This is a genomic window from Variovorax sp. Varisp85 (genome assembly GCF_047304045.1).
In the GTDB taxonomy this organism is placed as follows: domain Bacteria; phylum Pseudomonadota; class Gammaproteobacteria; order Burkholderiales; family Burkholderiaceae_C; genus Variovorax.
Genome location: NZ_JBGLYN010000013.1, coordinates 55155 through 100990 on the forward strand (window position 1 = coordinate 55155; position 45836 = coordinate 100990).

The 45836-nt window shown below is 65.8% G+C and carries 41 protein-coding genes and 1 pseudogene (1 of these 42 only partly in view); 18 read left to right on the plus strand and 24 right to left on the minus strand.

What is annotated here, in order from left to right:
- The 5 genes and pseudogenes from ACCC97_RS07775 to ACCC97_RS07795 form a co-directional block, all read right to left on the minus strand.
- Positions 1 to 1031, minus strand: partial view of an acyl-CoA dehydrogenase family protein gene (locus tag ACCC97_RS07775; protein WP_413332135.1) — the 5' portion only. It extends 127 nt beyond the left edge of the window; 1031 of the gene's 1158 nt are visible here — the first part of the coding sequence; it begins with the start codon at positions 1029 to 1031; its stop codon lies beyond the left edge, outside the window.
- 121 nt (positions 1032 to 1152) lie between these two features.
- Positions 1153 to 1929, minus strand: coding sequence for an enoyl-CoA hydratase-related protein (locus ACCC97_RS07780; RefSeq protein WP_413332137.1), 777 nt, complete (start codon positions 1927 to 1929; stop codon positions 1153 to 1155).
- 19 nt (positions 1930 to 1948) lie between these two features.
- Positions 1949 to 2938: a tripartite tricarboxylate transporter substrate binding protein gene (locus ACCC97_RS07785; protein ID WP_413332139.1), complete on the minus strand. Its 990-nt coding sequence runs from the start codon at positions 2936 to 2938 to the stop codon at positions 1949 to 1951.
- 48 nt (positions 2939 to 2986) lie between these two features.
- A complete protein-coding gene (locus ACCC97_RS07790) occupies positions 2987 to 4012 on the minus strand; it encodes an NAD(P)H-dependent flavin oxidoreductase (protein ID WP_413332141.1) in 1026 nt (341 codons plus the stop codon).
- A gap of 207 nt (positions 4013 to 4219) precedes the next feature.
- Positions 4220 to 5191: pseudogene (locus tag ACCC97_RS07795) on the minus strand (tripartite tricarboxylate transporter substrate binding protein).
- Positions 5192 to 5410: 219 nt separating this feature from the next.
- On the opposite strand from ACCC97_RS07795, the gene ACCC97_RS07800 reads away from it, so the two are divergent.
- From ACCC97_RS07800 to ACCC97_RS07815, 4 genes are read left to right on the plus strand one after another with little or no spacing between them, the layout of a single operon-like run.
- Complete coding sequence (locus ACCC97_RS07800) at positions 5411 to 6934, plus strand: acyl-CoA synthetase (protein ID WP_413332143.1); 1524 nt, start codon at positions 5411 to 5413, stop codon at positions 6932 to 6934.
- A 1-nt stretch (position 6935) separates the two neighbouring features.
- Positions 6936 to 7943: a phosphotransferase family protein gene (locus ACCC97_RS07805; protein ID WP_413332145.1), complete on the plus strand. Its 1008-nt coding sequence runs from the start codon at positions 6936 to 6938 to the stop codon at positions 7941 to 7943.
- A 5-nt stretch (positions 7944 to 7948) separates the two neighbouring features.
- Positions 7949 to 8278: a DUF6285 domain-containing protein gene (locus ACCC97_RS07810; RefSeq protein ID WP_413332146.1), complete on the plus strand. Its 330-nt coding sequence runs from the start codon at positions 7949 to 7951 to the stop codon at positions 8276 to 8278.
- A complete protein-coding gene (locus tag ACCC97_RS07815; RefSeq protein ID WP_413332148.1) occupies positions 8275 to 9414 on the plus strand; it encodes an acyl-CoA dehydrogenase family protein in 1140 nt (379 codons plus the stop codon). The genes ACCC97_RS07810 and ACCC97_RS07815 overlap by 4 nt, the downstream gene beginning before the upstream one ends.
- Before the next feature lie 34 nt (positions 9415 to 9448).
- Here the strand turns inward: ACCC97_RS07815 and ACCC97_RS07820 are convergent, their stop codons facing one another.
- Genes ACCC97_RS07820 through ACCC97_RS07870 form a run of 11 tightly spaced genes read right to left on the minus strand, consistent with a single transcriptional unit; the run spans position 9449 to position 21196 of the window.
- Complete coding sequence (locus ACCC97_RS07820) at positions 9449 to 10585, minus strand: acyl-CoA dehydrogenase family protein (protein WP_413332150.1); 1137 nt, start codon at positions 10583 to 10585, stop codon at positions 9449 to 9451.
- Positions 10586 to 10642: 57 nt separating this feature from the next.
- The gene (locus tag ACCC97_RS07825) at positions 10643 to 11569 is read right to left on the minus strand and encodes an NADPH:quinone oxidoreductase family protein (protein ID WP_413332152.1); all 927 of its coding nucleotides are present in this window, start codon (positions 11567 to 11569) and stop codon (positions 10643 to 10645) included.
- 38 nt (positions 11570 to 11607) lie between these two features.
- Positions 11608 to 12474, minus strand: a complete 867-nt coding sequence (locus ACCC97_RS07830) for a MaoC/PaaZ C-terminal domain-containing protein (RefSeq protein ID WP_413332154.1) — start codon at positions 12472 to 12474, stop codon at positions 11608 to 11610.
- Between the two features lie 41 nt (positions 12475 to 12515).
- On the minus strand, positions 12516 to 13313 hold the full coding sequence (locus tag ACCC97_RS07835) for an enoyl-CoA hydratase/isomerase family protein (RefSeq protein ID WP_413332156.1): 798 nt from the start codon (positions 13311 to 13313) through the stop codon (positions 12516 to 12518).
- Positions 13310 to 14350: a hypothetical protein gene (locus ACCC97_RS07840; RefSeq protein WP_413332158.1), complete on the minus strand. Its 1041-nt coding sequence runs from the start codon at positions 14348 to 14350 to the stop codon at positions 13310 to 13312. The genes ACCC97_RS07835 and ACCC97_RS07840 overlap by 4 nt, the downstream gene beginning before the upstream one ends.
- 35 nt (positions 14351 to 14385) lie before the next feature.
- Positions 14386 to 15129 (minus strand): tyrosine-protein phosphatase, encoded by a 744-nt coding sequence (locus ACCC97_RS07845; protein ID WP_413332160.1) that lies wholly within the window; start codon positions 15127 to 15129, stop codon positions 14386 to 14388.
- Positions 15126 to 16151, minus strand: a complete 1026-nt coding sequence (locus ACCC97_RS07850; protein ID WP_413332162.1) for a phosphotransferase — start codon at positions 16149 to 16151, stop codon at positions 15126 to 15128. The genes ACCC97_RS07845 and ACCC97_RS07850 overlap by 4 nt, the downstream gene beginning before the upstream one ends.
- 14 nt (positions 16152 to 16165) lie before the next feature.
- Positions 16166 to 17134 carry an NAD(P)H-dependent flavin oxidoreductase gene (locus ACCC97_RS07855; RefSeq protein WP_413332165.1) on the minus strand — a complete coding sequence of 323 codons (969 nt, stop codon included), beginning with the start codon at positions 17132 to 17134 and terminating at the stop codon, positions 16166 to 16168.
- A 10-nt stretch (positions 17135 to 17144) separates the two neighbouring features.
- Entirely contained in the window at positions 17145 to 17918 is a 774-nt protein-coding gene (locus tag ACCC97_RS07860) for an SDR family NAD(P)-dependent oxidoreductase (RefSeq protein WP_413332167.1), read from the minus strand.
- Between the two features lie 58 nt (positions 17919 to 17976).
- Complete coding sequence (locus ACCC97_RS07865; protein ID WP_413332169.1) at positions 17977 to 19635, minus strand: long-chain-fatty-acid--CoA ligase; 1659 nt, start codon at positions 19633 to 19635, stop codon at positions 17977 to 17979.
- Complete coding sequence (locus tag ACCC97_RS07870) at positions 19622 to 21196, minus strand: AMP-binding protein (RefSeq protein WP_413332171.1); 1575 nt, start codon at positions 21194 to 21196, stop codon at positions 19622 to 19624. Before ACCC97_RS07870 ends, ACCC97_RS07865 begins: the two co-directional genes overlap by 14 nt.
- Positions 21197 to 21330: 134 nt before the next feature.
- Here ACCC97_RS07870 and ACCC97_RS07875 point away from each other — a divergent pair, with 134 nt between their 5' ends.
- Positions 21331 to 22500 (plus strand): thiolase domain-containing protein, encoded by a 1170-nt coding sequence (locus ACCC97_RS07875; protein ID WP_413332173.1) that lies wholly within the window; start codon positions 21331 to 21333, stop codon positions 22498 to 22500.
- Position 22501: 1 nt separating this feature from the next.
- Positions 22502 to 22900, plus strand: a complete 399-nt coding sequence (locus tag ACCC97_RS07880) for a Zn-ribbon domain-containing OB-fold protein (RefSeq protein ID WP_413332175.1) — start codon at positions 22502 to 22504, stop codon at positions 22898 to 22900.
- 65 nt (positions 22901 to 22965) lie between these two features.
- On the opposite strand, the gene ACCC97_RS07885 is transcribed toward ACCC97_RS07880, so the two are convergent.
- From ACCC97_RS07885 to ACCC97_RS07905, 5 genes are all read right to left on the minus strand, one after another.
- Positions 22966 to 23958: a Bug family tripartite tricarboxylate transporter substrate binding protein gene (locus tag ACCC97_RS07885; RefSeq protein ID WP_413332177.1), complete on the minus strand. Its 993-nt coding sequence runs from the start codon at positions 23956 to 23958 to the stop codon at positions 22966 to 22968.
- Positions 23959 to 23994: 36 nt separating this feature from the next.
- Positions 23995 to 25194 carry a CaiB/BaiF CoA transferase family protein gene (locus ACCC97_RS07890; protein ID WP_413332179.1) on the minus strand — a complete coding sequence of 400 codons (1200 nt, stop codon included), beginning with the start codon at positions 25192 to 25194 and terminating at the stop codon, positions 23995 to 23997.
- Between the two features lie 11 nt (positions 25195 to 25205).
- Positions 25206 to 26093 (minus strand): CoA transferase subunit A, encoded by an 888-nt coding sequence (locus tag ACCC97_RS07895; RefSeq protein WP_413332181.1) that lies wholly within the window; start codon positions 26091 to 26093, stop codon positions 25206 to 25208.
- Positions 26094 to 26108: 15 nt separating this feature from the next.
- A complete protein-coding gene (locus tag ACCC97_RS07900) occupies positions 26109 to 26906 on the minus strand; it encodes a CoA-transferase subunit beta (protein WP_413332183.1) in 798 nt (265 codons plus the stop codon).
- Positions 26907 to 27058: 152 nt separating this feature from the next.
- The gene (locus ACCC97_RS07905; RefSeq protein WP_413332185.1) at positions 27059 to 28030 is read right to left on the minus strand and encodes a FadR/GntR family transcriptional regulator; all 972 of its coding nucleotides are present in this window, start codon (positions 28028 to 28030) and stop codon (positions 27059 to 27061) included.
- An 86-nt stretch (positions 28031 to 28116) separates the two neighbouring features.
- On the opposite strand from ACCC97_RS07905, the gene ACCC97_RS07910 reads away from it, so the two are divergent.
- Entirely contained in the window at positions 28117 to 30321 is a 2205-nt protein-coding gene (locus tag ACCC97_RS07910; protein ID WP_413332188.1) for an acyl-CoA dehydrogenase family protein, read from the plus strand.
- A gap of 30 nt (positions 30322 to 30351) precedes the next feature.
- Here ACCC97_RS07910 and ACCC97_RS07915 read toward each other — a convergent pair whose 3' ends face one another.
- Complete coding sequence (locus tag ACCC97_RS07915) at positions 30352 to 31089, minus strand: FadR/GntR family transcriptional regulator (protein WP_413332190.1); 738 nt, start codon at positions 31087 to 31089, stop codon at positions 30352 to 30354.
- A 151-nt stretch (positions 31090 to 31240) separates the two neighbouring features.
- Here ACCC97_RS07915 and ACCC97_RS07920 point away from each other — a divergent pair, with 151 nt between their 5' ends.
- Together ACCC97_RS07920 and ACCC97_RS07925 are read left to right on the plus strand one after the other, a co-directional pair.
- Complete coding sequence (locus tag ACCC97_RS07920; protein ID WP_413332192.1) at positions 31241 to 32212, plus strand: Bug family tripartite tricarboxylate transporter substrate binding protein; 972 nt, start codon at positions 31241 to 31243, stop codon at positions 32210 to 32212.
- A 58-nt stretch (positions 32213 to 32270) separates the two neighbouring features.
- Positions 32271 to 33851, plus strand: coding sequence for an MFS transporter (locus tag ACCC97_RS07925; RefSeq protein WP_413332194.1), 1581 nt, complete (start codon positions 32271 to 32273; stop codon positions 33849 to 33851).
- Positions 33852 to 33930: 79 nt separating this feature from the next.
- On the opposite strand, the gene ACCC97_RS07930 is transcribed toward ACCC97_RS07925, so the two are convergent.
- Positions 33931 to 34629, minus strand: a complete 699-nt coding sequence (locus tag ACCC97_RS07930) for a nitroreductase (protein WP_413332196.1) — start codon at positions 34627 to 34629, stop codon at positions 33931 to 33933.
- Positions 34630 to 34826: 197 nt separating this feature from the next.
- On the opposite strand from ACCC97_RS07930, the gene ACCC97_RS07935 reads away from it, so the two are divergent.
- From ACCC97_RS07935 to ACCC97_RS07975, 9 genes are read left to right on the plus strand one after another with little or no spacing between them, the layout of a single operon-like run.
- Complete coding sequence (locus ACCC97_RS07935) at positions 34827 to 36146, plus strand: Rieske 2Fe-2S domain-containing protein (RefSeq protein WP_413332198.1); 1320 nt, start codon at positions 34827 to 34829, stop codon at positions 36144 to 36146.
- The gene (locus ACCC97_RS07940; RefSeq protein WP_413332200.1) at positions 36143 to 37117 is read left to right on the plus strand and encodes a PDR/VanB family oxidoreductase; all 975 of its coding nucleotides are present in this window, start codon (positions 36143 to 36145) and stop codon (positions 37115 to 37117) included. The genes ACCC97_RS07935 and ACCC97_RS07940 overlap by 4 nt, the downstream gene beginning before the upstream one ends.
- Positions 37118 to 37134: 17 nt before the next feature.
- Positions 37135 to 37899: a FadR/GntR family transcriptional regulator gene (locus ACCC97_RS07945; RefSeq protein WP_413332201.1), complete on the plus strand. Its 765-nt coding sequence runs from the start codon at positions 37135 to 37137 to the stop codon at positions 37897 to 37899.
- Complete coding sequence (locus ACCC97_RS07950; RefSeq protein ID WP_413332202.1) at positions 37896 to 38885, plus strand: Bug family tripartite tricarboxylate transporter substrate binding protein; 990 nt, start codon at positions 37896 to 37898, stop codon at positions 38883 to 38885. Before ACCC97_RS07945 ends, ACCC97_RS07950 begins: the two co-directional genes overlap by 4 nt.
- A 22-nt stretch (positions 38886 to 38907) precedes the next feature.
- A complete protein-coding gene (locus ACCC97_RS07955) occupies positions 38908 to 40200 on the plus strand; it encodes a CaiB/BaiF CoA transferase family protein (protein ID WP_413332204.1) in 1293 nt (430 codons plus the stop codon).
- 19 nt (positions 40201 to 40219) lie between these two features.
- The gene (locus tag ACCC97_RS07960; RefSeq protein ID WP_413332206.1) at positions 40220 to 41407 is read left to right on the plus strand and encodes a thiolase C-terminal domain-containing protein; all 1188 of its coding nucleotides are present in this window, start codon (positions 40220 to 40222) and stop codon (positions 41405 to 41407) included.
- 11 nt (positions 41408 to 41418) lie between these two features.
- Positions 41419 to 41856, plus strand: coding sequence for a Zn-ribbon domain-containing OB-fold protein (locus ACCC97_RS07965; protein ID WP_413332208.1), 438 nt, complete (start codon positions 41419 to 41421; stop codon positions 41854 to 41856).
- Positions 41849 to 43597, plus strand: a complete 1749-nt coding sequence (locus tag ACCC97_RS07970) for an FAD-dependent oxidoreductase (RefSeq protein WP_413332209.1) — start codon at positions 41849 to 41851, stop codon at positions 43595 to 43597. Before ACCC97_RS07965 ends, ACCC97_RS07970 begins: the two co-directional genes overlap by 8 nt.
- Before the next feature lie 2 nt (positions 43598 to 43599).
- A complete protein-coding gene (locus tag ACCC97_RS07975; RefSeq protein WP_413332215.1) occupies positions 43600 to 44742 on the plus strand; it encodes a CaiB/BaiF CoA transferase family protein in 1143 nt (380 codons plus the stop codon).
- A 788-nt stretch (positions 44743 to 45530) separates the two neighbouring features.
- Here ACCC97_RS07975 and ACCC97_RS07980 read toward each other — a convergent pair.
- The coding region (locus tag ACCC97_RS07980) for a hypothetical protein (protein WP_413332211.1) at positions 45531 to 45836 on the minus strand (306 nt) is incomplete at its 5' end.

Sequence of the window (45836 nt, forward strand, 5' to 3'; positions counted from 1 at the left end):
TACCCGCCGTGCAGTTGCAGGCATTCGTCGACGATCTCGCCGCAGGTCTGTGTGCACCACCATTTGGCCATTGCGGCAGTGGTGGCGTCGAGCTCGCCTCGTGCGAGCTGGTCGATGCACCGGTCGATGAAAGCGCGCGACACAGCGGCCTTGGTTTGGCATTCGGCCAGCTTGAAACGGGTGTTCTGGAGATCGAACAACGTGTCGCCAAACAGCTTGCGCTCGCGTGCATAGGCCAGCGTTTCTGCGATGGCGCGGTCCATGGAGCCCTGCGCGCTCATCGCAGTCACCACGCGTTCGCGCGGCAGCTCCTTCATCAGCTGGCGAAATCCATGTCCCTCTTCCGGCCCCAGCAGGTTGGCGCAGGGCACGCGCATATCGTCGAAGAACAGTTCGGAGGTGTCCTGCGCGTGCATGCCGATCTTCTCGAGCACACGGCCGCGGCGAAAGCCCTCGACCTTCGCGGTTTCCACCATCAGCAGGGAGATGCCACGCGAGCCAGCGGCAGGATCGGTCTTCACCACCACGCACACCAGGTCGGCCAACTGACCGTTACTGATGAACGTCTTGGCGCCGTTCACTACATAGTGGTCCCCCTGGCGCACCGCCCGGGTCTGGATCGCCTGCACGTCAGAGCCGGCGCCGGGTTCGCTGATGGCCAGCGCCCCCACCAGCGCTCCGCTTGCCATTTGCGGCAACCACGCGTGCTTCTGCGCTTCGGTGCCGAAGTTCTCCAGATAGTGCGCGACGATGCCTGTGTGCACGCCATTGCCCAGGCCGGGCACGATGGCCCGCGTCTGCTCGTAGAACAGGATCGCCTCGTGCATGAAGTTGCCGCCGCCGCCGCCGTAGGCCTCGGAGATTCCCACGCACAGCAAGCCCGCCGCGCCGGCCTTGTGCCACACCTCGCGGTCCACGTGTTGCTGGCGGCCCCAGCGGTCCTCATTGGGCACCAGTTCCTTGTCATAGAAGCGGCGTACGGTGTCGCGGAAGCTCTCGAGCTCCGGGGTCATCCAGGGTGATTGGCTCATGGTGCAGTCAGTGTCTCGCCCGTGCCGGCTGCGCTCAATGGCGCAACATCACAACCCGATTGGCCGTACTGCGCGCTTTGCGCCGAGCACCTTTTTGACATCGCACAGGCAAGCCCCGACATCAGCACGCGGGGAAGCGCGGCGCGCGCTTCTCACGGAACGCCTGTACGCCCTCACGGAAGGCTTCGCCCGTCCCGAGTTCGCGCTGGCGCTGCGCTTCGTGATCGAGTTGCGCGGCGAGGTCGTTGACGCGTGCCGCGTCGAACGCACGCCGCATTTCTGGCGCTGCGTGCGCAGGGCCTTGCGCCAAGCGTTGTGCGACGGCCAGCGCCTCGTTCGCCAGTTGCACGTCCTCGCAGCAGCGCCAGACCAGACCCCATTCGGCAGCTTGCGGCGCCGGCAGCCGCTCGCCCATCAGCGAGAGCGCGGTGGCGCGCGCCGGGCCGAGGCGCTGCGGCAAGAACCAGGTCAATCCCAGGTCCGGCAGCAGCCCAAGCCGACTCATCTGTGGAATGTAGAAATACGCCGAGCGCGCCGCCAACACCACGTCGGCCGCCAGTGCAAGACCCGCGCCGCCGCCCGCGACGGCGCCCTGCACCGCGCACGCCACCGGCACCGGACAGCGACGGATCGCCAGCACCAGCGGGTTCATGAGCCCGCCCAGGAGGTCCGCGCCGCCGGCTCCGGAAGGCGACAGATCGGCTCCGGCACAGAACGCCTTGCCCGCTCCCGCGAGCAGCACGGCCCGCACGCTGCGATCTTCGGCCACGTCGGCGAAGGCCGTGTGCAGGTCTTCGAGCAGCCCACGCGACAACGCATTCAGTACCTCAGGGCGGTTCAGCGTCAGTGCAGCGACCCCGCCTTCGAGCCGCTCGACGAGAAGATTCTTCAATGCCATGGTGTTTTCGAGCGCTTGCTCACTCGACCTTGATGCTGACGAGCTTGTTGGCCTTGGACCAGCCGTCGTGCACGCCTTGCATCGTCGCCAGAAAGGATTCGCGCGTGCCGCCGAAGCGCGGCTCGAAGCCGAGCGTGGTCATGCGCTCGCGCATTGCCGGAAGCGCGGCGATGCGGCCGAGCTCGGTGGCGAGCCGCTCGCTCACGGCCGTCGGCGTGCCCTTGGTCACGAAGAATCCGATGAAGCCTTCGATGTCGGTGCCCGCCACACCCAGTTCGGCCAGCGTGGGCACGTCCGGCAGGCTGGCGGCGCGGCGGCTCACACTGCCCGCTGCAAGGATGCGGATGCGCCCCTCCTTCGCGTATTGGGCCGCCGGCAGTCCCGAGATGAAGGCTGCATCGAGCCTGCCGCCCAGCAGGTCGGGCAGCAACGGCACCTCGCCTTTGTACGGCACGTCGGCGAGCCGCGCGCCGGTCTGTACCGCGATCAGCTCCCCATAGAAATGCGGCCCGGAGCCGTGACCGATGGTGCCATAGCTCAGCGGTGCGGGCGCGCGTCTGGACAGCGCGACGAACTCCTGCAACGTGCGCGCCGGGCTGCTGGCCGGAACCACGAAGAAGATCGAGGTCGAGGCCACATGCGCAAGCGGCACGAACTCCTTGAACGGGTCGTACTTGATGTAGGGGAAGGTCAGCGGCCCGCGCACCATCTCAGTGGTGGTCAGTAGCAGCGTGTGGCCGTCGGCCGGCGAGGCGATGGCGTTGGCGATGCCGATCGACATGTTGGCTCCGGGCTTGTTGTCCACCACGATCGGCTGGCCGAGCGCTGCGTGCAGTCGCTCGCCGTACTCCCGTGCGATCACGTCGAGCACGCTGCCGGCGGTGACGGGCACCACCAACCGGATCGGCCGGTTCGGATAGGACGCGGCCTGGGACGCGGCGCTGGGTGCGATGCCGGTTGCCACCAATCCCGCCAGCGCGCCGAGCGCATGTCTGCGGTGAATCGTCATCTGCTTGTCTCCTTCGTTGTGAATCGGGCCCCGCACGCCGAGTCGGGCTCAACCGGCCTGGCGTGCAAGGACAGCGCTGCACTGTGCGGCGGCGCGGTACTCGGCCTCTGTACGGTCAATCAACTGCGCCACGGGTCGCACGGCATCCACGCCGCCAACGCTGTGACCCGCGCTCCAGACATCGCGCCAGCGCTGCGGGCCGAAGCGCTCACGGGTGTCCGTGAATTTTTCGCGCGACGCCCCGAAAAGTTCGCGCGAACGCGCCGGTGTGATGCTTTCATCGAGTGCGTCGGGGTCCAGACCGGCCGCGACGATCGAGGGCCGCAGCATGTTCGCGGCCAGACCGGAGAAGGCGCGTGTGAGCTGGATGTCGTCGGGCTGTGCTTCGACCAGCATCTGCTTGTAGCCCGCAGCCGCCATCGACTCGTTGGTGGCGATGAACTTGGTGCCCATGTAGCCGAGGTCGCAACCCAGCGCGCGGGCGGCCCACAACGCTGTGCCATCGGCGATGCCGCCGGCCAACACGAGCGGTCCGTCGTAGAAAGCGCGGACCGCGCGCACGAAAGCAAAGCCGTTGAGCCAGCCGGTCTGCCCCCCCGCGCCGGCCGTCAACAGCACCAGCCCGTCAGCCCCGGCCGCGATCGCCTTTCGCGCGTGCAGCAGGCTGCCAACGTCAGCGAACACCAGGCAGCCGGCCGCATGCAGAGGTTCGATCACTGGTGCGGGCGAGCCAACGCTCGTGATCACCATTTCCACCCGATGACGCACGATGCATTCGATGTCGCGCGCCAACGCCTCGGGCGAACGGTGGACGATGAGGTTGGGGCAGCACGGTGCAGCTTCTCTGACCTGCCCCGGCGTAGCGCCGAGCGCGCTCATGATCTGTGTCAACCAGACATCGAGCGTGCCTTCGCCCTGCGCGTTCGCGGTCGGGAAAGCGCCGATCACGCCGCTGCGGCAAGCTGCAATCACGAGTTCCGGCCCCGACACCTTGAGCATGGGGGCAGCAATCAGCGGCAGCCGCAGGCGCCGCGCGATGGAGGCTGGCAAAGTCATCGTGCGACCTTCTTCCAAGACCTCGTCGCTGCGCCGGGCCGGTACGCAGGTGCGTTGGCTAGTACCTTGATGCTGGGGAGTGCAGTCATGGCGCCAGTCTCCAACCGCTGCATCTCGGTGCCAATGGCGCAGTCGAGCAGATCGAGTGGCCGAATTGCGCCTTTGGCTGAGGGGGAGGCTCAGCGATGACCCGTGACGCAGCGCCAGGTCCCGCCGTCGATCCACTCACTCCAGCGTGATCGACGAGCCCTTGATGGCGGCGCCCCACTTGTCGTTCTCGGCCCGGATGAATCGCTGAAATACGTCGGGCGTCGACCCTACTGGCTCGAAACCAAAGCCGTAGATGCGGTTCGAGATCTCGGGCAGCTTCACCACCCGCACCCACTCTGCAGCGAAGCGCTCGACGATGGCCTTCGGCGTGCCGGCAGGCATGAGCACACCGCTCCAGCCCGGCAGGTCGACGTCGGGGTAGCCCAGCTCGGTGAAGGTCGACACCTCCGGGAAGTCACGCAGCCGACGCGACGCCGCGACCGCAAGCAGCCGCACCTTGCCGGCCTTGGCATGCTCGGCTTGGGTGCCAGGCGCGCCGAAAGTGGCCGTGATGTCACCGCCGATCACCGCCAGGATGGCGGGCGCTTCGCCCTAGAAGGGCGCATGCACCATGTCGATCTTGACGGCACGTTTGAGGGTCTCGCCCATGATGTGCCCCGACGAGCCCGAGCCGCTGGAGCCGTAGGAAAGCGGGGCCTTGCTGGTCCTGGCGTAGTCGATGAACTCGGCCAGCGTCTTCGCCGGCACCGCCGCCCCGACCGCAAAGCCATTGGGCAGATAGGCAGTGAGGCTCACGGGCACCAGTTCCTCCAGTTTGTAGCTGGCCATGGCATTGAGCAGCGGCGTCTGCACCAGACTGCTGAGCGAGACCAGCACGGTGTAGCCGTCGGCGGGCGCACGCGCCACGGCTGTGGAGGCGATCATGCCGTTGGCACCGGGCCGGTTGTCGACGATCACCGGCTGCTTGAGACCAATCGACAGCCGCTCGGCCATCTGCCGGGTGTAGGCATCGAGCGCTCCGCCGGGTGCGGTGGGCAGCACCAGCCGGATCGCTCGCTCCGGCCACACAGCCCCCTCCTGGGCCGAAGCGGAGACATTGCACACGGCCAGCAGCGAGGTGCAGAGGATGGCTTTGATGTATTTCATGTGAATGATTTTTTGGCTGAACCATTCTCATACTGATTTACATCGAGCAGCAGCGTCAAGGGGGTTTGCCCACCGCGTGCGCAGGGCCTCGAAAACCTTCCTCACCGTCCCCTGCGTAAGGGTCGCACCCTTGCCATCGCAGCCTGGCGAGAATTATCATATGTTGAACCATTGAACATTGGCGATTCTTTTAGCCACCGACCACGGAGACACAACGAAATGAGCCAGGTGATCCTCGACCAACGCTGCGTGACGCAGGCCTCGCTGATGCAGCGCGCCCTGCGTGCGGCGCGCGGCTTCGATGCGGCAGGCGTGCGCGAAGGCGACGCCATCGCATTGCTGCTGCGCAACGACTTCGCCTTCTTCGAAGCACAGCAGGCCGCCGTCGCACTCGGCGCCTATGCGGTGCCGATCAACTGGCATGGCAGGCCCGAGGAAGTGCTCTACATCGTGAACGACGTCCAGCCCAAGGTGTTGGTTGCGCACGCCGATCTGCTTGCGCCGATCCGCGATCAGATTCCCCCCGGCACCGTCGTCCTCACCGTACCGACGCCGCCCGAGGCGGTGCGCGCCTTCTCGCTGACGGACGTCGCTACGTCTGTGCCTGCCGAGGCGACCGAATGGAACGCCTGGCTCGAGGCCTTCACCCCATGGGACGGTCCGCCGCGCCGCAGCCGTGCGACCATGATCTACACCTCGGGCACCACCGGGCGGGCCAAGGGCGTGAAGCGCAACGCGGCCACGCCGGAACAGGCGGCCGCCTATGTGAAGCTGCTGCGCAGCGTCTACGGCCTGCAGCCGGGCGTGCGCGCATTGATCGGCGGGCCGCTGTACCACTCCTCGCCCAACGCCTATGCGCGCCAGGCCCTGTCGATCTGCGATGTGCTGGTGATGCAGACCCGGTTCGACGCCGAGGCTGCGCTCGCGGCCATCGAGCAGCACCGCATCAGCCACATGGTGGCGGTGCCTACGATGTTCGTGCGCATGCTCAAGCTGCCCGAAGAAGTGCGCAGGCGATACAACCTGAGTTCCTTGAAATGGGTGACACACACCGGCGCCCCCTGCTCCCCCGAAACCAAGCGCGAGCTGATGGCGTGGTGGGGGCCGGTGGTCTACGAAACCTACGGCGGCACCGAAGTCGGCACCGCCACGCTCAGCACACCCGAAGACTGGCTGGCGTTCCCGGGCAGCGTGGGCCGCCTCACACCCGATGCGCGCATGGTGCTCTACGGGGAAGACGGTCAGCCGGTGGCGCCCGGCGAGATCGGCGAGATCTTCGTGCGCGTGCCCGCCTATGCCGACTTCACGTATCACAACCATCCCGAGAAGCGCAAAGAGGTGGAACGCGACGGCCTCATCAGCTGCGGCGACGTCGGCTATGTGAAAGACGATCACCTCTACCTGTGCGACCGCCGCTCCGACATGGTGATTTCGGCCGGCGTCAACATCTATCCGGCCGAGATCGAAGCCGCGCTGCTGCAGTGCCCCCAGGTGCGCGATTGCGCCGTGTTCGGCATTCCCGACGAGGAGATGGGCGAGTCGCTCGCTGCAGCGATCGAGCCGATGCCCGGAACCACGCCCGACGCGGCCGGGTTGCGCACTTTTCTGGAAGCCCGCATTGCGAAGTACAAAGTGCCGCGCCGCTTCGACTTTCATGCCGCGCTGCCGCGCGAAGACAGCGGAAAGATCTTCAAGCGCAGGCTGCGCGACCCGTTCTGGCAGGCCGCGGGCCGGAAGATCTGACGTGAACGCTGCACACGACATCGAGCACCGGCTTGCCAACGCCATGCAGCGCCATGCAGGCCTGCAAGGTCGCGTCGACGACCTGCGTCGGCTCACCGGCGGCGCAACCAAGACGACCTGGTCCTTCGACCTGCTGACCACTGACGGGCGACGCCCCATGATCCTGCAGCAGACGCCTGAGCCTCATGCGTCGCCCGCATCCGCCCGCCTCGCCGCGCCGAAGCTCAACGCCGTCGAAGACGCGCAGGTAATGATCGCGGCCCGCGCGCACGGCGTTCCCGCGCCCACGGTGCTCGCCATCCTCGACGTGCACGACGAACTTGAGCGTGGCTACGTCACCGAGCGCATCGAGGGCGAGACTTTGGGCCGCAAGCTCGTGGCCGACCCGGCCTATGCCGGCGCGCGCGGCGTGATGGCCGCGCAGGCCGGTGCCATCCTCGCGGCAATCCATGCGATGCCGGTCGCCGACCTGCCTTTCCTGAAGCGGCTCTCGCCAGCCCAGGAGCTTGATGTGTACAGCGACCTGCTGTCGCGCACCGGTTTTCGCCACCCTGCGCTGGAGTACGCGGTGCAGTGGGTGCAAAAGAATCTGCCCACACACTGGCGTGACGCACTCGTGCATTCCGACTTCCGCACTGGAAACCTGATCGTCGGCCCTGACGGCATCCGCTGCGTGCTCGACTGGGAAATTTCCCGTGTTGGTGACCCGATGCAAGACCTCGGCGTGCTGTGCATGCGAACCTGGCGTTTCGGTGGCGTGGGCCAAGCCGGTGGCTTCGGTGCGCGCGACGATCTGTACGCCGCCTACGAGCGTGCCAGCGGCACGCCGGTGGACCCGCAGCGCGTGCGCTTCTGGGAGGCTTTCTCCAACCTCAAGTGGGCCATCGGCTGCGTGCGGCGAGGGCTCTCGGCGCGTGCCGACGGCAGCCCTGCGAGCGTGGAGCTGTGCGCGGTCGGCCGTCGCATGGAAGAGCCGCTGTGGGACTTCTTCCAACTCATCGAGAACTGACCCGCATGCCGAACTCCGTCCCCCCCGCCAGCACCCTGCTGCAGGCGGCCGCCCGCTACCTTGAGGACGAACTGCTTCCCACGCTGGAAGGCTATCACCGGTTCCAGACGCGCGTGACGGTGAACGTGCTGCGCACCGTCGAACGCGAAATGCGCCTCGGTGGACTGCAGGACCAGACGGCGACAGCGGTCGAGAGCGTCGCGCTGGCCGATGCCATTCGCACCGGACAAATTCCCATCGACTCTCCGGGTCTGGCCTCGCAGTTGCGTGCCGATCTGGGTGAAGCGCTGGCCATCAACAACCCCAAATGGATGCACTCCGAAAGCCCTCAATGAATTTCACCGAAGAACAGATTGCCTTCCGCGACAGCGTGCGCCGCATGGTCGAACGCCACGTTGCGCCCATCGCCGCCGAGATTGACGAGAACGACCGTTTTCCCGAAGAGCTCATCCCGGTCTACGGGGACATGGGCCTGCTGCAGCTCTGGGTGCCCGAGGAATACGGCGGCCCCGGCGCGAACCTCACGATGGTGTGCATCGCGCGGGAAGAGATCTCTCGCGTGTCGGAGTCGTGCGCGCTGATGGCCGGCATGAACACCATGTTCGCGTTGCCAATCATGCATTTCGGCACCGAGGACCAAAAGCAGCGCTTTCTTCCGCTGCTGGCCCAAGGGCGCACCGTGACCGCCATCGCGATCTCCGAGCCCGACTGCGGCAGCGACGTGGGCGGCATGCGCACGCGCGCCGTGCGCGACGGGGACAGCTACGTGCTCAACGGCCAGAAACAGTGGTGCACGTTCGGCAGCCGTGCCGACTACATCCTCGTGTTCGCCAAGACCGGCGAACGCGGCGGCGCCGACGACATCAGCCCGTTCATCGTGGATGTGAAGAACAGCAAGGGCCTGACTTTCGGCCGCAACGAACGCAAGATGGGAATGAAGGGCACGATCAACGTGCCTGTGTATTTGGACAACGTACGCGTGCCGGCGGAAAACCGTCTGGGCGAGGAAGGAAAGGGTTTTCGCTCGGCCATGCGCGCGCTCGACCTCAACCGCCCCGCCATTGCCGCCGCCTCGGTGGGCCTTGCGCAAGGTGCACTCGATGCGGCGCTGGCCTACGCCAAGCAGCGCAAGCAGTTCAAGCGGGCGATCATCGAGTTCCAGGGCATCCAGTTCATGCTGGCCGACATGGCCATGCAGATCGAAGCCGCGCGCTGCCTGGTGTATGAAACCGCGCGGCTCGCCGACATCGGAGCCTGGACCCAACTGCCCAAGTTCGCGAGCATGGCCAAGTGCTTCGCGAGCGATGTCGCCATGAAGGTCACGACGGACGCTGTGCAAGTGTTCGGCGGCTACGGCTACGTGAAGGACTACCCGGTCGAGAAGATGATGCGCGACGCCAAACTCAACCAGATCTTCGAAGGCACAAACCAGATCCAGCGCGTGGTGATCGCGCGGGAACTGATGCGTTGATGCGCCCATGCCCGGCAAAGTGCCGGGCACAAGATCAGGCCAGCAATTGCCTGGCGATCATGTTGCGGTGGATCTCCGAGGCACCCTCGTAGATTCGCAGCACACGCAGGTCGCGGTATACCCGCTCGACGATGGTGCCGCGGCAGTAGCCCGAGCCGCCGAAGATCTGCAGCGCCTTGTCGGCGATACGGCACGCGGCTTCGGTACAGATCACCTTCACCATCGAGGCCTTCATGCGTGCGTCTTCGCCGCGTGCGGCGCGCCACACGGCCTCGAACAGCACCATGCGCGCAGCATGCAGGTCCATCGCCATGTCGGCAATCATGTGCTGGATCGCCTGGTGCTCGCCGAGCGCCTGGCCGAAAGTCACGCGGGTCTTGGCGTGCTCGATGGTTTCGTCCAGCGCGATCTGCGCGGGGCCGAGCGCCTGGCAGCCGACGTTCAAGCGACCTTCGTTCAGGCCCGACATCGCATACGAGAGGCCGCGCCCTTCCTCGCCCAGCAAGTTCTCCACCGGGATGCGGCAGTTGGTGAACGAGATTTCGCACAAGCTGTCGTCCATCCAGCCCATCGTGGGCATCGTGCGTGTCACCTGGAAACCCGGCGTGGTGGTGTCGAGCAGGAAAGCCGAGATGCCTTTCTTGCCAGCCGCGCGGTCGGTCGAAGCCAGCACGGTGATCGAATGGGCGTGATTGGCGTTCGAGATGAAAGTCTTCACGCCGTCGAGCACGTAGTGGTCGCCATCGCGCCGAGCGGTGGTCGTCATCTTTGCGGCATCAGAGCCCGCATGCGGCTCGGTGATCGCGATGCAATTGCGCGAACGGCCAGAGGCGATCTCGGGCAGCCACTTTCTCTTGATCGCTTCGCTGCCATGGTCCACCACGATATGCACGCCCGGGCCAAGCGCGGAGCGCACAAAGGGCCAGAACTGTGGAGGCAGGCGGGCCAGCTCAAGCTGCACCGCCACGCTGGTCAGGTGGTCGACTGGCATGCCGCCGTATGCCTCGGGGATGGACATGCCATAGAAGCCCATCTCGCGCAGGGTGGTTTCCACCTGCTCCGGCACTTCGCCGGTCTCCTGGTAGCGCGTTTCCAGCTTCAGCAAAGCGTCGACGGCGTCGCGCGTGGCGACGCGCATCTCTTCTGCTTCGGGGGGCAAATCAAAATCCATGATATCTCCTTTGGTAGAACCATTGATTATGACTGCACTGCGTCCGAAATGCACGCCTCAACGTTGCAGCAACAGAATCGCCTTTCCCGAGGTCTGACGTCGCTCCAGAGCCGCGAGCGCGGCGGGCGCATCGTCGAAGTCGAACACCGAAGCCTCGAGCGGGCGCAAGAGTCCTTGCAGGTACAAGCCCTGGATCTCGTCGCCCAACTGGCGGACCAGGCCGGGGTCGCGCTCTCGCACCTCGCCCCACAGCACACCGACGGCCGAGGCGTTAGCCAGCAAGAGACGGTTGGCTGGCAACTGCGTCAACGTGCCGCCCGCAAAGCCGACCACCAGCAGTCGCGCCCCGAAGGCCAGGCAGCGCACGCTTTGCGCACCGATCTCGCCGCCGACCGGGTCGTAGACCACATCGACACCGTGGGGTGCGAGCTTGCGCACTTCGTCGACCCATTGAGGGTTGGTGTAATCGACGGCCGCGTCCGCTCCCAGCGCCAGACAGGCAGCGCGCTTCGAAGCGCTGCCTGCAGTTGCGATCACGCGCGCGCCCAGCAGCTTGCCCAGTTGCACCGCCGCGCTTCCAACGCCGCCGGCGCCGGCATGCACCAGCAGTGTTTCGCCGGCCTGTAGCCGCCCGGCGTGGCGCAGGGCGTAGAGCGAGGTCGGATAGTTGCCTCGCAGCGCCAGAGCGGCACCAGGCGGCACGGCAACCGCGATCGGCATTGCCTCGGCGCGCGACACCAGCGCGTACTCCGCGAAGCCACCGAACGTTCCGGCCGTCGTGGCGCAGGCCACGCGCGTACCCGCACCCTCGCCTTCTGCGATGGTGCCGACAACCTCCACTCCCGGCGTGAACGGAAGCGCGGGCTTGGTCTGGTACTGGCCCTTGACAACGAGCGTGTCCAAAAAGTTGAGGCCCGCGGCCTCCACCTTGACCAGGCACTGGTCATCCGCCGGCACGGGCATCGGCAGTTCGCGCAGCCGCATCTGCCCCGGATCGCTGAGTGCCTCGACCCGCCAGGCCCTCATCGCAACGCAGCGCGGCCGTTGGTCAACACGAGCACGTCACGCTCCACCACGCGCGCACGGAAAGCGATCTCGTCGCCGTCCCGCCAGCCCTCGAGACGGATGGTTTCGCCGGGATACACCGGTGCCGACAGTCGGGCGCGCATGGTCGACAGCCGCGTCGCGTCAAAGTCCGCATACGCCGCGATCAACCCGCGCCCGGCAATGCCCCATGTCGCGAGCCCGTGCAGTATGGGACGAGGAAATCCGACCTTGGCGGCGAATGCGGGTTCTGCGTGCAGCGGATTGATGTCACCCGACAGGCGATACAGCAAGGCCTGATCAGCGCGCGTCGGCAGGTCGAGTACGAGTTCGGGTGCAGATTCAGGCATGGACGCGGCGGCGGGCGCGGCCTCATCGGCTTGCCCATCATCTTTTGAAAATCCGCCGTCGCCGCGCAGGAAGTAGACGCTTTCGACCGTGGCCAGCGGTTTCTGGTCGCCACCGAAGAGTTCCTTTTCCACATGCAGGATCGCGCCCTTGCCTTCGCCCTTGTCGACCACCCGCGTCACGCGCGTCCGGCCGATCACCGTACCCGACGGCGGCAGCGGCGCATGCAGCCGCACCGCCTGCTCTCCGTGTACCAGCTTCATGAAGTCGATGCCGATCTCCTTGCGATCCCGCATCCAGAAACCAGGCGAGGCCAGAACAGCGGCCATGGTGGGCAGCGCCACGAGTTCCTTTTCATACACGTAGCGCAACTGCTTCTCGTCGAGCGGGTCCGCTCCCAAACCCAGGCCAAGGGCGTAGAGCATGGTGTCTTTGGGGGTGTAGGCGTGGTGCACGTCGCCGGATTGCCAGTCGCGTGCCTTTCGGTAGTCGAGCATCTTTTCTGCTTTCTCTTTGGGAAGGGGTAGGTTGCGGGACGTCAATCAGCGGAAGCCGCCGGCCAACGAAACTGGGCCGGCTCACGCGCGGCGAAGCGGCGCACCGCTTCCTTGGCGTAGTCGCTGTTTGAAGCCAGGGCTTGGCCGGCCGATTCGATCTCGAGAATGGTCTGCAGGTCGCTGCCGAGCGAGCTTTGCAACGCCCGCTTGGAAATGCTCATTGCCACCGGCGACGCCCCGGCAAAGCTCTGCGCAATGGCGCGGGCGCGCGGCATCAGGTCGTGCGCGGCCAGCACCTCCATCGCAATGCCCAGGCGCTTCGCCTCGGCCGCATCGATCTCGCGCGCAGAAAAAATCAGTTCTTTCGCGCGCTGCAGGCCCACCACGCGCGGCAGCGTGTAGTAGGCACCCATATCCGGGATCAAACCGATGCGCTGGAACACCATGCACAGCCGCGCACGGTCGCTCAACAGCACGATGTCGCACATCAGCGCGATGCTGAAGCCAGCGCCGAAGGCCACACCATCGACCGCAGCAATCACCGGCCGGTCGAACGCCAGCAACTCGGTGCAGATGCGCGTGTAGCGCGCCATCCCTGCACGCCGCTGTTCAGGCGTTCGCGGCCCGCCCTCGCCCATCGCCTTGACGTCGCCGCCGGCACAAAAGGCGTCGCCCGCGCCAGTGACGACGAGTACGCGCACCGCTTCGTCGGTGCGGATGCGAGCGAGCAGTTCGCCGAGTTCATCGGCCATGGCCGGACTGAGCGCGTTCTTCGACTCGGGGCGGTTCAGCGTCAGCGTGGCGATGCCGTCCTCGACAGCGTAGGTCAGTGTCTTCATGCTGCAGGCTCCTCGAGCACCGAGATGGGCGTTCCGTTGACCATCACGTCGCAATACTCCGACATGCTCAGGGCCGTATGCCCCTCGCATCGATAGGTGGTGATGCCTTCGGTGATGCGCGTATAGGCGCCGGACTCACCACTCGCACTCCTGTGGCGCAGCGGCACCATCGCACCGACCTCGCCTTCGAGCGTATAGCTGCGCTCCGCGGTGCGTACCTGCGCGGTGAAACGCACGGGGTAGAACTGGTCGTCGTAGACAGTGGCGATGCGCCCTTCGATCACGGGTTCGTAGCGGCCGTTGCGCAGCACGTTGCCACTCACGTTGTTGGGCCGACCGCCGCGCTGCCCCTTGACCGAAAGCAGCACACCGAAGTCGCGGCCGAAAGTGACGGGCAACCACTTGTACCAATAGAAGCTGTGCCAGTGGCGGGGCCCCCACGACTTGTCGCGGTAGCCGAAGCCGTCGAGGGGATAGCGCTCGCCGTCCACCGTGACGTGACCGCGCACCGCCATGTTCTGCTCGGTGTGGCCACGGTAGACCGAATGCTCTGGGTCGACCTCGAGCCGGCTTCCGTCGAGCGCGACGATTTCACCGCCATGCATCGGCGAGATACCTTCGTAGTCGAGCGCGATGGTCGCGGGCCGCTTGGGATAGCGCTTGAACGCGCTGCTCGGGTCGGCCATGGCGTGCGGATCGTCCATGATCAGCAGCTCGCCCTCATAAGTGACACGCAGGCGCTTGAAGGGTTCGATCACCTCAAAGCGCAGGCCGCCGGCGTCCATCGCCTCGTTGTGAGTGATGGTCGGGCGGCCGTACATGAAGCCGACGCGTCCGTCGGGCAAGTAGACACAGCAGGTCATCTCCGCATGGCCTTCATTCGGCCGGTTCCCCAGCCGCATCCACGTGCCGATGCCGCTGGCGGTATCGAAAGCATTGAAGTACATGCTCTCGTTGTAGTTCCCCGCGGCTTCGGGCGCGTGGGTGTACTCATCCTGCGGATCGAGGCGCAGCTTGCTGTGCGGGGGCATGTACATGGATGTCTCCTTTTTCAAATCGAAGTGGCTTCGCGCTACACGAGCAGGCGCGCACACAGACTTCGCCGGGCCGCCTCGTTTTGCCCCAACGCCTGGGCCAGATAAATGTCGATCGAGCCCCAGCCGCGCTCGATCTCTTCGAAAGCGAACGTCAGGTAGTCCGGCCGCACCGACGCCAGCAAGGCCCAGTCGGAGGCTTTTCCGTGCAGGCGCCAACGTCCGTTGCTTTGCATGAAGTCAGCAATGACAGCGTCACGCGGCACACCGAGCGCAAGTAGCACCAGTGCTGCAGCCCAGCCCGTGCGGTCTTTTCCGGCTGTGCAGTGAAAGACCAGCGGCAGCGGTGTCATGTTGTCGGCCAGCAGGCGCAGGAAAGCAGAAAAAACGGGTGCGTGCTGCCTCACGAAACGACGATAGATCTCAGACATGACGGCAGTCAGCGCCTGTTCGTCGACCGCGCCGGTAGCGCGCAGTTCGCGCAACGCGCCCATGGCACGCGGCTCGATCGGCAGATGGAACTCGCGCAGTGTCGACCGTACAGATTGCGCCAGGCGCGACGGCGCCGTCTCGCGCTCATGGGCTCCCCGAAGATCGATCACGGCCCGAAATCCGACAGCCTCCAATGCCTGCGCGTCCTGCGGCGACACTTCGCCGAAATGGCTGGAGCGCCACAGCCGACCCGGCGCGATGCGCTGGCCGGAGGCGGTCGCAATGCCGCCCAAGTCACGCAGGTTCGCAACGCTGGCCCACGTTGCGGCCGCAGGCGCCTGTGCGCTCATGCCACCGCCGAAACCGCGTGCATCAGTTCGCGTGCCAGCTCGGCCGTCGCCTGGACGCGTTGCCCGGCCTGCAGCGCCTTGGTGTGGGCGGCATTGCCGTCAAGCGCTCGCTTCTGCACGCCCTGCTGGATAGCGGCCATGCGAAACATGTTGAACGCGAGATAGAAGTTCCAGTGCGCGATCGTGTCACGCCCTGTGCGATCGCAGTAGGCGCGCACATGCGCCTCTTCCGTCGGAATTCCCAACGAAGCCGGATCGATGCCTGCGAGCGTGCGGTGCGTGCCCAGCGCCAGTCTCCAGGTCATGCAGTGGTAAGCAAAGTCGACCAACGGGTCGCCCAGTGTCGACAGTTCCCAATCGAGCACCGCGACGATGCGCGGCTCGCTCGGGTGAAAAAGCACGTTGTCGAGACGAAAGTCGCCGTGCACGATGGACGTCGCGGCATCCTGCGGCGGAATGTGCGACGGCAGCCAGTCGATGAGTTGATCCATCGCCTCGATGCGGCGGGTTTCCGTCGCGCGGTACTGCCGGCTCCAGCGCGCGATCTGTCGCTCGAGATAGTTGTCGGGTTTGCCGAAACCTTCCAGGCCGATGTCGCGCCAGTCAACCGCGTGCAGCGCAGCGATCACGCGATTGAGCTCGGTGTACATGCATGCGCGTTCGACCGGCGCAATGCCCGGCAAGGTCTGATCGCCGAAGACGCGGCCCTCGACCCATTCCATCAGGTAGAAGCTGCTGCCCAGCACCGCGTCGTCCTCGCACAGCGCATGCACGCGCGGCACGGGCACGGCGGTGCCGGCCAGCGCCTGCATCACCCGATACTCGCGATCGACGGCATGAGCCGACGACAGCAGTTGTCCCGGTGGCTTTCGGCGCAGCACATAGCGGGCGCCTCCGGCCTGCACGCCAAAGGTCGGGTTCGACTGGCCGCCATTGAAACGGCTGACCTGCAGCTCCCCCGTGAAGTCGGCCACGTGGGCTCGGATGAAACGCGCAAGCGCATCGATGTTCAGCTCCTGCATGGCGCGCGCTCGTTCTAGAAAAAGGAAGCCGCTCGTGCGAGCTGCTGGCGGCACTCGGCCACCATCCGCTCCAGCAGCACGGCGCAGGTCGGCACGTCACCGATCAGGCCGATCACCTGCCCTGCCCAGACCGGGCCAGCGTCCACTTGCCCCGATTCAAGCGCCGCCTTGCCGCTCGCGCCCGACACCAGCGCGCGAACGTCCTCGAATGCGCAGCCGCCGGGCCGGCGCTCGGTGGCGATGACCTGTTCGGCCACCGCATTGGCGAACACGCGCGCAGTGTTTCCCATGCTGCGAAACATCAAGCGCGTGTCTCGTTCTCCGGCCTTCACCAGTGCCTGTTTGATGTTGTCGTGCACTGGAGCCTCTTGCGTGCAGACGAAGCGAGTGCCCATGTTCACACCTTCGGCGCCCAGCACCAGCGCGGCGGCCATGCCGCGCCCATCGGCAATGCCGCCCGAGGCGATGACCGGGATCTTCAGCGCGCGCGTCGCGGCCGGGATCAACACAAGACCCGGCACGTCGTCCTCGCCCGGATGACCAGCGCACTCGAAGCCGTCGATGCTGATGACGTCCACCCCTCGCTTCTCGGCCGCCAGTGCGTAGCGCACCGAGGTGCACTTGTGCAGCACGGCGATGCCGTTGCGCTTGAGGAGGCTGACCACTTCCGCAGGCACGTTGCCGGCTGTCTCGACGATCTTCACGCCGCTCTCGACGATGGTCGCGAAAATGCGCTCGTACGGCGGGGGATTGACACTGCGCAACATCGTCACGTTCACGCCGAAAGGCTTGTCCGTCATGCCGCGACAGCGGTCGATCTCGTTCGCCAGGTCTTCTGGCGTGGGTTGCGTGAGCGCGGTGAGCATGCCCAGCCCGCCAGCGTTCGATACGGCCGCGGCCATCTCGGCGCGGCCGACCCACTGCATGCCGCCTTGCACAATCGGATAGCGGATACCGAGCAGCTCGGTCAGGCGGGTCTTCATGGCCCGCTGCTCAGAGGCTGATGTGGAAACCGCCATTCACCCCCAGGTGCTGGCCAGTGATATACGAGGCCGCGTCGGACATCAGGAAGCACACGGTCTTCACCACCTCCTGCGGCGTCGACCAGCGGCCCAGCGGAATCTGCGCCAGCATGCCTTCACGGAATTTTTCGCCGCGCACCACCTCGGTCATGGGCGTCTCGACCACGCCGAAGCACAGGGAGTTGGTGCGGATGTTGTGCTTGCCCCATTCGCGCGCAGCCGTCATGGTGATGCCAAGCATGCCGGCCTTGGCGGCCGCGTAGTTGACCTGCCCGATCGAGCCCTTGCGGCCGGCGTCCGACGAGATGTTGACGATTGCGCCACCGGTGGTGTCGCCGCTCTTGGCGCGCGCCACCATGTGGCGGCCCACAGCCTGCAGCCAGAAAAAGGTGCCTGTGAGGTGAACGTCGATCACGTCTTGCCACTGCTGGGCCGTCATCTTCTCGATCATGGCCGGGCGGGTGATGCCCGCGTTGTTGACCAGGCCGTGCACACCGCCGAAGCGGGCCACGGCTTCCTCTACCGCTCTGGCTGCGAGCGCAGCATCGGTCACGCTGCCCACCACCTGCTGCACTCGTGCGGCCGGCAACTCGGCCATGGCAGATCGAAGGGTGTCGGGGTTCAGGTCGACGGCGACCACGTTGCCGCCCAGATCGATGACCAATTCAGCGATGGCCTTGCCGATGCCTTGCCCTGCACCAGTGACGACGATGGTGCGGCCTTCGAGAGAGACGATATTTTGCATGCGATGTTTACCTAATTTGATTTGGTTGAACCAATGATAAATGTCTTCACGCTGCCGATCAAGCCGTGGCCCGCAACGTTTTCTCGCGTTCGCTGTCCTGCAGCTGGCGCCAGGCGATCTTTCCGGTCGCCGACTTCGGCAGCTCGACCACGAACTCGACCAGTCGGGGGTACTTGTAGGCAGCCATCCGGTTCTTTGACCATTCGATGATGTCGGCCTCGCGTACCCGGCCGGCCAGCGCGTCGCGCAGCACCACCACGGCCTTGACGGTTTCACCCCGATAGGGGTCCATGGCGGCGATCACACAGGCTTCCGCGATGGCCGGGTGCTCATGCAGCATCGCCTCGACCTCCGCCGGCCACACCTTGAAACCCGAGGCGTTGACCATGCGCTTGAGCCGATCGACGATGAAAAAATAGCCCTCTTCGTCGCGCCGCCCCAGATCGCCACTGCGAACAAAGCGCTTGCCATCCATCATCAGCGTGGCCGCCCGCGTGGACTCTTCGTTGCGCCAGTAGCCCGTAAAGACCTGCGGTCCCGCCATCACGATCTCGCCCACCTCGCCGGGAGGCAGTTCGCCGAGCGTGTCGGGATCGATGATGCGCAGGTCTGTGTTGAACAGCGGAACGCCCAGACATTGGCGCTTGAACGCGGCCGGCGGATTGCCCGACACATGCGCGGTTTCCGAAAGGCCGTAGCCTTCCAGAAAGTCCAGCCCCGTCAGCGCCTTCAACCGCTCGCCCACCGCCTCGGGCATGCCCGCGCCGCCCCCGCCGACGCGCCGCACCGAACTCAGGTCGTATTCGGCCAGGCGCGGGCTGGCAAGAAAGTCGATCACCATCGTGGGCATGGCGGTCCAATGGCTCACGCGGTGCCGCGCAATCAGCTCGGCCGCCTGCTCGCGGTTCCAGCGCTGCATCAGCAACAGCGTGCCGCCGCCGTAGATGGGCGCGTTCAGCAGGTTCTGCATGCCGGTGATATGGAAGTACGGCAATGCCACCAACTGCACAGAATGCGGCACCAGGCCCATCCAATGCGCCACGATGACCGTGCTGGCCGTGAGCGTGCGGTGCGTGTGCATGCAGCCCTTGGGCGCACCGGTGGAGCCCGAGCTGTAGAGGATGAGCGCCAGTGCGTCGGGCAGGTGCGCCAACGGCGTGGCATGGCCCGAGGCTGCGGCGAGCACGCGGCGCAGGCCGATGGTTCGCGCCTGAGTTCGAGCTGGTTCGTTCACCGGCTCGGGCTGGGTCTCGGCCGGCCCGGGGTTGCCCACCACGATCACACGGCGCAGTTGCTGCGCGGCTGGCACGGCCAGCATCTCCGCCACGTTGTCCGCCCCACAGAAGGCCACCACCGCATCGGTGTCGCTCAGGTAGTGCGGCAACTCCTCGCGCTTGTTCATCGGATTCACGGGCACCACCACGGCGTTGATACGCAAGATGGCGTAATAGGCCGCGACCCAGCCGCGCCCGTTCTGCAGGTAGATGAGCACGCGATCGCCAGGTTGAACTCCAAGGTCGTTCTGCAAAAAGGCGGCGATGCGCTCCACCTGTTCGACCAGCTCCGTGTAGCTCAGGCTGCCAAAGTCGTCGACCAGCACCGGGCGGTCCGGGTAGCGCGTGGCCGACACCAGCAGGTTGGCGCACAGGTTCGTGGGCGGAATGTCGATCTCGCGTGGCAGGCTGCGCGGCCACGTGCTCAGTTCATGCGGGGTCATTCTGTGTTTTCCTTCGGGTGTTCGTCGGCGCGCGTGCCGTCGGGGCAGTCGCAAAGCGTTCGCGCAGCAAGTTCTTCTGCACCTTGCCCATCGCGTTGCGCGGCAATTCGTCGACAAAGTGAACGATCTTGGGCACCTTGAAGGCGGCCAGCCTGGCTTTCACCGCAAGCACCACATCGTCACCATGCGGTACGACGGTGCAAGCGAGCGACGTGTCGCGCACCACGACGGCGACCACCGCTTCGCCGAAATCCGGATGCGGCATCCCGATGACAGCGGACTCGCGCACGCCGGGCAGCACATCGATGACCTCCTCGATTTCCTTCGGATAGACGTTGAGTCCACCGGAGATGATCAGGTCCTTGTCGCGACCAACAATGGTGAGGTAGCCGTCCTCGCTCAGGCAGCCCAGGTCACCGGTCTTGAAGAAGCCGTCGGGCGTGTGTTCTTCAGCGGTTTTTTCGGGCAGGTGCCAGTAGCCGGCGAAGACGTTGTCGCCTTTGACCTGGATCTGGCCCGTGATGCCGGGCGCGATCGGCTGCCCGTCAGCATCCACCACGCGCAGCGACACGCCGGGCAGCGCGCCGCCCACAGTGCCGCAGCGGCGCTCTCCCTCGCAGGGATTCGAGGCGAACATGCCGCCTTCGGTCATGCCATAGCGCTCGAGGATGGTGTGACCGGTGCGTTCGCGAAACGCGTTGAAGGTATCGGGCAGCAGCGGCGCAGAGCCGGAAACGAACAGGCGCATGCCGGTGCAAGAGGCCGCATCGAGCCCGGGTTCGGCGAGCATGCGCACATAGTGTGTCGGCACCCCCATGCAGACCGTGCTGGCCGACAGCAGTGCCACCGCACGCGTCGCATCGAAGCGCGGCTCGAAACGGATCGCGCTGCCATTCCACAGCGCGCAATGCAGCGCAACGAACAGTCCGTGGAAGTGGTAGATCGGCAAGATGTGCAGCAGCACGTCGCCAGGCTCGAAGCCCCAGAACCGGTGCAGCGTGCTCACGCCAACACCCAGATTGCGGTGCGTGAGCATCGCGCCCTTCGCCCGTCCGGTGGTGCCCGATGTGTAGAGAATGGCTGCCAGGTCGTCGGCGCTGCGCTGCGCGGTGGCCACGCGCGGCAACTGGCGGGCCGCAGCCTCCGCAAGCTCGCCTGCGCCGTCGTCGTCCAGCTCGAGCACATGATGCACACCCGCTTCGGACGCGAGCGCTCGTCCCTGCCCGGCGCCCTCGGGCCGCACCACGAACACATGGGGCCGCGCATCGCTCAGCAGGTGGGCCAGTTCACCGCTCTGATAGGCGGGGTTCATCGGCACAAAGACGCAGCCCGCGCGCAAAGCGCCCAGGTACAAGAAAACCGCGGAAGCCGATTTTTCGACCTGCGCGGCGACGCGGTCTCCTGGCTGCGCGCCCAGCGACGCGAGCAGGCGGGCGTAGCGAGCACTCTCTGTTTTCAGCTGCCCGTAGCTATAAAGGCGCCCGCCGGGCAGCACCATGGCGGGCGCATTGTCGTCCTGCGGAAAGCGCTGCTCAAACTGCGCGTAGAGATTCTGATTCATCGACAAACGCTTTACGTGTTGATTTACTTTGGTTGAACCAATGATAATAATGCGACCGAGCTGGCGTCAAGCACGCCGAGCCGCCGGCATCGGTCGATTCATGGTCCCGCATAGGGAAGAACACGGAGCAATCAATGAGCATCAAACGACAGGCCTGCATCGCGGGCGCTTTCGAACACCCCACGCGCAAGGCGCCCGACAAGACTGTCGCGCAGCTACATGCCGAATGCGCACGCGGCGCTCTCGCGGACGCCGGCCTCTCTCTGCAGGACGTGGATGGCTATTTCTGCGCGGGCGACGCGCCGGGCCTCGGCCCACTCAGCATGGTCGACTACCTGGGCCTCAACGTGCGGCATGTCGACACCACGGACACCGGCGGCTCGGCTTACCTGATCCAGGTGTCACATGCGGCACAGGCCATTGCAGCGGGCAAATGCAACGTCGCACTGATCACACTGGCCGGCCGCCCGCGCAGCGAGGCCAGCAGCGTGGGCACCGGCCCTCGCAACGTGACCGCTGCCACACCCGATGTGGCCTGGGAAATGCCCTACTCACCCGTCACGGTGAACATGTACGCACTGGCTGCGGCCCGCCACATGCACGAGTTCGGAACCACCAGCGAGCAACTTGCGTGGATCAAGGTGGCGGCTGCAGCACACGCGCAACACAACCCCCACGCGATGCTGCGCGACCCGGTCACGGTCGAGGAAGTACTGGCTTCTCCGATGATTTCCGACCCGCTGCACAAACTCGATTGCTGCGTGGTGAGCGACGGCGGCGGCGCGCTGCTGGTGGTGCGCCCCGAGATCGCGCGCGCGCTCAAACGTCCGGTGATCAGCGTTCTTGGTGCCGGCGAAACGGTGAAGGGACAGGCCAACGGCCAAGTCGACCTCACCTATTCCGGCGCGGCTGTTTCGGGCCCGATCGCGTTTGCCGAAGCTGGCGTAGCACCGGCCGACATTCAGTACGCGTCGATCTACGACAGTTTCACCATCACCGTACTGATGCAGCTGGAAGACCTGGGCTTCTGCAAGAAGGGGGAAGGCGGCCGGTTCGTGATGGAGGGCAACCTGATCTCCGGCATCGGAAAACTACCTTTCAACACCGACGGCGGTGGGCTGTGCAACAACCACCCGGCCAACCGCGGCGGCATCACCAAGGTCATCGAGGCGGTGCGGCAATTGCGCGGCGAAGCGCACCCGAAGGTACAGGTGCCCAACTGCGGGCTCGCACTGGCCCAAGGCACCGGCGGCTTGCTCGGCTCACGCCACGGCAGCGCCACCCTGATCATGGAGAGAAGCTGATATGACCACGATGTCCCAAGACCGCCCGCTGGGCGCACCAATCGTCGACGCGGCCACAGAGCCCTACTGGAACGCCGCCAAGGAAGGCGTGTTGCGCATCAAGCGCTGCACCGCCTGCACCAAGATCCACTGGTATCCGCGCGCACTGTGCCCCTACTGCCTCGGCGACACCGAATGGGAGGATGCGTCGGGCCTGGGCACCATCTACAGCGTGAGCGTGACGCGTCGTGCGGGCCCTATCGCCTACGCCATTGCCTACGTGACGCTCGACGAAGGCGTGACGATGCTCACCAACATCGTCGACTGTGACCTCGACGCACTGCGCATCGGCGACAAGGTAAAGCTGAGCTTCAAGCCGGCCGAAGGCGGGTACGCCGTGCCGATGTTCACGCCGGTCTGATCCCACTGAACGAAAAAATGCCGCAGCATGCTGCGGCATTTTTTTGTCGGTGCGGCGACTGCAGGCTATTCGGGCTTGATGTTCGCCTCGCGGATCACCGTGGTCCAGGTGCCGTATTCCTCGGCAATGCGGCTGCCCAACTGTTCGGGCGTGCTGCCAGTGGCTGCAGCACCCGCGGTTTCGAATTTCTCCTTCACCTCGGGCAGCGCCAGCGCTTTGACGATGGCCTCATTGAGCTTGGCCACCACCTCGCGCGGCGTGCCTGCCGGCGCGAAGAGACCGAACCACACCTGCGGATTGAAGCCGGCCAGCGTGTTGGCAATCGGCGGCGCGCCGGGCGCCAGCGGCGATGGCTGCAACGAGCTGACGCCCAGTAGCCTGACCCTGCCGTCCTTGATGAAGGCGTTCATCTGCGACGAACTGGTGCTCAGCAGCAGCTTCGACTCTCCGGTGAGGATCGCCTGCGTGGTCGGCGCCTGCCCCTTGTAGGGGATGTGCGTCATCTGGATGCCGGCACGACGACTGAACAGTTCGGTGGCCAGGTGGCCGAACGAGGCCGGTCCGGCCGTGGCGAAGTCGAGCTTTCCGGGGTTGGCCTTGGCGTAGTCGATCAGTTCCTGCACTGACTTGGCCGGCACCGAAGGATTGACCACCAGGATCATCGGTTGCAATGACACCAGCGACACCGGCGCAAAGTCCTTCAACGGAGCGTAGTCGGCGTCCTTCGACACCTGCGGCGAGATCACCAACCCGTTGTTCGGGAACAGCAGGGTGTAGCCGTTGGCCGGCGCCTTCGCGACGAACTTGGTGCCCAGCACGGCCGACGCCCCAGCCTTGTTCTCGATGATCACCGGCTGCTTGAGAAAGCGCTGCAGCGGTTCTTGCAGCACCCGCGCGAGCACGTCGGTCGTTCCGCCCGGCGGGTAAGGAACGACGATGGTGATCGGCTTATTCGGGAAGTCCGATTGGGCAATGCCAGCCTGCGGCAGCGCCATCGCCCCAGCGGCCAGCAGCGCAGTCCCCAGTGCCTTCGCAAGGCACTTCAACTTGCTCATCATGTCGATGTCTCCTTTTTGTATGAACAAACACCTGGCTCAGCCGTGCACGTGCAGCGTGCGGCTCTCCCGCAATGCGGCGATGCGCTCCTCGGTCAGGCCCAGCAGGCTGCCGAGCAACGCCGGACCATCGCCACCCAGCGGGGGCACGCTGTTGCGGGCGTGTGCCACGGTACGGGCAAATCGAAAGGCAGGGTTAGGCACTTGGAACGGCCCCGATCCGTCGTCGATGGTCTGGAAAACCTGCCGCTCCTGCAACGGTGGGAGTTGCATGGCCTCGCGCACGGTGAAGTAGCGCGAACACGGCACGCCAGCGGCGTTCATGGCCGCCTCGCAAGCGGCCGCGCTCTGTGGTGCGGCCCAGTCATCGAGCAATTGCATGAGTTCGCCCCAATGGTGCTCGCGGTCCTGGCTCACCGCAAAGCGTGCATCGGTGATCCATTCCGGGTGCCCGGTGCAGCGTGCGAGCGCCTCGAAGTTGTTCTGACTCACCGGCGCGATCAACAGGAAACCGTCCTTCGCCTTCGTGGGCCGATAGAGCGGTCGGCGACGCTCGGCCGGGAACTGCGCCTCCTGGCATTCGTAGACCAGCATGCCCAGCATGGCATCCATCAGAGACAGGTCGACATGGTCGCCCTCTCCCGTGCGCGCCGCGCGGAACAGCGCACTCTGAACCGCCCCGAAGGCCAGCGATCCGCCCAGCACGTCGGCCACGAAGATGCCGTTCTTCAGTGGGCGCTCAACGTCGCCCTCTTGGTAGTCGAGGTTAGCCATGTCGTAACCGCTGGCCGCGTGCAACACCGGCGCATAGGCGCTGCGGCCGGCCCAAGAGCCCTCCTGGCCAAAACCCGAGATCGAGCAATAGACCAGCTTCGGGTTCAGCGCCGAGAGTGCGGCGTAGTCCAACCCGAGACGTTTCATCACGCCGGGCCGGTAGTTCTCGATCACCACATCGCACTTCAGGACCATCTCGCGAATCAGCGCGATCGCCTCGGGCTTCTTGAGGTCGAGCGCCAAACTTTTCTTGCCGGCGTTCAGTTGCGCGAAGTAGGTGCTTCGGCCCTCGCGGCGCGGGGCGCGCAGACGAATGTAGTCGCCTTCGGGCGGCTCGACTTTGATGACTTCAGCGCCGAGGTCGGCCATGAGACGCGTGCAATACGGGCCGGACATCATGGCGGTGAAGTCGAGAACGCGCACGCCGTCGAGGATGCCGGGCTTTGCGGCAGGGGTGGTGTTCATCGGACGGGCCTTCACGCAAGATTCGATTCGGACACCGCGAGACCGGCGAGCCGGGCACCACCAAGTGCATCGAGGTAGTCGGCATGCGCGCCCGCGTCGCTGGCATAGCGCTTGAGGTAGGCGGCAAAGGCTTCCTCGCTTGCGCTGGCCTTGACGTATTCCTTCAGGTGGCGTTCGTCCGCGCGATAGAGCGAGGGCGACGAGGTTGGGTGCGCGCCATAGGGCGCCTCTACCACCGCATCAACCATCACGCTTGGCAGCTTGGTCAGGTGGTTCGAGCGACGGATGGTGTCGCTGGACACGATGCGGTCGACTGAGACGATCACATGCCGCGAGGCCTGCGCGAGCATGGCATCGAAGAACGGCGTCGCAAGGTACTGCACGTTGCCGTACTCGTCGGCCTGCTGGGCGTGCAGCAGGGTCACGTCGGGTTTGATGGCAGCTGCGGCCAGCATCTTGCGCTCGCCAGGCTTCGAGGGCAGCGGCCAATAGTGCTCGGGCGTGTGACGCGGCAAATCGGTGCCGAGGTCGGGAATCGCGGTCCAGGGCATGTCGCAGATGCCGGCGCGCAGGCCGCCCGCGATGCCCGGGCCGTCGAGTTCGTACACCTTCAGCGTGCCGGCTTCGGCCTGGCGGCGGAAGTGTGGCGCCAGACCGAATTGTTCGAAGCTGATGAACACGCAGGCCGTGCTGCGCGCACAGCCCGCGCCAATCAGCATGTCGGGCGCAATGGAACCAGGCGCAGGAATCAGATCGAGATTGCGCGCGCCCTTGCGGATCAGCGCCCGCACCAGCGCCATCGGCTGCGCATTGAAGATCCATCCGCCCAGGCCGACCTTGTCGCCGTCCTTCACGGCCGACACGGCCTCGTCGAGGGAAATCAGTTTGCTCTTGCTCATGGGGTTCGGGCCTCTTCAGGGAAACTTGCGGCGCAGCGTGCCGCGCGTGTCGATGCGGGTGCGCAGCAGCCGCAGCTCTTCGGACGTGGGCATCGCGGTGACGGGCAGCGTGCCCTCCACACGCAGAGCGAAGCCGGTCGCGGCCTGGATCTGCTCAAGCGTGACACCGGGGTGTATCGATCGCACGCGCATCTCCTTGCTGACCGGCTCGAAGTCGAACACGCCCAGCGGCGACACCACCAGCTTGGGTCCGCCGGCAGGCAACCCCGCCTCTTCGCGCGAGTTGCCCCCCCCCATGTGGCCGGGTCCGCACAAGAAATCGACGCGCGGCACAAACGCGCTCTTGTCGTGCCGTGTGAGCGCAACATAGAAGCGCCGGGCCAGCCCGCACAACGCGCTGATGCCCACGGTGCCCGGGCCGCGCACCTTGGGCTTCGCCTGGTCGCCCACCACCACGGTGTTGATGTTGCCGAAGCGATCGACCTGCAGCGCCGACAAGATGGCGAAGTCGAAGAAGTGGATCTTCCAGTCGATGAAGTCAATCATGTTCGGCAGGTCCATCCAGGCCTCCGACGACTCAATGTTCTCGGAGTCGGCGGTCGACAGCAGGTGGTCGCGCACGGGATTGACCATGCCGCCGGGACCGGAAATCCACCACAAGCGAGGGGCATGCATCTCGCGTGCGAGATTGCAGGCCGCAAGCTGGATGTCGGAGTTGGTGCCGATGATGACCTTCTCGCCATCCTCGAAATCGCGTGCCAGCAGCACTGCGAGCAACTCGCCCGTGGAGGGCCCTCTGTCGTCGTCTTTCATTGCTTTCTTCGCCTTTGGTTGAACCATTCATAAATCGTATGACTCCACCACAGCACTGTCAAGCGGGATTCTCCCGGCGCAAGCCACAGCAAAAAAAAAGACCGCGCGCCTTTCAGCGAGCGGTCTTGCGTGGGGCGCTGGAAAGTGCGTGCTCAGCGTGCCGGCTTGGCAACAGTCTTGACGGCGGCCTTGCCCGCGACCTTCGCGGCTGCGGCGGGCGCCTTGGCGCGCGCCTTCGGCGCGACAGCCGGCGCGCCACCCGCCTCGGCCTGCGGCACCTTGCTTTCCACCTTCGAGAGGTAGCTGCGCTGCAGCCGCTTGAGGATCGACTCCATCTCGGCCGCGGCCGCTTCAGCGTCGCGCGCGGCCACATGCTTCACGAAACGACGCCGCGAGGGCAATACGTAGGCGTTGTCCTCATGGCCGATCTGTCCGATGAACTCGGCCAACACGTTGAGCACGCCGCTCATCACGATCACCATGATCGGGTTGCCGGTCATGCGCGCCAGGATGCGGTGGAACTCCAGGTTGATGGCCGCGCGCGAGGGAAAGTCGTCCTTGCGCATTGCCTCCTCGGCCGCCTCGATGTTCTGGTTCAGCGCCTCGATATCGGCCGGCGTGGCGCGCGCGCAAGCCTCCCGCACAAGGATGGATTCGAGCCAGATGCGCGCCTCCGTCAACTGCGCGGGCTGGATTGCACCCATGTGATACATGTCCATCAGCCCGGTAGCGATGGCATCGCCGCTACGGCCGCTGATGAAGGCGCCGCCGCTCGCGCCCTTTTGCAGACGGATCAAGCCTGCGTGCTCAAGCGAGCGCAACGCCTCGCGCAAAGTGTTGCGCGACACGCCGAATTGCTCAGACAGCGCGCGTTCCGACGGCAGCCGCGTTCCCACCTTGAGGCGGCCTTGGGCCAGTTCGGTACGGATCTGCTGCGCGATTTCCTCGAACGCCCGCGCGGAGCGAATGGCCTGGAAGCGGGCCGGCGTTGCGGCGGGGGCCTCGGACTGTATGTCCTGATCTTGTGTTTCTTTGCCGGTCATGAGGGCATCTCCGAAAGTTAAAAGTAGGACCTTTGAGCCAATGATAAAGGCCTGCACTGCGCCGCGCCCCTTTTGCAACATGCCTCTTCATCAATATAATGGTTCTACCATTTATATTTAGGAAAAAAATGTCCTTGCAGAATCTCCCGACCGAGCAGGAACGAGCCATGCTGCGTGACTCCGTGCGCGGTTTTCTCGGCAGGCATTGGCCCGCCGCCGATGCGGTAACGGCAGCGGCCTCGCCTGAACGCGTACAAGAGACCTGGCACCAGCTCGCCAGCCAGGGACTGACCGCACTCGGCACCGACCCAGCTGAAAGCGGCCTGCAGGAGATCGTGGCCGTGATGGAAGAAATGGGCCGCGCCGCCTGCCCCATCCCGCTGCACCATGCCGCACTCCTGAACCTGGCTGGCCTGCGCACACCGGCGGGCGACGAGCCCTCGCTGATCGAGGCGATGCACATGGGCGACGCGCGCATCGTGCTGTCCTTTGGCGGCTTCGACGGCGACCGCAGCGCCGGCCAGGCAACGGCCGAGGGCGCGCACGTCAGCGGCAACCTGCATTTCCTCGAACTGGCCGACAGCGCCACGCATTTCGCAGTGCTGGTGCCGGGCCCGGCGCTGGCGCTCATCGACGCGGCAGCACCCGGCGTGACGCTGGCCCCCTCCCCCGCGATGGGCACGGTCGGGCTGCACCAGCTCACGCTCGCAAACGCCGCCGCGACTTGCATTGCGCTGCCCGCTGACGTGCTCGACGACTTGCTGTCGATGGCCCGCCTCATGGCCTGTGCGCGGGCCCATGGCGCAGCCGCTCGCGCCTTCGAAATGGCGGTGGACTACGCCAAGGAGCGCAAGCAGTTCGGTCAGGCCATCGGCAGCTTCCAGGCCATCCAGCACAAGCTGGCCAACAACCACATCGCGCTGCAAGGTGCCCAGCTCACGATCGCCAACGCGGCACGCCAGCACGACCTCGCCGCGGATACCTGGCGCGTTTTCTCGTCGGCCGCCGCGGCACTGGCCGGCGCCACGCTGCGCCAGGTCGCGCTCGAGACGCAGCACACCTTCGGCGCCATCGGCTACAGCGAGGAGCACGAGGCGCCGCGACATTTCAAGCAGGTCCACCTTGATGTGCTGCGCCATGGCGGCGCACGGCGCGCTCGCGAGGAACTCGCCGAGTACTTCCTCGGCAACCGACCGCAGCCGCTGCCGGCCTACGATCTCGGCCCGGTAGGCAACGCCTTTCGTGCGGAGGTGCGCGAATGGCTGAGAATCCACTGGCCGGCCGAGCGCAAGGCAGCACACGAGCGCCTACCATTCAAGCAGCGCGAGTACGACCGGGCATTCGCCCAAGCGTTGGGCCGCACCGGCTGGATCGGCCTTGGCTGGCCGCAGCGCTTCGGCGGTCAGGCGCGCAGTGCCCTGGAACAGTTGGCCTTCATCGAGGAAATGGAACGCGCTGAGGCACCGCGCGCAGGGGCGCCGGTGCAGTCAGCCATGCTGCAGGTACACGGCTCCTCCGCGCAGCAAGACCGCTACTTGCCCGAAATTCTGCGTGGTGAAGCCATTTACGGCATGGGCTACAGCGAGCCCGACTCGGGGTCAGACCTCGCCTCGATGCGAACACGGGCCGTGCGCGACGGCGACCACTACGTGATCAACGGCCAGAAGATATGGACCACCACGTACTGGGGCGACTACATGCTGCTGGCCACGCGCACCAACCCCGACGCCAGCCCGCCGCACGCCGGCCTGAGCCTGTTCATCGTGCCCATGGACACGCCTGGGATCTCAATCAAGACCTCGACCACCATGTACGGTGGCAGCTTCGCCAACGTGTTCTACGACGATGTGCGCGTGCCGGCCGACGCCATGGTGGGACCACTGAACGGCGGCTGGAAGGTGTTGGTGGGGGCACTCGCGACCGAGCGCGGCTTCATCGGAGGCGGCATCGTGATGAAGGTCGCGCACGCCTTCGAGCTACTGTGCGAATACATCCGCACCGCACAGATCGACGGCCGCCCCATGCGCTTGGATCCGCTTGTGCGCGATCGTATTGGCGACCTGGCTTCCCAGATCGAAGCGGGACGCCAGATGATGATGCACTGCGCGCAACGGGTCGATGCTGGCGAGACGCCACTGCACGATGCAGCCGCGAGCAAGGTGTATTCAGGCGAGCTGATGGAGCGCTTCGGCGAGGCCGCCCTCGACATTCTCGGCTTGGAAGGCGCACTGTCCGAGGGCAGCCCCGGCGCGATCCTGCAAGGCCGCATCGAGCAGAACCTGCGCCACGCGTTGATGTGGGTCATCAGCATCGGCACCAACGAGATCCAGCGCACGCTGATTGCACAGCGCGGGCTGGGCCTGCCGCGCTGAGGCGGTATGGAAGCAGAAGCGGGCCCGCAGTCAGCGGCTCGTCTTCTTCTCCTTCTTGTCCATGTCCTCAAGCAGCAGATTCAGTGCGTAGAGGTGCTTGGCCAGCGCCGCGCCAGCCTTGTCGGGCTCGCGCTCGCGCATCAGGCGCAACACCTTGCGCCGCACCGCCACCACGTTGCTCTGCGGCGCAGAATCGAGTCGGGCGATCAGTGTGCGCAGGATTTCCGACAGCGCGTCGATCAACATCACGATCACTTCATTGTGGGTGGCACGACCGATGAGGCGGTAGAACTCAGTAATCAGCGCACTGTCACGCACCGGTTTGCCCTGCTTCACCAGCTCGGCGAAACGGTCGGTGTCGGCCTCGATGGCCGCGAAATCGGCCTCGGTGCCGCGCTCGCAGGCCAAGCGGATCGCCAGTGCCGTCAACAGAATGCGCGCTTCTGTCAGGTCGGACACCGGCACCTGGCGCAATGCCACCATGTCGCGCACCGCCTGCGTGATGCCTTCGGGATGCGACTGCCGGATGTAGAAGCCGCCGTTGATGCCGGTCACCGCCTCCACCATCCCCGCCATCTCCAGGCTGCGTAACGCCTCACGCACACCGCTTCGGCTCACGCCGAACTGCTCAGAAAGCTCGCGTTCGGCGGGCAGACGATCTCCGGGCAGAAGCACGCCATCCGCCACCTGCTGGCGAATCTGATCGCACACCGCCTCGAAGGCGCGGCGCATGCGCACCGGTACAAAAACTGGGGGTGATTCCGACATGACGCCTGTCCTCCTCGAGATCGCAAACATGTATTGAAAGGGCCGGGTTCGGGGGCGCTAGTGTGCCTCGCCTCGGTGCGGATCCCATTGACCATTTCTTCTACATTGATTATGGTTGAACCAATGATATTTTAAAAGGAGACGCCTCAGCATGAATACCACCCGCCGCCAGACACTCGCCACCGGTCTCGGACTCCTAGGCGCCGTCGCCCTGCCCCGCGTCAGCCACGCCGACCCCGCCTATCCGAACAACGTGATCAAGTTCATCATTCCCACGCAGGCGGGCGGCGGGCACGACACGATGATGCGCCTCATCGGCAACAAGCTCACCGAGGCTTGGAAGCAGCCGAGCATTGTGGAATCGAAAGCTGGTGCCAGCGGCGCCATTGCCGCAGCAACTGTGGCCAGGGCCGTGCCGGACGGCTACACGCTGCTGGTCAACTACAGCGCGCTGCTAAGCAACCTCGTGCTGCAGCCCACACAGACCTACAAGCTGTCAGAGCTGGCACCGATCAGCATGCTGGCGCTGACGCCGATCGCCATCGGCGTGCGCGAATCGCTGGGCGTGAAGACGCTGCAGCAGTTCATTCAGCTGTGCAAGTCCAAGCCTGGCAAGATTTCCTACGGTTCGTACGGCCCCGGCTCGGGCGGCAACTTCGTGGGTGAACTGCTGAACTTGTCGGCCGGCATCGACACCGTGCACGTACCCTACAAGGGCGAAGCACCGGCGCTGCAGGACCTGATCGGTGGTCAGATCGACTCGGCCTGCGTATCGTTGGGTGGAGTGTCCCGATATCCCGGTAAGGTGCTCCCGCTGGCGGTAGCGAGCGCCACGCGCTTTCCGCTCTACCCTGACGTGCCGACTTTCGCCGAAGCCGGACTGCCCGGGGTCAACATGCCGGGCTGGGCCGCGTTGTTCGCGCCGGCCGCCACGCCGCGCCCGATCCTGGACAAGCTCACGGCCGAGATGGCACGCATCGTCAAGCTGCCCGACGTCGCACCCAAGCTGCTCGAACTGGGCTTCGAGCCCGCCGGCTGGGGCCCCGACCGGCTCACGACCTTCATGAACGAGCAACTGGCACTGACCAAGAAGCTGGTGGACACGGGCCGCATCAAGCTCTGAGTGCTCGGGGGGACACACGAACGGCGCCGCGTGTCGCTATGCTTCACGCCCGGCGCCGATGAACTCCCCCCAACTGAACAACAACACCCCATCCTCCGTCGGCGCTGCGGCCGGCGGTGCGCCACCCCCTTCCATCTGGCGTCCGCTGCGCCATCCGCCGTTTCGCGGACTCTGGGTGGCGGGCAGCCTCTTTTTCGTCGGCAACGCCATGCAGAACATGGCGGCCTCGTGGCTGATGATCGAGCTCACGGCCTCGCCCTTTCTTGCGGCGCTGGTGCAGACCGCATCGTTCCTGCCGATGTTCCTGCTGTCGCTGCCCGCCGGCGTGCTGGCCGACACCATCAACCGCCGCCAGCTGATGCTGCGCATCCAGGGCGTGTACGCGGTCGCGGCGTTGATGCTGGCGGCACTGTCGCTCGCGGGGCACATCGGCCCCGGCGTGCTGCTGCTCTTCATCTTCCTGCTGGGTGTATGCACCGCGCTGCAATCGCCCTCGTGGAACTCCGCCGTGAGCGACACGGTCGAGCGCAAGGATCTGCCTGGTGCCATCACGCTGGTGTCGATGGCCTTCAACGGCGCGCGCGCCGTTGGCCCGGCGCTGGCGGGATTGATCTTTGCATCGACCGGCGCCAGCGCGGTGTTCGTGCTGGCGGTGCTCACCGCGCTGGGCATGAGCTTCGCCACGATGCGTTGGCCGCCCCGCCCTCCCTCGCAAGGCAAGTTGCCGGCCGAACGGCTATGGGGCGGCATGCTCAGCGCCCTGCGCTATGCGCGCCATTCGCCCACGATCTTCGCCCAGCTCGTGCGCACCGTCGCCTACAGCGGGTTGGGTTCGGCGCTCTGGGCTTTGTTGCCGGTGATCGCACAGCAACGGCTCGGGCTCGGCGCGGCGGGTTACGGTCTGTTGATGGCCTGCCTGGGCAGCGGCGCGGTCGCGGCCGGCTTCTTCGTCGGGCGCCTCCGCTCACGGCTCGGACTCGACACTCTGGCGGCCGGCTGCTGCCTGCTGTTCAGCGGCGCAATGCTCGTCGGTGCGCTGTCGACCTGGCGGCCGCTGGTGTATGTGAGCTTCGTGATCGGTGGCGCCGCCTGGATGACGATGATGTCGACCTTCAACGCAGCCACCCAGACCAGCGCGCCGCCCTGGGTGCGCGCGCGGGCTGCATCGCTGCACACACTGTGCTCTCTTGGCTCCTTCGCGCTGGGGTCGGCACTCTGGGGTGCGATGTCGAGCCTGCTCAGCCTGCCAACGGCACTGTGCCTGGCGGCTGCGCTGCTCATCGCCAGCATCGGTCTGGCACGGCTCTACCCGCTGCGCATGGGTGCCGACGACGAGGTGACTTTGGCGACCACGCACGGCGAGGATGTGCGGGTGGTGGCGCAAGAGCCCGAGTTCGAGGCTGGCCCGGTCGCGGTCGAGGTGGTCTACCGAATTCGCACGGACGACGCCGGCCGCTTTCTCGAGGCGGTGCAGCGGCTGGCCGTGCCACGCCGACGTGATGGCGCGACCTTCTGGCGCATCTACCGCGACCTGGACGACCCGAGCCGCTATGTGGAGCGCTTCATCGTCACCTCCTGGGCCGACTACCTGCGCCAGCGCGCCCGCGCCACCGTGGCCAACCGCGAGCTCGAAGCCTAGGCACGGGCGTTTCAGATGCCGGACGAGCCGGTGATGACGCGGCACTACCTGGCCGAGCGCCTGAACTGAGGCGGCGGAGTCAATCCCCGACCCAGCGACACGCCTCTTCGGGCGCGGCACGGGCTGTGCGGAAGCCGTTGGCCGGATGCGACGCATCCTCGTAGCCGAAGGAAATACCGCAAACCACTTGACGGTCGACCGGAATGTCGAACCAGCGGCGCAGCAAAGTCGCACGCGAAGCGATGGCCGCTTGGGCAATGCTAGCCACGCCACGCGCACGGGCCGCGAGCATGAAGTTACCGACATAGGCACCGCAATCAAGCGCGCCATAGGTCCCGAGCGCAGCCTCAGTGGTGATCAATGCCACGTGGGGCGCACCGAAGAACTCGAAGTTCTTCTGCGCCTGCTGCGCCGAGGCCTCCCGGTCGCCGTGCGCGATGCCCACGCTCTCGTACAGCTGGAAACCGCAGGTGCGGCGCCGCTCGCGATAGACGCCGCGGTACTCGGCGGGCGGTGCGATGTCGAAACCGCTCTCGTGCCCTGCATGGGGCGCGGCCAGGGCCTGTCGCAACCGCTCGGTGGCGCCAGCGCTGGTCACGATCACCTGCCAGGGCTGCGAGTTGCACCACGAGGCGGTGCGCTGCGCCGCGCGCACGATGGCGTCGACAGTCGCGCGGGGGACGGGTGTTGGCAAGTAGCCACGACAACTGTAGCGGGCCTCGAGGATGGCGTCAAAGGCATCCGCCAGCGTGGTGTCCAAGGGAGAAGTGGCATTCATGTGGCAGCGCGAATCGGTTTCGAAGAGGTTGTGGAATCTCGTGATTATTTCATCTATGGTTGATCCATTTAAATGGTTATTACCGAACCCGCTTGGCATCAGGATCGTCGGTCGTTAGCATTGGTTCTACCAATATGGTCAACCAAAGTGGACACACCACCTGGCGCACCCCTACCGCTCACAAGGAAAACAGCCTCATGCTCTCGCGAGAAGACAACGAAACCCTGGTCCGCGTCGGCCCCGAAACACCGATGGGCCAACTGATGCGCCTCTACTGGATTCCTTTCCTGCCTTCGCGCGACCTCGAAACCGACGGCCAGCCGCAGCGCGTGCGGTTGCTCGGCGAGGAGATGCTGGCATTTCGCGACAGCGAAGGCCGCGTCGGCCTGATCGACCATGTCTGCCCGCACCGCGGCGCTCCGCTGGTGTTCGGCCGCAACGAGAACTGCGGCGTGCGCTGCATCTATCACGGCTGGAAGTTCGGTGTTGATGGCCAGGTGCAGGACACCCCGGCCGAGCCTGCGCAAAGCCGACTCAAGGAAACGGTACGGATCAAAAACTACCCTTGCCGCGAGCGCAACGGCATCGTCTGGACGTACATGGGGCCCGACCGCGACAACCTGCCGCCGCTGCCGAACCTCGAATGGAACCTGGTGCCCGAGGAGAACGTCTACGTGAGCTTCCGCGTGCAGGAATGCAACTGGCTGCAGGCTGTGGAAGGCGAGATCGACTCGGCGCACGCTCCAATCCTGCACGGGCGCATCGACCAGCAGGGCGCCATCAGTGACTGGACCGCCAAGAAGGACCTGCGCCCCACCTTCGAATGCAAGCGCCAGGACTACGGCATGAGCGTGGCTTCGAAGCGCGTGCTCGACGAGAACACCCACTACTGGCGCGTGAACCAGTTCCTGTTGCCGTTCTACACGCTGGTGCCGCCGCAGTCGCAGTACCCGGAACTCAGCGGCCACGCCTGGGTGCCGCTGGACGACAACCACACGCTGTGCATCATGTTCTCGTACCACCCAACGCAGAAGTTCTACGAGAAAACACGCAAGCTCTTCGACAACGGCCACGCAGGTCGGGAGACCGGCCATCCCAGCGTGAATGCCTACGCACCGCGGCCCGCCACCGAGCCCTACGCGAAGTACTGGACCAAGTTCAACCTGCAGAGCGCCTTCCTTTTCAACTACGACGCGCAAACCAAGACCTGGTTCTCGGGTCTGCCGGGCTTGTGGGTGCAGGATGCCGCCTGCCAGTCGGGTGTGGCGCCGATCTACGACCGCTCGAAAGAGCACCTGGGCATGAGCGACACAGGCATCGCGATGACACGCCGCCTGTTGCTGGAGACCGTGCGCAACCTGTCGGTGCGCCAGCAGCGACCGCCGCGCCTGGAAGACCCGGAGTTGCCGATGGTCCGCGCTGTCTCGCTGACGCTACCCGCTGGCGCGTCGTGGAGCGAGTCGGGACGTGAGCTCATGACCGCGCGACTGGGCGCCGACTTCGGCTACACGCCATGAGCCTGCACACGCCGCTGATCGACCTGCGCCTGCGGCAGATTCGACTCGAGGCGGAGGGGATCGCCTCCTACGAGTTCGTGTCGGCCGATGGCACCGCGCTGCCGACCTTCGGCGCGGGCGCGCACATCGACCTGCATCTGCCGCGCGAGATGGTGCGCAGCTATTCGCTCGTCAACGCTCCGTCGGACGCACAGCGCTACTTGGTCGCGGTGCAACGGGACAGTGAAGGCCGCGGCGGCTCGGCGTGGATGCATGCCGCGCCGCGCGTGGGTGACCTGCTTCGCGCCAGCCCGCCCGGCAACGACTTTCCGCTGGCGGAAGATGCGTCTGGCACCTCGGTATTCATTGCAGGCGGCATTGGCATCACGCCGGTGCTGTCGATGCTGCGCCGGCTCGATACGCTGGGGAAGCACTGGCGCCTGCACTACGCGGGTCGTTCGCCTCGCGAGACCGCCTATGTCGAGGAACTGCGTGACATGGCACGACGCAGTGACGGTCGCGGCGAGGTCGAGTTTTGCTTCGGCTCTGAACGCGCCGCTCGCCTGGACATCGCAGCCATTGCTCGGGGCACGCCGCCCGACGCCCACATCTACTGCTGTGGACCGGCGCGCATGATCGACGCCTTCGTGGCGGCTTGCGGCGCGCGTGCGCCTCACACGGTGCATTTTGAACGTTTCGGCGCCAGCAGCGCCGCGGCCACCGACGGCGGCTACGAGGTCGTTCTCCAGCGCAGTGGTCAGCGCCTGAGCGTGGCGCCGGGCAAGACCATCCTCGACACCCTGCTGGACCACGCTGTCGACGTGCCCTATGCCTGCAGTGCCGGCGTGTGCGGCACCTGCCGCACGCAAGTATTGGCTGGCGAGCCCGACCACCGAGACGACTACCTGAGCGCCGAAGAAAAGCAGTCGAACTGCGCCGTGATGATCTGCTGTTCGGGCTCGCGTTCGCAGACGCTGGTCCTCGACCTTTGACACACAAGGACGTGACCATGGCCCTTCACCGCGAGTCCTCCGGCATCGACACGCCAGACGGCGCTGGCCATGGCGTGATCGGCGGCATCCTCGCCTACTTGCGCGATCGTCGACTGCAACCTGGCGATCGTCTGCCCTCGGAGCGCGACCTTGCCGAGCGACTGGGCGTCGGGCGCAACGGTGTGCGCGAGGCGCTGGCCACGCTGGTCGCCTTGCGCATGGTCGAGTCGCGGCCCAACTCCGGCATCTACCTGCGCCACGTCGAACGCGAAAGCAGCTTCGAGGCACTGGTGATGCTGACCGACATGGGCGCTACGCCCACCCCCACTGAAGTCGCCGAGACGATGGAGGTACGCGCGCACCTCGAGGTGCTCGCCGCCGGATTGGCTTGCCAGCGCCGTACCGAGGCCGACCTGGCGCGCATGGACACCGTGCTGCACCGCACCGAGCAGACGCTGGCCCAGGGCGGCAACATCGCCACCAGCGACACCGACTTTCACATCGCACTCGTCGATGCCACCCACAACTCGGTGCTGGTACGCGTGCTCAACGCCTTCTACCGTTTTACTGATCGCCGCCGCCAGGCGATGTTCGAAGACATGACCCAGGGCGCGGCCTCGCTGGCCGACCACCGCCGATTGCTGACGCTCGTGCGCGACCGCGACGCCGCCGAGGCGCGGCAGTTGATCCTGCGTCACATGGATCGCGCGCGCAGCTACTGGTCAACCGTGCTCGGCGATTCGGTGCCCCCCTCATTCGAAACCCAAGGAGACCCCCGATGAACACCCGCCTCCCTCGCCGGCGTGCGCTGCTGCATGCCGCCTGTTTCTCGCTCGCTGCCCTGCCCGCACTTTGCGTGCTACCCGCTTTCGCGCAGGGCTATCCCAACAAACCGATCCGCGTGATCGTGCCTTACGCGGCCGGCGGCAGCAACGACCAGCTCGCGCGCGCCATCCAGCAGTCGATGAGCGACACGCTCGGCCAACCGGTGATCGTGGAGAACAAGCCCGGTGCGGGCGGCACTATCGGTGTGGACTACGTCGCAAAGTCGGCACCCGACGGCTACACGCTCGTGTTCGGCAACACCGGGCCCAACGCGGTGGTGGCGCTGATGCGCAAAGTGCCCTACGACCAGGCGAAAGACCTACGCGCGATCTCCACCGTGGCGATCACTCCGATGATCCTGGCCGTTCCGGCCGACAGCCCGGCCCGCACGATGAAGGAATTCCTCGCCTATGCGAAGCAGAACAGCGGCACGCTGAACATCGGGTCGGTCGGCAACGGCTCGCTGTCGCACCTTACGGCCGAGTATTTCAACGACACCGCCGGCCTGCGGTTGCAACACATCCCCTACAACGGCGGCGCTCCGATGATGACTGCCTTCGCAGGCGGGCAGCTCCACGCCGCATTCGTCACCGGCCTCGATGGGGCCACGCTCGTTCATTCAGGCAAGGTGCGCTACCTCGCGGTGGGCACCCCCCGCCCCACCGACACCGTGCCCGGCCTACCCGCCATCGCGGCCGATGTGCCGGGCTTTCGCAGCTCGGCTTGGTTTGGCGTGCTCGCGCCCAAGGCCACGCCCGACGACGTGGTGGCCCGGCTCCAGAAGGCGGTCGAGACCGCCGTGGCGCGCCCCGAGGTACGAAGGATGTTCGCCGACCGCAACGTCGAGGCGCGCAGTAGCACTCCGGAAGAACTCGACAAGCTCATTCGCGACGAAACGGCTCAATGGGGGCCCGTCGTACGCAAAGCCAACATCCAGATGTAAGTCAGACCCGGACATCACCTTCATGCTCGATACCCTCTCTCAGGATTTTCCCGAACACACGCCCCGCCCTGCTGGCGCGCCCCAGGCGCTGGACGGCATTCGCGTGGTGGACTTCACTCACTTCATCGCTGGCCCCTTCGCTACCATGATGCTTGCTGACATGGGCGCGAACGTCATCAAGATCGAGGCGCCGGGCCGCGGCGACGACTTCCGCCAGTACCCGCCGGTGCATCCCGACCTCGGCCAGGGCGCGCCCTTCCTCTGGTCGAACCGAAACAAGCGCAGTGTGGCGCTCGACCTGAAAACACCCGAAGGGCTCGAGGTGGCGCGTGCGCTGATCGCCACGGCCGACGTGGTGGTCGAGAACTTCTCTACTGGCGTGATGGAACGCTTTGGGCTCGACTACGAAAGCTGCCGACGCGCCAACCCCGAGGTGATCTATTGCTCGGTGTCGGCCTACGGCCGCGAGGGCCCGTTCGCCGACCGCCTGGGCTTCGACCCCATCGCCCAGGCCGAAAGCGGTTTCGTGTCAATGAACGGCTATGCCGATCGCCAGGGCGTGCGTGCGCTCTCGCCGGTGATGGACATCAGCACAGCAATGATGGCCGCCAACGCGATCCTCGGTGCACTGGTGGCGCGCGAGCGCACCGGGCACGGCCAGTCGATGGAGGTGGCGCTGTTCGACAACGCAGTGCTGATGACGGGCTACGCAGCACTGCAGCACGTGTTCTCCGGCGCCGAACCGCAGCGCCACGGCAATACAAGCCCTGACACCTGCCCGTCGGGCGTGTTCGAAGCTCAGGATGGTTCGTTCTACATCAACTGCGGCAACAACAAGATCTTCCAACGGTTGATGGCCCAGGTGATCGAGCGGCCCGAACTCGCGGACGACCCGACCTACGCCACGGGTCGCGACCGCTCGGCGCGCCGCGACGAACTGTTCGCGCTGCTGGGCGAAGCCTTCGTGAAGCAGCCTCGCGCGTACTGGCAGGCCCGCATGCGCGCAGCCGGCGTGCCTTGCGGCGAGGTTCGTACGGTGGGCGAGGCGATCCGCTCGCCCGAAGCGCGTGCACGCGGGCTCGTCACGCGCATTCCGCATCCTGCGGTCGGCTGGGTGCCAAACATGGCGCTGCCAATCCGCTACTCGCACACGCCGATAGCCGACCCAGTCGCGGCCCCCACTGTTGGCCAGCATACACAGGAGGTGTTGCGCGAGACGCTGGGCTACGGCGACGCACGTCTGGCCGCACTTGCCGAGGCCGGTGCCTTCGGCGCGCCCTCGGCGAGTGCCGCAACAACCGGCGCGCTGGCGTGAAGCCCGCATGGGGCCCGGCATGAATCGCGAACGACGTTCCTTGCGCGGCCGCGTCGCCGTGGCCGGCATCGGCGAGACCACCTACCACCGCCACGGCCGCTCGCCCGACGCTGAGTTCAAGCTCGCACTGCAGGCAATCCTGGCCGCGTGTCGCGATGCTGGCATCAACCCGCGTGAGATCGACGGCTTTGCTTCCTATAGCGACGACCGCAGCGACGCCTCGCGGCTGGCCGCCGCGCTCGGCCTGCCACGCCTGCGCAGCGCCACCATGCAATGGGGTGGAGGCGGTGGTGGCTGCTGCGCAGCCGTGGCCAACGGTGCGGCAGCCATCGCAACGGGTCAGGCCGACTGCGTCGTGGTGTTCCGCGCTCTTGCTCAAGGTCAGCACGGACGCTTCGGCCAGGTTTCGGGCATCGACACCATCTCGGGCGAGAAGGCCTACCTGATGCCCTACGGTGTGCTGTCGCCGCCGCAGCGCTTCGCCATGCGCGTACGCCGCTTCATGCACGAGCACGGCGTGCGGCAGGAGGCGCTGCGCTCCATCGCACTGGCCTCATACCATCATGCGCAGGCCAATCCACGCGCCGTGATGCACGGCAAGCCATTGGATGCCCAGATCTACGACGACTCGCGCTGGATCACCGAGCCGTTCCATCTGTACGACTGCTGCATGGAAAACGACGGTGCGGCAGCAGTGGTGCTCGTGTCAGCCGAACGTGCGAAAGACCTCCTACAGAAGCCCGCCTATCTGCTCGGCGCCGCCTGCGGCTCGGGCTACCGCACCGGAGCCATCCCGCATGCTTCGCCGGCCTACGGCAGCGCGAGCTTCGGCACCGTAGCACCCGACCTCTACGCCATGGCCGGCGTCGGCCCGAGTGATGTGGGCGTGGTGCAGAGCTACGAGAACTTCACGGGCGGCGTGGTGATGGCGCTGGCCGAACACGGCTTCTTCAAGCCGAAGGAAGCCAACGACTTCCTGACCCTCGACAACCTGATCGCCCCTTCGGGGCGACTGCCGCTCAACACCAGCGGCGGCAATCTGGCGGAGTGCTACATGCACGGATTCGAACTCGTGCTGGAAGCTGTGCGCCAGGTGCGCGGCACCTCGACCAGCCAGGCGGCGCGCAGCGACGTGGCGCTGGTGATTGGCGGCCCCATGGTCACGCCGGTAAGCAACTTGCTGCTGGGCTCGGAGGCCGTGCTGTGAATGCGACCACCATGCCACGCTACCTGCCGCCCGGCCTACCGGTGCCCGTACCCGAGCCTGACGGCCTCTCCGCGCCGTACTGGAACGGCTTGAGCAAAGGTCGTCTGCTCGTGCAACGCTGTACACACTGCGGCACTTGGCAGTTCGGCCCCGAGTGGTTGTGCCATCGCTGCCATGCCTTCGATCCGGCCTGGGAAACCGTCGCACCGCGCGGGCGCATCTACAGTTGGGAGCGCGTGTGGCATCCCGCGCACACTGCGCTAAAGAACCACGGCCCCTACCTCGTGGTGCTGGTCGAACTACCGGAAGCCGGCCATGTCCGTATGGTCGGCAACCTGCTAGGCGACCCGATGCAGGCGGTAGAAATCGGCGATACGGTCGAGGGCGTGTTCGAGCACCATCCCTATGGGCAGCCGCCTTTCTCGCTACTGCAGTGGCGCCGTGCCTGAAACCGCAAAGCCCTCCTCCGAGGCTCCATCGATGTACTGCGACCTGCTGGTCGTTGGTGCGGGTGCGGGCGGCATGACGGCCGCACTGGCTGCCGCGCTGCGCGGCCTCGACGTGGTGCTGTGCGAAGCGAGCGACCAGGTGGGCGGCACCACTGCCACATCCGCCGGCACGCTCTGGGTCCCCGGCAACCGGCACGGCGTGCAGGCCGGCTGCGGTGACACGGTAGACGCCGCACGCCACTACCTTGATGCGGTCCTGGGCGAGGCCGACCCACGCGGGCTGCGACGCGCCTATCTGGAGAGCGCGAACACGGCCATCGACTTCCTCGAAAGCCGCTCAGAGGTGAAGTTCGCCAGTGCGCTACGCCATCCCGATTACCTCGAATACCCCGGGGCCGCACTGGCCGGCCGCGCCCTGTCCCCGCTGCCTTTCGACGGTCGCAGGCTCGGTCGCGACTTCGCGCGCATCCGTGCGCCCATGCAGGAGTTCATGGTGTTGGGCGGAATGATGGCCAACAAGGCCGACGTGCAGGCGCTGGTGGGGCGCTGGCGCTCCTGGCGCAATTTCGCGCACGTGGTGCGACTTGTGGCTCGCCATGCGCGTGATCGTCTGCGGTATGCGCGCGGCACGCGGCTGGTCATGGGCAATGCGCTCGTGGCGCGCCTGTTTTTCAGCCTGTCCCAGGTCGGTGTCGCCATGCACTTCCAAACGCGATTACAGCAGTTGGACACCCGCGACGGCCGCGTCGTCGGCGCGGTATTCAATCAGGACAACCGCACGTTGCGGATCGCCGCGCGCGCCGGCGTAGTACTGGCTACCGGCGGGGTCGGCCATCACGCCGGGCTGCGTGCAATGCTCGCACCGGCCGGTGTGCCACCCGAGACCCTGCATGCGCAAGCCTTCGAGGGCAACCGCGGCGACGGCATCGAGATCGCCACCAGTATCGGCGCTCGGCTCGACCGACACCCGCGCGACTTTTTCTGGCAGCCCGTGTCGCGGGTGCCGCGCCCAGGTGGCCATGGGCTGTTTCCCCACCTGTACCTCGATCGCGCGAAGCCGGGACTGATCGCGGTCGACGGACGAGGCGCCCGTTTCGTCAATGAGGGCGCCTCGTACCACCACTTCGTGGAAGCCATGCTTGAGCGAGGCGCCACCCCCGCCTATCTCGTGTGCGACGCTGCCTTCGTGCAGACCTATGGGCTGGGCGCCATTGCCCCCGGAACGCGCGACTTGCGGCCCTACGAAGCCAGTGGCTACCTGGTGCTTGCGCCCACGCTCGATGTACTGGCCGCCAAGCTCGGCATGGAGGCTGGCGCGCTCATCGCCAGCGTCGAGAAGAACAACCGCCATGCGCAGGCCGGAGCCGACCCGGAGTTCGGCAAGGGCACAACCGAGTTGAGCCGCTTCAACGGCGATGCGGCACACGCGCCCAACCCCTGCCTCGGTCCCATCGCTTGCCCCCCGTTCTGCGCGATGCACCTGTGGCCAGGTGAAGCGGCTTCGAGCACCGGCCTCGCGACCGATGCCGACGGTGCAGTGCTCGACACGGCGGAGCACCCGATCCCGGGCCTCTACGCCTGCGGCAACGACATGGCCTCGCCGCTGCGCGGTAGCTACCCCGGACCCGGCATCACGATCGGACCCGCGATGGTGTTCGGCTGTCGCATCGCGCTGCACGCGGAGGCAACAACCGCCTCCCTTTCTCTTTCCTCTACTCACGCATCTTCCCTTCCGACATGAACATGCCCGACAACAACGCCCCCTCCTCCGCCGTCAATCGCCCTCCCCCTCTAGGCCCACTGGCAGGTCTCAAGGTGGTGGAATTCGCCGGCATTGGCCCCGGCCCCTTCGCCTGCATGCTGCTGTCCGACATGGGAGCCGATGTGGTCACGGTGGACCGCCCGGGCCGCCGCTTCGGCGACCGTGCCGACATCACCGGGCGCGGTCGCCGCGTGGTGCTGGCCGATCTCAAGAACCCCGACGCGCGTGACGAGGTGCTGCGGCTGCTGGAAAGCGCTGATGCGCTCGTCGAAGGTTTCCGCCCAGGCGTAATGGAGCGGCTGGGTCTGGGCCCCGACGATGTGGCGTCGCGCAACCCCCGGCTGGTTTACGGCCGCATGACGGGTTGGGGTCAGCACGGCCCGCTCGCGCAGGCAGCCGGTCACGACATCAACTACATCGCGCTCACCGGCGCCCTGCACGCCATCGGCACCGTCGGCGGCGCGCCCGTGCCGCCGCTCAATCTCGTCGGCGACTACGGCGGCGGCAGCCTGTACCTGGTCGTCGGACTACTCGCGGCCCTACACGAGGCGCAGCGCTCAGGACGCGGGCAGGTGGTCGATGCCGCCATCACCGACGGCGTCAACTCGCTCATGAGCCTGTTTCGCACCAGCGCCATGCGCGGCCACTTCGCCGAGACGCGCGGCACCAACGTGCTCGACGGCGGCGCGCCCTACTACGGCACCTACGAGACCGCCGATGGAAAGTACGTAAGCATCGGCCCAATCGAGCCGCAGTTCTTCGCACTGCTGTGCGAACAACTCGGCGTGGCCGCGCCGCTGCGGGACGCACAGAACGACCGCGCACGCTGGCCTGCACTGCGCGCCGAATTCGAGCACCTGTTTCGCACACGCAGTCGCGACGCCTGGACTGCACTGTTCGAGGACAGCGACGCCTGCTTCGCACCAGTGCTGGCGTTGAGCGAAGTAGCGATGCACCCGCACCAGGTCGCGCGCGAGGCCTTCGTCGATATCGACGGCACACGCCACCCGGCGCCCGCGCCGCGCTTCTCGCGCACACCGTCGGCAATCCAAGGGCCGGCAGCTGCTGAGGCATGGGCAATCGGGAGTGTGGCCGCCGACTGGGCAACCCGTTCGGCGGGATAGCTTTTTCGGCCTTCGTACCAGCTCCAGTAAAGTTGGCCATTGTCCCAACACCGAAGCATGGCCGGCCACTCACATACTTCTCGTTCAACGACGGCCTGAGTTCGCTTGGTGTTTTCAGACAGGTATCGGGAAGACGAGCTGATGCTTGGATCGCATCCAGGCCACAAAAAGAACGTTAGGCTCTTCGGCGACAAGACAGAAACCTAGAGAGAAAGACATGCACGCGGACACACCAGAGGATGAAGAGCCAGCCCCCCGCCCCCTCGGTCCGTGGGAGAGGCAATATCCATCTGGCGCACTGAAGGATGTATGGACTTCTCCCCCTCCAAAGAATCGGCATCGCCCTGGCACCTTGGAGGCTGCATGGAATCGCAGCACTGCCCCTGAACTCCAGGTCGACCAGCAAGTACATCGTCAAGTAGTTCGGCTGGACATCGGGGTCGGAGTGCGGAAGGTCACTCTGGGCGCTCACGCCCTTCCCTCAGCAACTCCCGTTCCCTCGCCATCTCCCACGCCCTCAGCTAAGGACAGGAAAAAGGCGGGTCAACAAAAGGGGGGAGAGGTAACCGGCGGGAGGTCGATACCCATCAAAGACCATGCCACCCAGCTCCTAGAAGAGGCTGGCACGGCCGGCAAGTCTTGGAACAAGCCACACGAGGCATTCGAACTGATCGAGAAGCCCCTCAGGCAATTTCTTGACGACAACAAGGACAAGAGCTTCGGCATCGGAAACGGGCCGGCACTCAACAGAGCAATGAAGCGGTGGATTAAGGGGGAGCACGCTCCCCTCAAGAAAGTGTACGAACGCTATCTCCGCAAGACTGGATGATCGAATGCTTGCGCGGGCGGCCCAGCCCGGATGGCGCAGGCGGCATCACCCCCTTCCCAAAGCTCTTGCCATCCTCCTGTGAGATCCAGAAGTCAGCCTTGGTGATGTAGCTCACAACGTCGTTCATCAAGATGGCGCGCTTCGCCGCGTCATAGTGCAGGATCTTCCCAACACCGCGACGCCGATAGGTAAGCGCGCGGTGATCCCGTCTTGACGTCGGTCCTTCGATCAGCGCACTTCGATTGGCTGCCAGCGATGCGGCAGC

Coding starts and splice junctions, on each gene's coding strand:
- ACCC97_RS07780 (WP_413332137.1), bottom strand. CDS start 1,929: ATGGCATTGAAGAATCTTCTCGTCGAGCGGCTCGAAGGCGGGGTCGCT.
- ACCC97_RS07785 (WP_413332139.1), bottom strand. CDS start 2,938: ATGACGATTCACCGCAGACATGCGCTCGGCGCGCTGGCGGGATTGGTG.
- ACCC97_RS07800 (WP_413332143.1), top strand. CDS start 5,411: ATGAGCCAGGTGATCCTCGACCAACGCTGCGTGACGCAGGCCTCGCTG.
- ACCC97_RS07810 (WP_413332146.1), top strand. CDS start 7,949: ATGCCGAACTCCGTCCCCCCCGCCAGCACCCTGCTGCAGGCGGCCGCC.
- ACCC97_RS07815 (WP_413332148.1), top strand. CDS start 8,275: ATGAATTTCACCGAAGAACAGATTGCCTTCCGCGACAGCGTGCGCCGC.
- ACCC97_RS07820 (WP_413332150.1), bottom strand. CDS start 10,585: ATGGATTTTGATTTGCCCCCCGAAGCAGAAGAGATGCGCGTCGCCACG.
- ACCC97_RS07825 (WP_413332152.1), bottom strand. CDS start 11,569: ATGCGGCTGCGCGAACTGCCGATGCCCGTGCCGGCGGATGACCAGTGC.
- ACCC97_RS07830 (WP_413332154.1), bottom strand. CDS start 12,474: ATGCTCGACTACCGAAAGGCACGCGACTGGCAATCCGGCGACGTGCAC.
- ACCC97_RS07835 (WP_413332156.1), bottom strand. CDS start 13,313: ATGAAGACACTGACCTACGCTGTCGAGGACGGCATCGCCACGCTGACG.
- ACCC97_RS07840 (WP_413332158.1), bottom strand. CDS start 14,350: ATGTACATGCCCCCGCACAGCAAGCTGCGCCTCGATCCGCAGGATGAG.
- ACCC97_RS07845 (WP_413332160.1), bottom strand. CDS start 15,129: ATGAGCGCACAGGCGCCTGCGGCCGCAACGTGGGCCAGCGTTGCGAAC.
- ACCC97_RS07850 (WP_413332162.1), bottom strand. CDS start 16,151: ATGCAGGAGCTGAACATCGATGCGCTTGCGCGTTTCATCCGAGCCCAC.
- ACCC97_RS07855 (WP_413332165.1), bottom strand. CDS start 17,134: ATGAAGACCCGCCTGACCGAGCTGCTCGGTATCCGCTATCCGATTGTG.
- ACCC97_RS07860 (WP_413332167.1), bottom strand. CDS start 17,918: ATGCAAAATATCGTCTCTCTCGAAGGCCGCACCATCGTCGTCACTGGT.
- ACCC97_RS07865 (WP_413332169.1), bottom strand. CDS start 19,635: ATGACCCCGCATGAACTGAGCACGTGGCCGCGCAGCCTGCCACGCGAG.
- ACCC97_RS07870 (WP_413332171.1), bottom strand. CDS start 21,196: ATGAATCAGAATCTCTACGCGCAGTTTGAGCAGCGCTTTCCGCAGGAC.
- ACCC97_RS07875 (WP_413332173.1), top strand. CDS start 21,331: ATGAGCATCAAACGACAGGCCTGCATCGCGGGCGCTTTCGAACACCCC.
- ACCC97_RS07880 (WP_413332175.1), top strand. CDS start 22,502: ATGACCACGATGTCCCAAGACCGCCCGCTGGGCGCACCAATCGTCGAC.
- ACCC97_RS07885 (WP_413332177.1), bottom strand. CDS start 23,958: ATGATGAGCAAGTTGAAGTGCCTTGCGAAGGCACTGGGGACTGCGCTG.
- ACCC97_RS07890 (WP_413332179.1), bottom strand. CDS start 25,194: ATGAACACCACCCCTGCCGCAAAGCCCGGCATCCTCGACGGCGTGCGC.
- ACCC97_RS07895 (WP_413332181.1), bottom strand. CDS start 26,093: ATGAGCAAGAGCAAACTGATTTCCCTCGACGAGGCCGTGTCGGCCGTG.
- ACCC97_RS07900 (WP_413332183.1), bottom strand. CDS start 26,906: ATGAAAGACGACGACAGAGGGCCCTCCACGGGCGAGTTGCTCGCAGTG.
- ACCC97_RS07905 (WP_413332185.1), bottom strand. CDS start 28,030: ATGTTGCAAAAGGGGCGCGGCGCAGTGCAGGCCTTTATCATTGGCTCA.
- ACCC97_RS07910 (WP_413332188.1), top strand. CDS start 28,117: ATGCTGCGTGACTCCGTGCGCGGTTTTCTCGGCAGGCATTGGCCCGCC.
- ACCC97_RS07915 (WP_413332190.1), bottom strand. CDS start 31,089: ATGTCGGAATCACCCCCAGTTTTTGTACCGGTGCGCATGCGCCGCGCC.
- ACCC97_RS07920 (WP_413332192.1), top strand. CDS start 31,241: ATGAATACCACCCGCCGCCAGACACTCGCCACCGGTCTCGGACTCCTA.
- ACCC97_RS07925 (WP_413332194.1), top strand. CDS start 32,271: ATGAACTCCCCCCAACTGAACAACAACACCCCATCCTCCGTCGGCGCT.
- ACCC97_RS07930 (WP_413332196.1), bottom strand. CDS start 34,629: ATGAATGCCACTTCTCCCTTGGACACCACGCTGGCGGATGCCTTTGAC.
- ACCC97_RS07935 (WP_413332198.1), top strand. CDS start 34,827: ATGCTCTCGCGAGAAGACAACGAAACCCTGGTCCGCGTCGGCCCCGAA.
- ACCC97_RS07940 (WP_413332200.1), top strand. CDS start 36,143: ATGAGCCTGCACACGCCGCTGATCGACCTGCGCCTGCGGCAGATTCGA.
- ACCC97_RS07945 (WP_413332201.1), top strand. CDS start 37,135: ATGGCCCTTCACCGCGAGTCCTCCGGCATCGACACGCCAGACGGCGCT.
- ACCC97_RS07950 (WP_413332202.1), top strand. CDS start 37,896: ATGAACACCCGCCTCCCTCGCCGGCGTGCGCTGCTGCATGCCGCCTGT.
- ACCC97_RS07955 (WP_413332204.1), top strand. CDS start 38,908: ATGCTCGATACCCTCTCTCAGGATTTTCCCGAACACACGCCCCGCCCT.
- ACCC97_RS07960 (WP_413332206.1), top strand. CDS start 40,220: ATGAATCGCGAACGACGTTCCTTGCGCGGCCGCGTCGCCGTGGCCGGC.
- ACCC97_RS07965 (WP_413332208.1), top strand. CDS start 41,419: ATGCCACGCTACCTGCCGCCCGGCCTACCGGTGCCCGTACCCGAGCCT.
- ACCC97_RS07975 (WP_413332215.1), top strand. CDS start 43,600: ATGCCCGACAACAACGCCCCCTCCTCCGCCGTCAATCGCCCTCCCCCT.